Source organism: Frigidibacter sp. ROC022 (genome assembly GCF_024723735.1).
GTDB lineage: Bacteria > Pseudomonadota > Alphaproteobacteria > Rhodobacterales > Rhodobacteraceae > SLM-1.
Genome location: NZ_JANQDU010000007.1, coordinates 1 through 56,906, shown reverse-complemented (window position 1 = coordinate 56,906; position 56,906 = coordinate 1). Strand labels below are relative to the sequence as shown.

The 56,906-nt window shown below is 65.8% G+C and carries 52 protein-coding genes and 1 tRNA gene (1 of these 53 running past the window's edge); 30 read left to right on the top strand and 23 right to left on the bottom strand.

Going from position 1 to position 56,906, the window contains the following annotated elements; genetic code table 11:
* A protein-coding gene (locus NUW50_RS20410) for a TM0106 family RecB-like putative nuclease (protein ID WP_258291034.1) crosses the window boundary here: on the bottom strand, positions 1–287 show its 5' end (the start). The gene continues 3,121 nt to the left of window position 1, outside the view; the window shows 287 of its 3,408 coding nt (coding positions 1–287); its start codon is at positions 285–287; its stop codon lies beyond the left edge, outside the window.
* Positions 288–393: 106 nt separating this feature from the next.
* Between NUW50_RS20410 and NUW50_RS20405 the strand changes: the two genes are divergently transcribed.
* Positions 394–630, top strand: a complete 237-nt coding sequence (locus NUW50_RS20405; RefSeq protein ID WP_258291033.1) for a DUF2188 domain-containing protein — start codon at positions 394–396, stop codon at positions 628–630.
* A 20-nt stretch (positions 631–650) separates the two neighbouring features.
* Entirely contained in the window at positions 651–1,598 is a 948-nt protein-coding gene (locus NUW50_RS20400; RefSeq protein WP_258291032.1) for a toll/interleukin-1 receptor domain-containing protein, read from the top strand.
* Between the two features lie 255 nt (positions 1,599–1,853).
* On the opposite strand, the gene NUW50_RS20395 is transcribed toward NUW50_RS20400, so the two are convergent.
* On the bottom strand, positions 1,854–2,630 hold the full coding sequence (locus tag NUW50_RS20395) for an FAD-dependent oxidoreductase (RefSeq protein WP_258291031.1): 777 nt from the start codon (positions 2,628–2,630) through the stop codon (positions 1,854–1,856).
* 265 nt (positions 2,631–2,895) lie between these two features.
* The gene (locus NUW50_RS20390) at positions 2,896–3,636 is read right to left on the bottom strand and encodes a YebC/PmpR family DNA-binding transcriptional regulator (protein WP_258291030.1); all 741 of its coding nucleotides are present in this window, start codon (positions 3,634–3,636) and stop codon (positions 2,896–2,898) included.
* 117 nt (positions 3,637–3,753) lie between these two features.
* On the opposite strand from NUW50_RS20390, the gene NUW50_RS20385 reads away from it, so the two are divergent.
* Entirely contained in the window at positions 3,754–5,526 is a 1,773-nt protein-coding gene (locus NUW50_RS20385) for an SLC13 family permease (protein WP_258291029.1), read from the top strand.
* A gap of 134 nt (positions 5,527–5,660) precedes the next feature.
* On the opposite strand, the gene NUW50_RS20380 is transcribed toward NUW50_RS20385, so the two are convergent.
* The 4 genes from NUW50_RS20380 to NUW50_RS20365 form a co-directional block, all read right to left on the bottom strand.
* Positions 5,661–6,488: a sugar phosphate isomerase/epimerase family protein gene (locus NUW50_RS20380; RefSeq protein ID WP_258291028.1), complete on the bottom strand. Its 828-nt coding sequence runs from the start codon at positions 6,486–6,488 to the stop codon at positions 5,661–5,663.
* 118 nt (positions 6,489–6,606) lie between these two features.
* Entirely contained in the window at positions 6,607–7,758 is a 1,152-nt protein-coding gene (locus NUW50_RS20375; protein WP_258291027.1) for a dihydrodipicolinate synthase family protein, read from the bottom strand.
* 2 nt (positions 7,759–7,760) lie between these two features.
* Positions 7,761–8,912, bottom strand: a complete 1,152-nt coding sequence (locus NUW50_RS20370; RefSeq protein WP_258291026.1) for a Gfo/Idh/MocA family protein — start codon at positions 8,910–8,912, stop codon at positions 7,761–7,763.
* Positions 8,913–9,017: 105 nt separating this feature from the next.
* Positions 9,018–9,734 carry a TetR/AcrR family transcriptional regulator gene (locus tag NUW50_RS20365; protein ID WP_258291025.1) on the bottom strand — a complete coding sequence of 239 codons (717 nt, stop codon included), beginning with the start codon at positions 9,732–9,734 and terminating at the stop codon, positions 9,018–9,020.
* Positions 9,735–9,978: 244 nt separating this feature from the next.
* Between NUW50_RS20365 and NUW50_RS20360 the strand changes: the two genes are divergently transcribed.
* From NUW50_RS20360 to NUW50_RS20350, 3 genes are all read left to right on the top strand, one after another.
* Complete coding sequence (locus tag NUW50_RS20360; protein ID WP_258291024.1) at positions 9,979–10,614, top strand: 50S ribosomal protein L25/general stress protein Ctc; 636 nt, start codon at positions 9,979–9,981, stop codon at positions 10,612–10,614.
* Between the two features lie 449 nt (positions 10,615–11,063).
* The gene (locus NUW50_RS20355) at positions 11,064–11,396 is read left to right on the top strand and encodes a DUF6280 family protein (RefSeq protein WP_258291023.1); all 333 of its coding nucleotides are present in this window, start codon (positions 11,064–11,066) and stop codon (positions 11,394–11,396) included.
* Between the two features lie 132 nt (positions 11,397–11,528).
* The gene (locus tag NUW50_RS20350) at positions 11,529–12,992 is read left to right on the top strand and encodes a cobyric acid synthase (protein ID WP_258291022.1); all 1,464 of its coding nucleotides are present in this window, start codon (positions 11,529–11,531) and stop codon (positions 12,990–12,992) included.
* An 8-nt stretch (positions 12,993–13,000) separates the two neighbouring features.
* On the opposite strand, the gene NUW50_RS20345 is transcribed toward NUW50_RS20350, so the two are convergent.
* From NUW50_RS20345 to NUW50_RS20315, 7 genes are all read right to left on the bottom strand, one after another.
* Positions 13,001–14,239, bottom strand: coding sequence for a hypothetical protein (locus NUW50_RS20345; RefSeq protein ID WP_258291021.1), 1,239 nt, complete (start codon positions 14,237–14,239; stop codon positions 13,001–13,003).
* A gap of 90 nt (positions 14,240–14,329) precedes the next feature.
* Positions 14,330–15,715, bottom strand: a complete 1,386-nt coding sequence (locus NUW50_RS20340) for a TolC family outer membrane protein (protein ID WP_258291020.1) — start codon at positions 15,713–15,715, stop codon at positions 14,330–14,332.
* Entirely contained in the window at positions 15,712–16,365 is a 654-nt protein-coding gene (locus NUW50_RS20335; protein WP_258291019.1) for a protein-L-isoaspartate O-methyltransferase family protein, read from the bottom strand. The genes NUW50_RS20340 and NUW50_RS20335 overlap by 4 nt, the downstream gene beginning before the upstream one ends.
* Positions 16,366–16,502: 137 nt before the next feature.
* Positions 16,503–17,096: a helix-turn-helix transcriptional regulator gene (locus tag NUW50_RS20330; protein WP_258291018.1), complete on the bottom strand. Its 594-nt coding sequence runs from the start codon at positions 17,094–17,096 to the stop codon at positions 16,503–16,505.
* Positions 17,096–17,545 carry a hypothetical protein gene (locus NUW50_RS20325; protein ID WP_258291017.1) on the bottom strand — a complete coding sequence of 150 codons (450 nt, stop codon included), beginning with the start codon at positions 17,543–17,545 and terminating at the stop codon, positions 17,096–17,098. Before NUW50_RS20325 ends, NUW50_RS20330 begins: the two co-directional genes overlap by 1 nt.
* A complete protein-coding gene (locus NUW50_RS20320) occupies positions 17,542–18,153 on the bottom strand; it encodes a hypothetical protein (protein WP_258291016.1) in 612 nt (203 codons plus the stop codon). Before NUW50_RS20320 ends, NUW50_RS20325 begins: the two co-directional genes overlap by 4 nt.
* Before the next feature lie 87 nt (positions 18,154–18,240).
* Positions 18,241–18,498, bottom strand: coding sequence for a hypothetical protein (locus NUW50_RS20315; protein WP_258291015.1), 258 nt, complete (start codon positions 18,496–18,498; stop codon positions 18,241–18,243).
* 1,641 nt (positions 18,499–20,139) lie between these two features.
* Between NUW50_RS20315 and NUW50_RS20310 the strand changes: the two genes are divergently transcribed.
* The 3 genes from NUW50_RS20310 to NUW50_RS20300 all read left to right on the top strand — a co-directional run bounded on the left by NUW50_RS20310 (position 20,140) and on the right by NUW50_RS20300 (position 23,134).
* Positions 20,140–21,087 (top strand): hypothetical protein, encoded by a 948-nt coding sequence (locus tag NUW50_RS20310; RefSeq protein ID WP_258291014.1) that lies wholly within the window; start codon positions 20,140–20,142, stop codon positions 21,085–21,087.
* An 89-nt stretch (positions 21,088–21,176) separates the two neighbouring features.
* Positions 21,177–21,788 carry a hypothetical protein gene (locus NUW50_RS20305; protein ID WP_258291013.1) on the top strand — a complete coding sequence of 204 codons (612 nt, stop codon included), beginning with the start codon at positions 21,177–21,179 and terminating at the stop codon, positions 21,786–21,788.
* 59 nt (positions 21,789–21,847) lie between these two features.
* Positions 21,848–23,134: a hypothetical protein gene (locus NUW50_RS20300; protein ID WP_258291012.1), complete on the top strand. Its 1,287-nt coding sequence runs from the start codon at positions 21,848–21,850 to the stop codon at positions 23,132–23,134.
* A gap of 104 nt (positions 23,135–23,238) precedes the next feature.
* Here the strand turns inward: NUW50_RS20300 and NUW50_RS20295 are convergent, their stop codons facing one another.
* Positions 23,239–23,853: a hypothetical protein gene (locus tag NUW50_RS20295; RefSeq protein ID WP_258291011.1), complete on the bottom strand. Its 615-nt coding sequence runs from the start codon at positions 23,851–23,853 to the stop codon at positions 23,239–23,241.
* Positions 23,854–24,263: 410 nt separating this feature from the next.
* Here NUW50_RS20295 and NUW50_RS20290 point away from each other — a divergent pair.
* Positions 24,264–24,337: transfer RNA gene (locus NUW50_RS20290), tRNA-Cys, on the top strand.
* Positions 24,338–24,453: 116 nt separating this feature from the next.
* Here NUW50_RS20290 and NUW50_RS20285 read toward each other — a convergent pair.
* On the bottom strand, positions 24,454–26,526 hold the full coding sequence (locus NUW50_RS20285; protein ID WP_258291010.1) for a HelD family protein: 2,073 nt from the start codon (positions 26,524–26,526) through the stop codon (positions 24,454–24,456).
* A 230-nt stretch (positions 26,527–26,756) separates the two neighbouring features.
* Entirely contained in the window at positions 26,757–27,710 is a 954-nt protein-coding gene (locus NUW50_RS20280) for a GlxA family transcriptional regulator (RefSeq protein WP_258291009.1), read from the bottom strand.
* 365 nt (positions 27,711–28,075) lie between these two features.
* Here NUW50_RS20280 and NUW50_RS20275 point away from each other — a divergent pair, with 365 nt between their 5' ends.
* The 4 genes from NUW50_RS20275 (at position 28,076) to NUW50_RS20260 (ending at position 33,529) form a co-directional block, all read left to right on the top strand.
* Complete coding sequence (locus tag NUW50_RS20275) at positions 28,076–29,680, top strand: ABC transporter substrate-binding protein (protein ID WP_258291008.1); 1,605 nt, start codon at positions 28,076–28,078, stop codon at positions 29,678–29,680.
* A 149-nt stretch (positions 29,681–29,829) separates the two neighbouring features.
* Positions 29,830–30,786: an ABC transporter permease gene (locus NUW50_RS20270; protein ID WP_258291007.1), complete on the top strand. Its 957-nt coding sequence runs from the start codon at positions 29,830–29,832 to the stop codon at positions 30,784–30,786.
* Positions 30,787–30,796: 10 nt separating this feature from the next.
* On the top strand, positions 30,797–31,858 hold the full coding sequence (locus tag NUW50_RS20265; protein ID WP_258291006.1) for an ABC transporter permease: 1,062 nt from the start codon (positions 30,797–30,799) through the stop codon (positions 31,856–31,858).
* A 3-nt stretch (positions 31,859–31,861) separates the two neighbouring features.
* Positions 31,862–33,529 (top strand): ABC transporter ATP-binding protein, encoded by a 1,668-nt coding sequence (locus tag NUW50_RS20260; RefSeq protein WP_258291005.1) that lies wholly within the window; start codon positions 31,862–31,864, stop codon positions 33,527–33,529.
* Between the two features lie 75 nt (positions 33,530–33,604).
* Here NUW50_RS20260 and NUW50_RS20255 read toward each other — a convergent pair whose 3' ends face one another.
* Positions 33,605–35,260 (bottom strand): Na/Pi cotransporter family protein, encoded by a 1,656-nt coding sequence (locus NUW50_RS20255; protein ID WP_258291004.1) that lies wholly within the window; start codon positions 35,258–35,260, stop codon positions 33,605–33,607.
* Between the two features lie 241 nt (positions 35,261–35,501).
* Here NUW50_RS20255 and NUW50_RS20250 point away from each other — a divergent pair, with 241 nt between their 5' ends.
* The 6 genes from NUW50_RS20250 (at position 35,502) to NUW50_RS20225 (ending at position 40,758) form a co-directional block, all read left to right on the top strand.
* The gene (locus NUW50_RS20250) at positions 35,502–36,299 is read left to right on the top strand and encodes a DeoR/GlpR family DNA-binding transcription regulator (RefSeq protein ID WP_258291003.1); all 798 of its coding nucleotides are present in this window, start codon (positions 35,502–35,504) and stop codon (positions 36,297–36,299) included.
* 66 nt (positions 36,300–36,365) lie between these two features.
* Positions 36,366–37,343 (top strand): phosphate/phosphite/phosphonate ABC transporter substrate-binding protein, encoded by a 978-nt coding sequence (gene phnD / locus NUW50_RS20245; RefSeq protein WP_258291002.1) that lies wholly within the window; start codon positions 36,366–36,368, stop codon positions 37,341–37,343.
* A 79-nt stretch (positions 37,344–37,422) separates the two neighbouring features.
* A complete protein-coding gene (phnC, locus tag NUW50_RS20240) occupies positions 37,423–38,226 on the top strand; it encodes a phosphonate ABC transporter ATP-binding protein (protein ID WP_258291001.1) in 804 nt (267 codons plus the stop codon).
* Positions 38,223–39,044, top strand: a complete 822-nt coding sequence (gene phnE, locus NUW50_RS20235) for a phosphonate ABC transporter, permease protein PhnE (RefSeq protein WP_258291000.1) — start codon at positions 38,223–38,225, stop codon at positions 39,042–39,044. The genes phnC and phnE (NUW50_RS20235) overlap by 4 nt, the downstream gene beginning before the upstream one ends.
* Positions 39,044–39,859, top strand: a complete 816-nt coding sequence (gene phnE / locus NUW50_RS20230) for a phosphonate ABC transporter, permease protein PhnE (RefSeq protein WP_258290999.1) — start codon at positions 39,044–39,046, stop codon at positions 39,857–39,859. The genes phnE (NUW50_RS20235) and phnE (NUW50_RS20230) overlap by 1 nt, the downstream gene beginning before the upstream one ends.
* A 5-nt stretch (positions 39,860–39,864) precedes the next feature.
* Positions 39,865–40,758, top strand: coding sequence for an HAD-IIA family hydrolase (locus NUW50_RS20225; protein WP_258290998.1), 894 nt, complete (start codon positions 39,865–39,867; stop codon positions 40,756–40,758).
* On the opposite strand, the gene gph is transcribed toward NUW50_RS20225, so the two are convergent.
* Positions 40,755–41,423: a phosphoglycolate phosphatase gene (gene gph / locus NUW50_RS20220; protein ID WP_258290997.1), complete on the bottom strand. Its 669-nt coding sequence runs from the start codon at positions 41,421–41,423 to the stop codon at positions 40,755–40,757. The genes NUW50_RS20225 and gph overlap by 4 nt on opposite strands.
* Before the next feature lie 195 nt (positions 41,424–41,618).
* Here gph and NUW50_RS20215 point away from each other — a divergent pair, with 195 nt between their 5' ends.
* The 6 genes from NUW50_RS20215 to NUW50_RS20190 all read left to right on the top strand — a co-directional run bounded on the left by NUW50_RS20215 (position 41,619) and on the right by NUW50_RS20190 (position 46,796).
* Complete coding sequence (locus tag NUW50_RS20215; protein WP_258290996.1) at positions 41,619–42,920, top strand: 3-deoxy-D-manno-octulosonic acid transferase; 1,302 nt, start codon at positions 41,619–41,621, stop codon at positions 42,918–42,920.
* 135 nt (positions 42,921–43,055) lie between these two features.
* Positions 43,056–43,559: an NUDIX hydrolase gene (locus tag NUW50_RS20210; RefSeq protein ID WP_258290995.1), complete on the top strand. Its 504-nt coding sequence runs from the start codon at positions 43,056–43,058 to the stop codon at positions 43,557–43,559.
* A 79-nt stretch (positions 43,560–43,638) separates the two neighbouring features.
* A complete protein-coding gene (locus NUW50_RS20205; RefSeq protein WP_258290994.1) occupies positions 43,639–44,097 on the top strand; it encodes a DUF1178 family protein in 459 nt (152 codons plus the stop codon).
* 76 nt (positions 44,098–44,173) lie between these two features.
* Positions 44,174–44,821, top strand: a complete 648-nt coding sequence (locus NUW50_RS20200; RefSeq protein ID WP_258290993.1) for an SDR family NAD(P)-dependent oxidoreductase — start codon at positions 44,174–44,176, stop codon at positions 44,819–44,821.
* A gap of 90 nt (positions 44,822–44,911) precedes the next feature.
* Complete coding sequence (locus NUW50_RS20195) at positions 44,912–46,150, top strand: aspartate kinase (protein ID WP_258290992.1); 1,239 nt, start codon at positions 44,912–44,914, stop codon at positions 46,148–46,150.
* A gap of 214 nt (positions 46,151–46,364) precedes the next feature.
* Positions 46,365–46,796, top strand: coding sequence for a transposase (locus NUW50_RS20190; protein ID WP_443135126.1), 432 nt, complete (start codon positions 46,365–46,367; stop codon positions 46,794–46,796).
* Positions 46,797–48,350: 1,554 nt separating this feature from the next.
* On the opposite strand, the gene NUW50_RS20185 is transcribed toward NUW50_RS20190, so the two are convergent.
* Positions 48,351–49,760 (bottom strand): PepSY-associated TM helix domain-containing protein, encoded by a 1,410-nt coding sequence (locus tag NUW50_RS20185; protein ID WP_258290991.1) that lies wholly within the window; start codon positions 49,758–49,760, stop codon positions 48,351–48,353.
* 72 nt (positions 49,761–49,832) lie between these two features.
* On the bottom strand, positions 49,833–50,198 hold the full coding sequence (locus NUW50_RS20180; protein ID WP_258290990.1) for a hypothetical protein: 366 nt from the start codon (positions 50,196–50,198) through the stop codon (positions 49,833–49,835).
* 254 nt (positions 50,199–50,452) lie between these two features.
* Between NUW50_RS20180 and ptsP the strand changes: the two genes are divergently transcribed.
* Both ptsP and NUW50_RS20170 read left to right on the top strand, forming a co-directional pair.
* Complete coding sequence (gene ptsP, locus NUW50_RS20175; RefSeq protein ID WP_258290989.1) at positions 50,453–52,693, top strand: phosphoenolpyruvate--protein phosphotransferase; 2,241 nt, start codon at positions 50,453–50,455, stop codon at positions 52,691–52,693.
* A 155-nt stretch (positions 52,694–52,848) separates the two neighbouring features.
* On the top strand, positions 52,849–53,811 hold the full coding sequence (locus NUW50_RS20170; protein WP_258290988.1) for a class I SAM-dependent DNA methyltransferase: 963 nt from the start codon (positions 52,849–52,851) through the stop codon (positions 53,809–53,811).
* 17 nt (positions 53,812–53,828) lie between these two features.
* Here the strand turns inward: NUW50_RS20170 and NUW50_RS20165 are convergent, their stop codons facing one another.
* A complete protein-coding gene (locus NUW50_RS20165) occupies positions 53,829–54,614 on the bottom strand; it encodes an EcsC family protein (protein WP_258290987.1) in 786 nt (261 codons plus the stop codon).
* Between the two features lie 52 nt (positions 54,615–54,666).
* Positions 54,667–55,158: a GNAT family N-acetyltransferase gene (locus tag NUW50_RS20160; RefSeq protein WP_258290986.1), complete on the bottom strand. Its 492-nt coding sequence runs from the start codon at positions 55,156–55,158 to the stop codon at positions 54,667–54,669.
* Between the two features lie 98 nt (positions 55,159–55,256).
* Here NUW50_RS20160 and NUW50_RS20155 point away from each other — a divergent pair, with 98 nt between their 5' ends.
* The gene (locus NUW50_RS20155; protein ID WP_258290985.1) at positions 55,257–55,841 is read left to right on the top strand and encodes a flavin reductase family protein; all 585 of its coding nucleotides are present in this window, start codon (positions 55,257–55,259) and stop codon (positions 55,839–55,841) included.
* Between the two features lie 72 nt (positions 55,842–55,913).
* Positions 55,914–56,789: an S-methyl-5'-thioadenosine phosphorylase gene (locus tag NUW50_RS20150; protein WP_258290984.1), complete on the top strand. Its 876-nt coding sequence runs from the start codon at positions 55,914–55,916 to the stop codon at positions 56,787–56,789.
* Positions 56,790–56,906 lie beyond the last annotated feature (117 nt).

Here is a 56,906-nt window from a genome sequence, read left to right as displayed (position 1 = left end):
TCTACACCATCGGCCATCGCTGCTTTCGTTTCGGCGAACGCGTCCGCGGTGATGTCTACGCCGTCAATGACGCGCGTTGCTAAACCCTCGGCCTCAAGGTGGTCGATGAAGCTCTTTTCATGGCGACGCCCGCGTTCGCGCAGAATTTCTAGAAGGGGGTCCCAGACCGATGGCTTCTTTAGTGCGCCACTCGCCACTCCGAGATCAAGCTCGGTCATATGGGCGCAATTCAAATGGCCGACGAGGTCGGACGCGCTCAGGATGAGTTCTTTGCCGCGCACTTTCATAGCTGCCCCTTTCCGTGAGACTGACTAGTTACACTATTGACATTAAAACTATATGGGTATAGTTTATATACCGATCTAAAATCGATGTCAAGAGAAGGAGACTGCAATGACAGACAGGTACGTAACGAAGCATCCGAAAGGATGGGCGGTTAAGGCGCCCGGCGCCGACAGGGCAAGTAGCGTTCATGGAACGCAGCGCGAAGCGGAGGCTGCCGCGAAGCGCACGGTGTCAAACCAAGGCGGCGGAGAAGTTCGCATTCAAGGACGTGACGGAAAGTGGCGCGACTCGGACACGGTTGCGCCTGGCCGCGATCCGTTCCCGCCGCGTGACAAGAAGCATTGAGTGGTGCGGGAATGGTTGGAATGAGGGCCTTTATTTCCTACTCGCACAAGGACGGCGCGGCCTTAGAGAGACTTCACACGCATTTGGCAACGTTGCGCCGTGATGGCCTGCTCGAAGCTTGGTTCGACCGCGAGATTCTTGGCGGCAGCGAGATTGACGCCGAGATTGCCGCCGAGTTGGAGACCTGCGAGCTGTTCCTGCTTCTCGTAAGTCCGGACTTTCTCGCTTCCGACTACTGCGTCGAACGTGAAATGCAACGGGCTTTGGAGCGGCACGAGGCCAACGAAGCCAGAGTGGTACCGATTATCATCGAGCCCTGCGACTGGACTTCTTCGCCTTTGAGGAGGCTCAAGGCACTGCCGCATGATGGCAAGCCTGTTAGCGAGTGGACAAATGCCAACAACGCCTACCTAGACATCGTGAAAGCGCTGCGGCGGATCGTGCAAACTCGGGATGCCGAGCCGGCAGAAGAAATCAATGCTACCGTCGCGTCGCAGCCGACTGCCGCAACCAGCGAACGGCGCTATCGTGTAAAGCGCGATTTTGATCAAATAGACCGTAGCGAGTATCGTGAGTCCGCTTTCGCGACCATCCGAGATTATTTTCAGCGCGCGACCGCCGAGATTGACTCCATCGAGGACTTACGCGGGCGCTTCGCGTCCCGTTCCCCGACGACTTTTGGATGCACGATTGTAAACCGTGTCAGGGATCGGGGGACCGCACACATCACTGTTCACTGTGCCAACGGTTACGGTGGCTTCGGCGACATCTATTACTCGTTCTCCGAAAATGCAGGTGAAAACACTGCCCAAGGTGGATTCTCAGTCGAGGCCGATGAGTACGAGCAGTTCCTCAGCGGTGGAACGCTGATGGGCTTCGGTCAGGAGCGCCAGCGCTTGAGCCCGGAGTCCGCTGCCGAGTCCCTCTGGGCGGAATTTCTAGACCAGGCGGGGGTGACTTATGACTGAGACCGTTCGTTTTCGTTGTAAGAATTGCGGCCACCGCTTCGAGAACGAGGTACTGGACGCAGAGGAGCAGCGCGAAGCCCGGCGATTGGACAGGCCGACCTCCCCAGTGCACTGCCCCGAATGTCACCGCACCGATATTCGACGGGGTTGGGAATGAGTGGTGTCGTGAACACTGGGCTACACCACATAGGCCGCGAACGGGGCATTAAAGTCTAAGGCGCCCTACCGCAACTCACCTTCATTTTCGGTGGGACTTCAAACTAAGAAAATACAATTAACTATAGGACAAAAATCTGTCCCACTGCCAGGTAAGTTATTGAAATACCATTGATCTGTGATGCCGCCCTTGGGCACCACCTGGGCGCATTGCCAGTAGTCGCCCCGGTTGAGCAGCACCGCGATCCGCCCGGCCCGCATCCGTCCGAAAGAGCCGTCCGGATCGTCCGGCTTCATCGACAGCCGGAACCACAACACGTCGATCGGGGTGCCGAAACACCGGCTCTCCAGCCCCGCCGCCTCACGCAGCACGGAATGCCGCCCATCGGCGGCCACGCTCAGCTCGGCACGGATCTCCAGCGGCCCCTTCGGCCCCTCGGCGCGGATACCGACCACCCGTTCGCCGTCCATCAGCAGGCCCCGCGCCTCGGTCCGCATCCGCAGGTGGAAGTTCGGCAGCGCCTGCGCCCGGTCTGCAATGAAATCGAGAAAATCCCATTGCGGCATCATCGCCACATAGGGTGCGGCCACGTCGAGGGTCGAGAAATCCGCCACCGGCACCACCTGACCGTCGAAGTCGAAGGTCATCCGGTCGAACTTGCTATGCGGCAGCTTCAGGAATTCCGTCAGCAGGCCGAGCTGCGCCATCAGCTCCATCGTCGAGGGGTGGATCGTGTCGCCGCGAAAGTCGCGCAGGAAATCGGCGTGCTTTTCCAGCACCGTGACCTCGACACCGGCCCGGGCCAGCAGATAGCCCAGCATCAGCCCGGCGGGGCCGCCGCCCGAGATGCAACACCCCATGCTTCGCGTCTTCATCCTGCGGCCTCCCCGGGGCAGTCTGGCGGCTTGCGCCGCAAATGCAAGAACCGCGCCCTGTCCCCGGGCGGAACCCTGCTCCCGCCTGCCCGGCCGGGGAGTGTCTCGGAGGTAGGGTGCGTGCTCGCACGCACCACCCGATGCCGCCGCGTCCCGTCACGACCCCGGTCACATTCCATTAACCAGGATGGCCGTCCGCAGGGCTTTTATAACGATTCCAGCAACTTGACCCCCCGTCCCCATGGGGACAGGCAGATTTCAGGGCTCAGAGCTGCTCGGCCACATCCTCGGGGATGTCGAAATTCCCGGTCACGTTCTGCACGTCGTCGTCGTCTTCCAGGGCCTCGATCAGCTTCGAGATCTTCTGCGCGCCCTCAAGGTCCAGCATGGTGATCGTCTGCGGCTTCCAGACCAGCTTGGTCGACTCGCTCTCGCCCAGCACCGCCTCCAGCGCCGTGGAGACCTCGTTCAGGTCGGTATCGGCACAATAGATCCAGTGCCCCTCTTCGTCGCTCTCGACATCCTCGGCACCGGCTTCGATCGCCGCCATCATCACCGTCTCGGCGTCACCGACCGAAGCCGGATAGCTGACCTCGCCCTTGCGGTCGAACATGAAGCTGACCGATCCGGTCTCGCCCAGGTTCCCGCCGTGCTTGCTGAAGATCGAGCGCACGTTCGACGCGGTCCGGTTGCGGTTGTCGGTCATCGCCTCGACGATGATCGCGATGCCGTTCGGGCCGTAACCCTCGTAGCGGATTTCCTCGTAATCCTCGGCATCGCCCCCGGTCGCCTTCTTGATCGCCCGCTCGATATTGTCCTTGGGCATCGAGTTGGCGCGGGCTTCCTTGACCGCAAGACGCAGGCGCGGGTTCTTGTCGGGGTCGGGATCGCCCATCTTGGCGGCGACGGTGATCTCTTTCGAGAATTTCGAGAACTGTTTCGAGCGCACTGCATCCTGCCGGCCCTTGCGGTGCTGGATGTTGGCCCATTTGGAATGGCCTGCCATTGTGGTCTCCGGCTTGATGAGGTTCGCGCCGGTGCATAGCGCGAAGGCCAAGGGGGCTGCAAGCCCGCGCTCTCAAAGCGCGCGTGACCTTGGCCGCAGCCGTGCTAGAACCCTGCAATGGACCGCGATCAAATCATTCTCTTCTCGCTGTTTGCCCTGGTCTTTGCCGGCCTGCTCTGGGGCCGCTGGCGCTATGACCTCGTCGCCTTCACCGCGCTGGTCGCGGGAGTGCTGCTGGGTGTGGTGCCCGAGCATGACGCCTTTGCCGGTTTCGGCCATCCCGCGGTGATGATCGTGGCGCTGGTGCTGCTGGTCTCGGCCGGGCTGGTGCGCTCGGGCGCGGTGCTGCTGATCACCCGGACCCTGATCGACACCGGCCGCTCGGTCGGGGCCCATATCGCGGTGATGGGCACCGTCGGCGGCGTGCTCTCGGCCTTCATGAACAATGTCGCGGCGCTGGCGCTGCTGATGCCGGTCGATGTCGCCACCGCCAAGAAGGCCGGGCGCCATCCCGGGCTGACGCTGATGCCGCTGTCCTTCGCCACCATCCTGGGCGGCATGGCAACGCTGATCGGCACCCCGCCGAACATCATCATCGCCCAGATGCGCGGCACGCTGGTGGGCGAACCCTACCAGATGTTCGACTTCGCCCCGGTCGGGATCACCGTGGCGCTGATCGGGCTGGTCTTCGTGGCGCTGATCGGCTGGCGGCTGATCCCGTCGCCGGGCAGCGGCGCCGGCCAGGGCGGAGATCTCTCGATCTATCTGGCCGAACTGATCGTGCCGGAAGGCGCCGATGTGGTCGGCCAGCGGCTGGCCGAACTCGAGGACGAGGCCGAGAAGGCCGATGTCGCGCTGCTGGGCATCGCGCGCGGCGGCAAGCGGCTGCGCGGCATCCAGCGGAACACGGTGCTTCAGGCCGGGGATGCGCTGGTCGTCGAGGCCGGGCCGGAAGCGCTGGAGGAGTTCCGCGCCATGCTGAAGCTGAAGCTGGCCGAGGAGGATCGCGAGGCAAAGCTCAAGGCCGAGGCGCCGGGGCTCAACATGGTCGAGCTGGTGGTGCCGGAGGGCGCCCGGATCGTCGGCAAGTCGGCGCAGGCCATGGGGCTGTTCTGGCGCCAACGCTCGGTCCTGCTGGGGATATCGCGTCAGGGAAAGCGGCTGACGACGCGCGTCCGGCAGACCCCGATCGCAGCGGGGGATATCCTGCTGATGCTGGTGCCCGAGGAATCCGCCAGCGACGTGGCCGACTGGATCGGCGCCCTGACCCTGGCCGACCGCGGCCTGGCGGTGACCCAGGACAGCAAGACCTGGAGCGCCATCGGCCTGTTCGCGGCGGCGGTCCTGCTGGCCTCGCTGGGGCTGGTCTATCTGCCGGTGGCCCTGGGCGCGGTGGTGGTCGGCTTCGTGCTGCTGGGCATCCTGCCGCTGGGCGAACTCTACGACAACATCAGCTGGCCGGTGATCGTGCTGCTGGGCTCGATGATCCCGCTGGGCAGCGCGCTGGAGACCTCGGGCGGCACCCAGCTGATCGCCGACGGTCTGCTGTGGCTGTCGGGCAGCCTGCCGTCCTGGGCGGTGCTGACACTGTTGATGATGGTCACGATGTCGCTGTCGGACGTGCTGAACAACACCGCCACGGCGATCGTCGCAGCGCCGGTGGCAGTGGCCATGGCGCACGGGCTGGAGGCCTCTCCCGACCCGTTCCTGATGGCGGTGGCGGTGGCGTCCTCCTGCGCCTTCCTGACCCCGATCGGGCACAAGAACAACATGCTGATCCTCGGGCCCGGCGGCTACAAGTTCGGCGACTACTGGCGGATGGGCCTGCCGCTGGAGATCATCGTGGTCGCCAGCGGAGTGCCGGCGATCCTGTTCTTCTGGCCGCTGTAGGTCCGGGCCTGCGGCGGAGCGGTGCGTGCAAGCACGCACCCTACGAGGCGGCTCGCGGCGGGGGCGGCAGCTTTATCCCGAACGGGTAGGGTGCGTGCTCGCACGCACCATGGGCCTGCGGTCCTCCCCGCCGTTCAACAATGCTCCAGACAGCGCGCCGCGACGGTGGCCAGGACCTCGTCGGCATCGCGGGCCCACCAGTCCCGGGCCGAGAAGATCTCGACCTCGACCAGCCCCTCGAACCCCTGCGCCTCGACCATCCCGCGGAAGCCCTTCAGATCGACCACCCCGTCGCCCATCATGCCGCGATCGGTCAGCAGGTCGCGGGTCGGCACCAGCCAGTCGCAGACATGGAAGGCCAGCAATCTTTCCCGGCCCGCCCGGGCGATCTGGGCCGCCAGTTCCGGGTCCCACCAGACGTGATAGGCGTCCAGCGCCAGGCCGATGCCCTCGCCCAGAGCATCGCAGAGGTCGAGCGCCTGGGCCGTGGTGTTCACGCAGGCGCGGTCGGCGGCATACATCGGATGCAGCGGCTCGATGGCGATCGGCACTCCGGCGCCGCGGGCATGTTCGAGCGTCCGCGCCAGCCCCTCGGCGACGATGGCGCGGGCGGCGGGCAGGTCTTTGGAGCCTTCGGACAGCCCGCCGACCACCATGACCAGGCAGGCGGCGCCAAGCTCGGCGGCCTCGTCCACGGCACGGCGGTTGTCATCCATCACCGCCTGGGTCAGCGCCCCCTCGGCCGTGTACCAGCCGCCGCGGCAGAGGCCCGAGACCGCCAGCCCGGCATCGCGGATCGCCCGGGCGGCGGCGGTGGTGCCCATCTCGGCCAGCACGTCGCGCCAGGGAGAGATGCCGCCGAAACCGTGCCGCGCGGCGCCCTCGATACATTCGGCAAGACCCCATTGCGCCTTCACCGTCGCGGTGTTGAGCGAGATTCGGTCGGCTGTGACGGGTTTCATCGGCGGGCTCTCCTGGCAGCGGCGGAACGGGGCGGGACCGGGCGAAGGGGGCGCTGCCCCCTCGGCCTGCGGCCTCACCCCCGGGATATTTCGAAGATGAAGCCGGCCGGGGCCGGCATCAGGCGACCCCCCGGGCGGCCATGACGGCGCGAATCCGGGGCGCGGTCAACTCGGGGTCGGGGAACAGACCGGCGGCATCGGCGAGGCGGATGATCTCGGCCAGATGCAGGGTCGAGCGGGCGCTTTCCTGGCCCCCGATCATGGTGAAATGCGACTGGTGGCCGGTGAGATAGGCGAGGAAGACCACGCCGGTCTTGTAGAACCGCGTCGGCGCCTTGAAGACATGCCGCGACAGCGGCACGGTCGGATCGAATGCCTCGGCATAGCCCTGCATGTCCCCGGCGCCGAGGGCCGAGAGTGCGCGCGCGGCGGCGCCGGCGATCGGATCGAAGATCCCCAGCAGCGCGTCGGAATGGCCCTGCTCGTCCCCGGCGATCAGCGCCGGATAGTTGAAATCGTCGCCGGTATACATCCGGACGCCCTTCGGCAGGCGGCGGCGCATCGCGATTTCCTTTTCCGCCGAAAGCAGCGAGATCTTGATCCCGTCTACCTTGTCGGCATTGGCGCCGATCACCTGCAGGCAGGTCTCCATCGCCGCCATGTGGTCGGCATTGCCCCAATAGCCTTCCAGCGCCGGGTCGAACATCTCGCCCAGCCAGTGCAGGATCGCCGGTTGCCGGAGCTGCGAGAGAACCCGGCCGTAGACCGTGGCATAGTCCTCGGGGCCGCGGGCCGCCCGGACCAGCGCCCGCGAGGCCATCAGGATCACCCGACCGCCGGTCGCCTCGACCGCCGCGCATTGCTCTTCATAGGCCTCGATCACCTGCGCCAGCGTGACATCGGCGCCCGGCGCCAGATGGTCGGTGCCGGCGCCGCAGGCAATGAGATGCCCGTCGGCCCTGGCCTCGGCGACCGAACGTCGGATCAGTTCCAGCGAGGTCGGCCAGTCCAGCCCCATGCCGCGCTGCGCGGTGTCCATCGCCTCGGCGACGCCGAATCCGAGCGACCAGAGATGGCGGCGGAAGGCCATGGTCGCCTCCCAGTCCACCGCGCCGCCCAGCCAGGGATCGACATCGGCGAAGGGGTCGGCCACGACATGCGCCGCGGCATAGGCGGTCCGGGTCCAGCCGCCGGTCTGTTCCGGCCGGGGACCGGCGTGCAGGGTGAAGGGCGCGATCCGGCCCGAGGCGTCGGGAAGCAGCACCTGCATGGTCACAGCCCCAGGTCCGGGAGGTCGATCCAGCGGCGCTCGCGCGCGCTCTGGTATCCGGCCTCGGCCAGCTGCACGCCCTTGGCGCCTTCGGCCAGGGTATAGGTAAAGGGGGCATCCTCGGCGACATGGCGCAGGAAGGCCTCCCACTGGACCTTGAAGCCATTGTCGAAATGCTGGTTGTCGGGCACCTCTTCCCAGCCCTCGAAGAAGTCCAGCGTCTGCGGCATATCGGGATTCCAGACCGGTTTCGGGGTGTTCACCCGGTGCTGCGAGAAGCATTTGTGCAGCCCCGCCACGGCCGAGCCATGGGTGCCGTCGATCTGGAAGGTCACGAGATCGTCGCGACGCACCCGGGTGCACCAGCTCGAGTTGATCTGGGCGACGATATCGCCTTCGAGCAGGAAGGTCGCATAGGCGGCGTCGTCGGCGTCGGCCCTGTATTCCGTTCCGGTCTCGTCCCATCGGGTCGGAATATGGGTGGCGGTGGTGCAGGAGACCGACCTGACCGGCGCGATGACGTTGTCCAGCACATAGCGCCAGTGGCACAGCATGTCGGCGACGATGCCGCCGCCGTCCTTGGCCCGGTAGTTCCAGGACGGGCGTTGCGCCGGCATCCAGTCGCCTTCGAAGACCCAGTAGCCGAAGTCGCCCTTGACCGAGAGGATGCGCCCGAAGAAGCCCGAATCGCGCAGCCGCCGCAGCTTCCGCAGCCCCGGCAGGTCGAGCTTGTCATGCACGATGCCGTGCTTGATTCCCTTGGCCTGGGCATGGCGGGCGATGGCGATCGCGTCCTCCAGGCTCTCCGAGACCGGCTTTTCCGAATAGACATGCTTGCCGGCGTCGATCGCCTTGCGCAGCAGTTCCGGGCGCAGTTTCGTCGAGGCGGCATCGAAGAACACCGTGTCCTCGGGGTTGCCGAGCGCCGCGTCGAGATCGGCCGACCAACGCCGGATGCCATGTTTCTCGGCCAGGGCCTGAACCTTGTGGGCATTGCGCCCGACGATGATCGGGTCGGGCATCAGACGGCTGCCGTCCGACAGCGTCACGCCCCCCTCGGCCATGATCGCCAGCACCGAACGGATCAGGTGCTGGTTCATTCCCATCCGGCCGGTCACACCATGCATGATGATCCCGATGCGCCGCGTGTCCATGCTGTCTCTCCTTTGCCGGGGCATTTTCCCCTGCATACACATTCTCTAATGTTCTAACCAGTTGGTTTTTTCCACCGCAACCCTGCGTCCCGCGCATTTGCGCCCTCAGCCCTCTTGGCTGTCGGGGGGCCTCAGGAAGGCAATCACCAGATCCTGCGACCGCTTCAGCAATGCCTTGCTCCAGGCCTCGGACTGGGTATCGACCTCGAAGACCACCTCGATCGTGTATTTGTTCGACAAGGGGAAGTAGAACAGCGAGGCAATCAGCAGGTAGAGTTCGGTCGGCCCGACATCGTCGCGGAACAGCCCCTGGGCCCTCCCTTCCTCCAGGATGCCTTCGACCACCTGTTTCAGCGGCGACTGCAGGTCGCGGATATCCTCGATGCCGCGCACCGTCTCGCCGCGGCGCAGGTTCTCGCCGGCCAGCAGGCGCAGGAACCAGGGCGACTTGATGTAGTGCTCATAGGTGAAGCGGACCAGTTCGCGGATCGCCTCGACCGGCTCCAGCGAGGACAGGTCCAGTTCGCGTTCACCGGCGCGGATCTGGGCATAGGCCGAGCGCAGAACGATGGCGTAGAGCGCTTCCTTGTCGCCGAAATAGCTGTAGATCAGCGATTTGTTGGCCTGGGCGCGCGCCGCGATCCGGTCGATCCGGGCGCCCGAGACCCCGTATTCCGAGAATTCGTAGGTCGCTGCCGTCAGGATCGCGGCACGGGTCGCCTCGGCATCCTTCTTGACGCGGGTGTCCAGCAACAGCGAGTCGTCATCCCCCCGGGCGGTGACAAAATCATAGTTGATCAACTCGTTGGTCCGTTTGGTCACGCAGCGCCTCCCTGTTGCCGCCCCCGCCCGGCCGCCGGAATGCGACCGGCACCGTACGGCAAGTATACAAAAGCACGATTGCGCGCAGAATGGTAGATTGCGGCATCCTGGTCCACCGGCCGCGCTCCCTGCCCGCCTGCGCCGATATTCTGCTTCCCTGCGGCGCGGTTCTGCACTATAGGGCAGCGCTCATGCGGCGCCTGCACCCTTGGAGGAGGGCCGCGATTTTAGATGGAGAAGACCCATGGCTGGAAAGATCCCTGATCTGATCGCCACGGTACGGACGGGGACAGGCAAGGGGGCCGCCCGTCAAGCTCGCCGCAACGGCGCCGTACCTGGTATCGTTTATGGCGGCGGCATCGACCCGCTGCCGATCAACATAGACTACAACCTGCTTCTGAAGCGGCTTCGGGCCGGGCGTTTCCTTTCGACGCTCTGGAACCTCAAGGTCGAAGGTCACGACGATGTCCGCGTAATCTGCCGCAGCGTGCAGAAGGACGTGGTCAAGGACCTGCCGACGCATATCGACCTGATGCGGCTGCATCAGAACTCGCGAATCAAGCTGTACATCCACGTGAACTTCGAAGGTCACGAAGAGGCGCCGGGCCTGAAGAAGGGCGGCACGCTGGTCGTCGTGCGCCCGGAAGTCGAGCTGGAAGTGCTGGCCTCGGAGATCCCGGATCACATCACCGTGGACCTGACCGGCCGCGAAGTCGGCGACGTGATCCATATCGGCGACGTCACCCTGCCGAAGGGCGTGGTTCCGACGATCAAGCGCAACTTCGTCATCGCCAACATCGCGGCGCCGTCTGGCCTGCGTTCGTCGGAAGGCGAGGACGAGGCGGAAGAAGTCGAAGAGACGGAAGCCGAAGAAGAATAGGCCCCCGGGGCCGGCCGCCCTTTGGCGGCTTCAGGATTGCGGCGGGGCCCTTCGGGGCCCCGTTTGCATTCGGGCCGGAATCCGGCCCCGCCGATGCGTCATTAGGGACTCGTTAACCCGCACCTGCTTGGGTGACTTGACCTGTGGCGAAGCCGCACCATGTTGTGTCGAGGGTTGCCGGAAGGCGGGACTCGACTTCCCCAAGGGAAGGCCGTTAGCGGTAAACGCTGCTCTGCGGCATTCGTTCGGCAAAAGCTTGACGGATTCATGGCAGGGTCTATATATGCGCGAATACTCGCCCATTGCGCACCAATATTGGTAGCTTTGACGGGCCAGCCATGCACTGATGACATGCCTGCCATTCCGAAAGGGTAATGCCGAATCGGCCGAAATGGTCCATAAGGGGCGGCACGTCTGAAAAATGCAAGAGCAAGAACAAGGAAGACGAGATGAGAGATTTCGTTGACGGAACGGCTTTCAACAACGAGCAGGGCCAGCGGGCGCGCAAACTCTTTGCCGCGGTGGTTCTGGCGGCGTTGGATGATGCCATTGCCGACGACAAGAAGTACGGCAACGGCCCCGACCAGATCGCCCGTTGGGCGCGTTCGCGCGATGGCCGTGAAGTCCTGTCCTGCGCCGGGATCGACCCGAACGAGCGGGTTGTCGCCGGCCTGATGGAATTCGTGTCGAAGGGTGTCCGCACCTCTGTCGCGCTGTCGCGCGAGGAGAGCGAGCGTCGGCACGCCGCCGAAGCCGCGGCCGAGGCTGCCGAAGCGGCCTGACACGCGACATCCGACGATCTGAAAAAGGCGCGCCCTGACCGGGCGCGCTTTTCGTTTGGGCATATTTCCTTTGCGCCCTCCCGCAACAGCGGGCAAGACCGGGCGGGAACGACAGGCTGGGGACCGCGGGCAATGGCCAAGGCGATCATGATTCAGGGGGCCGGCTCGAATGTCGGCAAATCGCTGATCGTGGCCGGGCTGGCACGGGCCTTCACCCGTCAAGGGCTGCGGGTGGCGCCGTTCAAGCCGCAGAACATGTCCAACAACGCGGCGGTGACCGAGGACGGCGGCGAGATCGGCCGGGCCCAGGCGCTTCAGGCGCGGGCAGCGGGCCGGGCGCCGGTGATCGACATGAATCCGGTGCTGCTGAAGCCCGAATCGGAAACCGGGGCCCAGGTCATCGTGCAGGGCCGACGCTGGGCCACGCTGCGCGCCGCCGACTATGGCGCCCGCAAGCCCGAGCTGATGACCCCGGTGCTGGACAGTTTCCACCGCCTGGCCGCCGGCGCCGACCTCGTGCTGGTCGAGGGCGCCGGCTCTCCGGCCGAGATCAACCTGCGTGCCGGCGACATCGCCAACATGGGCTTCGCCCGCGCCGCGGCCGTGCCGGTGATCCTGCTGGGCGACATCGACCGCGGCGGGGTGATCGCGCAGCTGGTCGGCACCCGCGCGGTGCTGGACCCGGAGGACGCCGCGATGATCCGCGGCTTCGCGGTGAACAAGTTTCGCGGCGACCCGCGCTTGTTCGACGGCGGGCTGGCCGAAATCGTGCAGCGCACCGGCTGGCCCTCGCTCGGGGTGATCCCCTGGTTCGACGCGGCGCGACGGCTACCCGCCGAAGACGTGCTCGACCTGCGCGGACAGGCGGGCGGTGCCCTGAAGATCGCGGTGCCGCAGTTCCCCCGGATCGCCAATTTCGACGATATAGACCCGCTGATGGCCGAACCCGGCGTCACGGTCGAGATCGTGCCGCCGGGCCGTCCCCTGCCCGGCGATGCCGCGCTTGTGCTGCTGCCCGGCTCCAAGTCCACCACGGCCGATCTGGCGGCCTTCCGGGCCGAGGGCTGGGATGTGGACCTGACCGCGCATTGCCGGCGCGGCGGCCATGTTCTGGGGCTCTGCGGCGGCTATCAGATGCTGGGCCGCTGGATCGACGACCCCGAGGGCGTCGAAGGCCCGCCGGGCCGGGTGCCGGGGCTGGGGCTGCTGGACATCGAGACCGTGATGGTCCCCGACAAGCGGCTGACACCGGCCCAGGGCCTGTATCTGCCGACCGGTGCGCCGATCCGGGGCTACGAGATACATATCGGCCGCAGCGAGGGGCCGGATCGCGCGCGGGGCTGGATCGGCACCGCCGGAGAGACAGAGGGGGCCGCCTCTGCCGACGGGCGCGTCATGGGCTGCTACTGGCACGGTCTGTTCGCCAGCGACGACTTCCGGGCCGCGTTCCTGGCCCGGCTGGGCGGCACCGCTTCGGGACTGGACTACGAGGCCGGGGTCGAGACGACGCTGGACGCACTGGCCGCGCATCTCTCGACACATCTGGACCTGGACCGGATCGCCGCGCTGGCCGCCGAGGTCACGGACCGGCGCTGAGCCGCGCGTCAGTCGTCTTCTTCAAGGGTCTGCAGCGCCAGGGCACGGTGAATCTCGCGCCGGATCAGGCGGCGGACATTGCGGGTGATGCGTTCGCCCAATTCGCCGCGCAGTTCCTGCCGCACCAGTTCGGCGACGATGTCGCGCAGCGAGTCCTCGTCGATCAGCGCCTCTTCGACCAGTCTTTCGCCGTCGTCCCGCGGCGCGTCCGCATCGGCCGGGGCCTCGGCCTCGTTCTCCGCAGCCGCTTCCTGCTCGGCGACCGCCTCGGGCAGGTCACTGACCGGCGGTTCGGCGCGCACGTCCCAGGCCTCGGCCGCAGCCGTTCCGACCGCCGGGCGCAGGACCGATTGCGGAATATGCGGATCCTGATCCTCGGAGCCGTCCGGTTCGAATTCCTCGTCCGACTGGCCGATCGCCGCTTCCAGATCGGCGATCCGGTCTTCCAGCGAGATTTCCTCACGCTGGGAAAAGAAGGCTTCGGCCTCGGCTTCCACCTCGTCGAACGCCACCTCTATCTCTTCATCGGCATCGGCCTGGACGCTGTCGGCCGGTTCGGCCGCCTGGTCCGGAACCGCCGCCGCTTCGGCGCCCTCGGCCTCGGTCACTTCTGCCTCGGCCAGCGCGGCCTCGGTCGGCCCGGCCTCGGGCACATCGGTTTCGGCCAGTTCGGCGTCAGTCGGCTCGGCCCCGGCCACATCGGTCTGGCTCAGCCCGGCTTCGACCGCTTCGGCCTCCTGGGGCTCTTCCATTCCGGTCGGGGCGTCAGCCGTCTCGACGAAGGCGATCTCATCGACGATTTCCTCGGTGATGATCTCTTCGCGCACCTGGGCCAACACGCTCTCGTCGGACCAGTTATCGAGATCCTGCCCGGCCTGCCCCTCCAGAAACTCTTCCGGCGCCTCGAATTCATCCTCGAACGCTTCGGCGTCGGCCGACAGGCTGTCCAGCGGTTCGTCGTCCGGTGCCTGTGCTCCGGCCTCCGACACGGCATGGTCTTCCGCGACAGGCTCCGGTGCGGCGGCAACCTCCGATTCGGCCCCGGGCTCGGCGGCTTCCGGTTCGGCGGGCTTCACGGGTCTGACGGGTTTGACGGGCTCTACCGGGTCGGCGATGCGCAACGCCGGTGTCAGCATCAGCGGCGTCGGTTTGGCCTTGGCACGGGCTTCCGAACTGTCTTCCGAAACAAGCCTGCGGATCGAGGACAGCACATCCTCGATCTCGATATTCGTCATCGGTTCAGACATTCACGTCCGGCTCCCTGCACGTCACCTCGGAAATATGGTAGTCGATCCGCCCTGTTCACACAACTGAATGTGGCCCTGTCAGGCGACAGCCTAGTTCTTGCCGATGCTTTTCAGCACCCTGTCCAGCTTCTGACCCTGCGGGCTGACCTTGCGCACCGGGGCGGTCTTGACGGCGTTGTAGTAGCCTTCAGGATCGTAGGTCACGATGCCGAGCTTGAGGTGATCGACCGTCAACAGGCCCATTTCCCGCAGCAGGGCATAGGTGGCGGTGTAATAGGTCGAGTAGGCCGAAATCCGGCTGGCCTTGGCGTCGAGCAGTTCCTGTTCGGCATTCAGCACGTCCAGCGTGGTGCGTGCGCCCAGGGTGGCTTCCTCGCGGACCCCGCGATAGGCAACGGTCGAGGCGCGGATTTGCCGGTCGCTCGCCTCGAGCTGGGCCGCCGCGACGGCGACCTGCGACCAGGCGATGCCGACGTTCTGTTCGACCAGCACGCTTTGCTGCAACAGCCCCGACCGCGCCGCATCGCGTTGGGCGATGGCCTTGCGATAGGCGGCCGAGAGCTTGCCGCCCTGATAGATCGGACCCGAGAGCGTCAGATTCAGCGACGATGACGTGGTGCCCCCGTCGATCAGGCTGGTGCTGGCACCGGCGGTGAGCGCCGGCTTCATCGCCGCCTTGGCGATCTCGATCGACAGTTCGTTGATCGTGACCTCGCGCTGTGCCTGCAGGATCGACGGATGCATGCGCATGGCGATGCTGCGGGCGGCTTCCACCGTCTTGGCGGTCCGCGGCGCGGCGGGCGGCGGGCTGAGCTGGCCCGGATAATGGCCGATGGCGGCCTTGTAGCGTTCGCGGGCGGCGTTGTAGTCGCCCTGGGCGGCAGCCAGGTTGGCGCGCGCCAGTGCCAGCCTGGCCTCGGCCAGAGACACGTCGGTGCGCGTCACTTCACCCAGCTCGAACCGGTCCTGAGCCGCCCGCAGTTCCTGCGTGATCAGCCGGACGTTGCTCTCCCGCAGGGCGACGAATTCGGCAGCGCTGATGACGCTCATATAGGCATCGACCGCCGAGTAGAGGACGTTCTGCTCGACGCTCACCAGCGCCTCGCGAGTCGCCAGCACCGATTCCCTGGCCAGGTCCACGGCCATCTGGGACCGGCCGAAGTTGAACAGCATGATATCGGCCGAAAGCGTCAACGTGGCGGAAAAGCTGGAACTTTGGGAGCCATAGCTCCGGTTGGCCGAAGCGGCATAGCTCAACACCGGCCGCAACGAGGCGACGGCAGTGGCGACATCCTCGTCGGCGGCACGCAGCAGGGCGCGGTTCTGCTCCAGCAGATTGGAATTCTTGTAGGCCGAGATCAGCGCGTCGGTCAGGGTTTCGGCCCGCAGCGGGGCTGCGGCGGCGATCGCGACCACCGCCACGGCGGCAAAGCGGGTCAGGAAACGCGGCAGGGAACGGGATGAATGAAAGCTCATAATGCAAAACTCGGGATCAGGGCGAAACCGGGCAGAACCGGCGCGGCTGCGTTGAAGGCGTAGCGCCAGTCCAGGGTGTCGCCGGACTTGTGACCGATGCGGACCGTGCCCAGCCCGCCCCGCATGAAGATGCAGCCGATCCGGCCGCCTTCCTTCAGCTGTGCGACGAGCGCGTCGGGCAGCGCTTCGACACCGCCTTGGATCGTGATGACATCGTAGGGACCATGCTTGGCCGCGCCGGCCGCCAGCGGGCCGGTCACCACCGCGACATTGTCGGCCCCGACCGAGGTCAGCGCCGCCTCGGCCTCGGCGGCCATGCCTTCGTCTTCCTCGAGCGCCACGACAGCCTCGGCCATGCGCCCGATGACGGCGGAGGAGTAGCCAAGCCCGCACCCCACATCCAGCACCAGTTCGTCCGGCCGAATGTCCAGCGCGTCCAGCATCTTGGCCAGGGTACGCGGGTCCAGCACCACGCGATCCGCCGACAGGGGCAGGTTGGTGCCTACATAGGCGACATCGCGCTTGTTGCTGGGCACGAAGGCCTCGCGCGGTACGTCGAGCATGGCGTCGATGATGGGGAACTTGGTCACGTCCGCCGTGCGAACCTGGGTGTCCACCATGATCGTGCGGAGTTCGGAAAAGCTGGGCATGTTCTGGTCCAGTGTAAGGCGGTCCGAGTCTTTCATTGCCACAGCGGGGAACCGGGGGCAACGCATGATGACTTCGGAAGCCCCCCTGAAAGGTTGGCAAAATGCCGCGCCAAACGGGTTCGGCCAGTTCCCCGGGATCAGGTCTCGGGGACGGCGGCCACCAGGTCCTCGATCACGCAGGCCACCAGCTGCTGACGGCTGCTCAGGTTGGCCTTTCGGAAGATCGAGGTCAGTTGCGACTTCACCGTCGACTCGGTGGTTCCCCTGAGCCCTGCGATCTCGGAATTGCTGAATCCCTTGATGACCAGGATCGCCACATGACGCTCGGTCGGGGTCAGTTGCCACTCGGCGAACTGGCGGTCGATGTAGAACTGGAACTGCCCCGCCGCCGCATGGAGCTGATCGTTGATTCGCGACATCCGGCGGGTCGAGATGAGCAGCAGGGCCACGCTGCTGACCAGGCCGCAGAGCAGGCCGAGGCTGGACAGAAGCTCGAGCCGCTCCTGCAACTCCCATGGGATCATCGCCAGGTCCCAGAGGAACACCTCGCCCAGCAGCTTGATGGTGAAGAATGCGGCGCTCGCCACCTGAATGAGCAGGACGAGAATGATCGCGATCAGGGCGGGCCAGCGCAGACCCGACCAGATCATCGCACGATTGGGAACCTGGCCCTGCCCGGGCTCATGTTTGTGGTTCTGTGCATGCGGCTCAGAGATCCGCGGTTGGTGCATCACTCGTCCCGAAGGCGAATGCCACCCGGCGTCGTCTTCAGAATATGATCGAGCGACGACGACGCTGGTTTCTGTGGCTGTTCGAACGTCTCTATGATCCTGTCCCTCAAAATCTGGCCCGACGCGCGACTGACAACGATCTCGCGCAGGTGATATGAATTTCGCGCCCTGATCAGGACACGGTTCAAAAGGGTCTGCTCAACCTTGACGACTTCGTAGCCTTCTCGGTCCAGGGCATCGACGATCTCGGCAAAATTCGTGCGGATACCCTTTTCCCGAACAATCTGCAGAAAGTCCTCGTCACTCGTCTTGATGAATGTCCCGCTATCGGCAGTGGCCGCCGTCACACAGAATACGGAGCTAAGAACAAGCACCACAAAACCCAGGCGGAAACCGCCCTTATACTTCTGGTTGTGTACCGTCATAGCGTGCGGGGCAAGGCCTTTCAACGCGTTCCTTCACGAAGGCACTGGGCCGTATCGGCCGGTGCACCCTCGTTATTCTCGATCCCGCAGGCAATTGCCAGAGAAATGCCGACACGTCCGCAGGGCAGCCGCACCGATGCATCCGCGATCGCGCGCCGTTCGCCCGAGAAATCATGGCGGGCAAAAAAGGCCGACGCAATGACCACGACGGTGCCGGGGTGGGCCTGCCGGAACAACCGCAGGGCTTCCACGGCGGCCGAGGTGGACGAGAAGGTGTCGATGTCCACGACGATCACATATTCGCTTTGGGTCCGCTCCCAGACCAGATGCGCGGCCGCCTCGAAGCTGTCGAAGTGCCGGACGTCGATCGCGTATTCGGTCATGCCCAGCACCAGCGGCATCAGCTCGCCACCGGCCCTGCCGACAACCAGGATCTTCCGGTCGCTCAGCGCCCCGCGGCGCAGCAGTTCGAACCCGGCATCCTCGTCGGCCCGAACACGCGGCACGTCGCGCACATCGCGCTCCTCCCGACCCAGAAAGCCGAGCGCCCAGGCACCCAGGGCCGACAGCAGGGACAGCGGGCGCGGGTAGGAGATGCGTGGTCCGGCAAGGGGACGGTCCTGATAAGCCATTTTGTTTCTCCGGCGATTACTGGTTTATTCCTGTTGGCATCGAATTCCATTCAATGCCGGCTCGGGTGCCCCACACCCAGATTGTCCTCAGCTGACCAGCCGATCGTTCGAGACCGGTTCTTCCCGGTGCCCGCTTTTCAGAAGGATGCGCAGACGGCCAAGCAATTCCATGACACGCGGGCGCACCCAGAATAGAAGCGCCGCAATGCAGGCCGCGATATAGTAGCCCTTGATCATCATTGAGATCGGCGCGCCCATCACGGCCATGACGACCGCCGAGACGAACCCGGCGACGGTCGCGACCAATATCATGCCAGGAACCATTGTTGTGATGCGATCATCCATTGTACCGATACCGTCCTTCCTGGTGCCGCTCTTCAGCACTTGCAGGCAAGGTCGCACGCGCAACCGCTGCGGGTAATCGTCCGAACAGGAGAATTGGCGCCTCTAGTCCAAAGGTCGCATGCATTCCCGGGCGCAGCGCGGAAACGATGACCGGCAGCCGGGCAGGATTGCACCGAAAACTGCGGGGAATACCCGCCTTCGCCACAAACCGGCCACAATTCCGACCAAGTCTGACAGATGCGGACACAGGCGTTGCCTCCTGCCCCGTCAGGGCGGGAATCCCTTTATTCATGGGGATTGCGCTGCCCCTGGCATTCCGCCCCCGCACTCTCTCCATATGTATAGTGCAGACTCATGTCGGCCGCTGCCTGCCGTTCGGATGACTCGCGCAGACCGCCGCCGCCAAACCGGGCCCCGGCCCGGTGCTTTCCCGCAAGGCTCCCGACGAACCCGACCCAATCGGGGCTCAACCGCAACCGGGAGTTTAACCTCGCCAGAACTCCGGCATCGTCCAACGAACTGCGTCGCGTCGATCCCGGGACCCGGGCCGACGGATGGCACCGAAGCCCGGCACCAGGAGTCGTGCCGGCGATTGCCGCCGTGACTTCCTGATATATGTGGCGATTTCGACCGCTCCCGCTGCGTTGATTCCAGAAAAGAACCGGCCGGCCGATTTCCGCCCCCGTCCCGAAGAATTTCCGAAACGGTATCGGATTGCGCCCGACCGATGCCGGGCGCCAGGGGTATGCTGAATACAGCCGTCTTCGCCCCCGAATAGCCGTTATATTCCGCAATTCGAATTCAATGACTTCCACCGTTGCTTTCCACGGCCCCATTTCCCTTGACCGCAGCATTGCGCGGCATGGTCGAGCGACCCGTTGCGCCACCCCTGCCCGAATCTCACCGTTCCCGGGGTTTCCGAATAGCCTACTTTGGTCGATCTTTAGGCCTACACACCCCGCGGACTATTTCCATCCAGCTAACGATGGATGGAAATACGGCCCATCGTGTCCGAATGTCCGTTTGTAGCGCGTGCGTGAAAACGTCCGGGCATCGAGACGAATTTTGTGGAATGGCTTTCTGATCGCCAGGGCCTGCAGGGCGGCCAAGAAACCAGGTTTCAAAGGAAAGGAAACAGGGGAATGATTCGTGCCTGGCCCGGCGCGCCGAGGGCCGCGGACGACAGCTGGACGGTCTCGTACCGGAACCGGCATCGGCCCGTGCCCGCAGGAATTCGAACGGCCCTCCGAGCATGGTATGACCGGCATGGTCCTTTGGTGCTATGACGCGCTCTGGTTGAATGGATCGGCGGTTTCAAGGCTTCCTGCAACGGCACCGGTCACGGTAGTTTATGTGTGTATCCAGTGAGATACGCCATGTAGCACCCAAGTGGTTTCGGTTGAATCGATATCTGCACGGATTGCTGGACCCGGCCGCCCGTCATGGGCTGTGCGGACCCCGGAAGACAGCCCGACATTTGCACGGGCCAGAAGCCGGGCCGGCATTTTCGGACCCTTCGCCACCCCCCGGGCGACGGGGACGTGCAGGAGCGGCCGGCGACATTCTCGTCGGCCGCACATCGACCGACCGGATCAATGGGAGGTCTGGGAACGCTTCGTTGAATGGAAGGAAGTATTGAAAATGGCAAATAGGAAACTGGAGACCCAAAGCAATTTGGGGACTTCGCTGAAGGGGATGCTGCGCAATTCGGCGTTCGCACTGGGCGCAATTCTGGCCGTTCCGGCTGCGGGTCTCGCGCTTGACCTCGATCTCGGCGGCGTCAGCGTTTCGGTCGGCGGCGGTTCCGACGGCGGGCTCGACGTCGGTGTGGGCGTCGGCGGTGTCGATGCAAATGTCGGCGTCGGCGGTTCCTCGGTGGTCGACGCGGATGTCAGCGTCGGCGGCTCTTCGGTTGTCGACGCGGGCGTCGACGCGGGCAATGGCGGCGTTGACGTCGGCGTTGGTGTCGGCGGCGGCTCTTCGGGCGGCATCGACGTGGGCGTCAGCATCGGCGGCGGCGGGATCGACGTCGGTGTCGGCGTCGGTGGCGGTTCTTCGGGCAGTTCGGGTTCCTCCGGCAGCTCGGGCTCTTCGGGTAGCTCCGGGTCGTCGGGCAGCTCCGGGTCGTCCGGTTCCTCGGGCAGTTCGGGCTCTTCGGGTAGTTCCGGTTCGTCGGGCAGCTCTGGGTCGTCCGGTTCCTCGGGCAGTTCGGGCTCCTCGGGTAGCTCCGGGTCGTCCGGTTCGTCGGGCAGCTCGGGCTCGTCCGGTGCTTCCGGCACCTCGGGCGTTCCGGGAACCCCCACGCCCGCGCCGCGCAAATATGCCGGATCGGGTCATTGCCCGGCCGCCGGCAACTACACCGTCCTGAACGGCGTTCCGGTTCTCGACCTGAACGGCGTGCGGCTCGGGACCATCGTCGGCGCCTATGTCGAGGGCAGCGACCTGGTCAAGGTTCGCCTGGCAGTGGACCCGGTGATCGCGCCTCGCGGTGGTTGTGTCGAGTACACGACCAAGTCGGGCAAGGCGACCAAGGACGGAATCGTGGTCAGCGCCACCCGCGATTCGCTGGTCGCCGCGCTTTCGCGCTAACCACCGCACTACCCCGGCCGCGATCTGCCCTGCGGCCGGGGCTTTTTCCGATCGACCACGGTGGCGGAACCAAACTGACGGAGGCGCAAATGCAATTACCCCGGATCAAGCGCGGCGCGCCCCTTGGGACGCTGATCGGTGCCGCGATGCTCCTTGCCGGGACCGGTCCGGTACAAAGCCTGGACCTCGCCACAGTTAACAGCGTGCTGGGCATCGGTAATGGCGGCGATGCCCTTTCGACGCAGTGGGACAAGCATCAAATTCGAACACGGCAGCAGCCCCGCGACAGCGCCGAGGAACCCGGCCCGACGGGACCGGTCACGATCCCGGCGTCTGCGCAGGACGAGGCCCCGTCCGGCATCCAGCTGCCCGAACTCGTGGTCATTGAGCCCTCTGCCAGGGCCATGCCGGTAGCCTCTCCCACCACGCCCCCGCGCTGCGCCCCGGGACGGGGAAATTCGAGCGCGTTCAACGGCTACCTTGCGCTGGACCGCGAGGGACGACCGATCGGCCCTGTCGAGGGCGCAATGATCGACAACAGGCTGGAACTGGTCACCGTCTGGATTCAGACCGGATCGGTCTGGGACCGGGCACGCCACTGCGTGGTTGTCGGAGCCCGCGGCCGGATCGGGACCGGCCTGGTCCAGACTTCCGCCACCATCGCCCAGATCCAGGAGACACTGGCCCGGAACCAGTTCTGAGCCATCCATTTCACGGGGTCGCGACCATCGCTCGACCCCGGCAACCGGAGCATCAGAACATGGCCCGCCCCCACAGCCGCGCCCGTCACTTCCGCAACTCACCGCCGCTGCTGACCGGGCTTCTCGGGCTGGCGACGCTGTTCGCCGGCTTTGTGTACTGGCCGGCAGGCATCGGCGGCTCGGCCGAGCTGCACTACAACCTGTTCCTGCTGTCCGTCTTCGCCGTCATGGCAATCAGCGACCTCGTCCTGTTTCAGACCTGGCGGCAACCCGAGGCCGGGGTGACTCTGGCACCGACCCGCCCCGACGGGGCGGTCTGGACGCGGATTGCAGTCAAGCTGGTCGGCCTGGGTGCGCTGCTGCTGGGCGCTGCAACGCTCTATGCAACCGTGCCGCTCTACCTCAGCCCCTGGTATCAGCGCTTCACCCTGCAGGTCTTCGACAACGCGGTGCCGATCGCCCTGGGCCTGGCGGCATATGTCGTCCTGGCCGACCGGCTGCTGACCGAACCGCACGATCAGCTGCACGCCTTCGGCACATGGGTCTGCAGTCTCGGCACGACCGGCGATCCGCAGAAGATCGGCGATTTCCTCCGCGCCTCTGCGGTCAAGTTCTTCTTCCTGCCGCTGATGTATTGCTACGGTCTGGACGACTGGATCTTCTTTCGCGAGGCATCAGGTGACTTCCAGTCCTTCACCGCCTTCTACGAATACGCCTATCGCTACCTGTTCTTCGTCGATGTCTGCTTTGCGATCATCGGCTATGCGGTGGCGACCCGGCTTCTGGGCGCGCATGTGCGTTGGGCCGAGCGGGGCGTGAAGGGCTGGCTCGTCTGCCTGATCTGCTATGCACCGTTCTGGCAGGTCATCGGGCGCGAATACCTGGCCTATGACGACGACATCGTCTGGGGCAGCCTGCTGAAGGCCCATCCGCTGGCCTATCAGCTCTGGGGGTCCATGATCCTGCTGCTGCTCTGCCTCTATGTCCTCAGCACCGTGAGCTTCGGGATTCGCTTTTCCAATGTCACCTATCGCGGCACCGTCCATCGCGGACCCTACGCGCTGCTCCGGCACCCGGCCTATGTGTCGAAGAACCTCACCATGTGGCTGATCCAGCTGCCCTTCCTGGCGGTGTCGCCTCTGGATGCACTGGGCAACACGCTGGCGCTGATCGGGATCAACACGATCTACTTCCTGCGCGCCCGCACCGAGGAAGCGAATTGCAGCGGCGCCCGCGAATACCGGCTCTACAAGCGCTACATGCGCCGCCACGGGCCCGTGGCCCGGATGCTGGTGCCGTTGCGCCGGGGTGGCGGAGCGCGGCCCGGACGTTTCGTCGAATCCTGACCCTCCGGCGGCCGTGCCGTCAGGATCACCTCCCCAGAAAAAGAAGTGCCGCGCCGATTTCTCGGCGCGGCGGTTCACCGGCGTTTAGGTGGCAGGGTTGCTCTTCAGTTAAGAAGGCCGCCGGTGAGACTTCCAACCGCGTCTGTCACGCCGCCAACCAGGCCGCCATCGCCGCCCAGTGTGCCGCCGGTCAGACCGGAAACCGTTTCGCCCACGCCGCCCAGCGGGCCGCCATCGCCGCCCAGGACGCCGCTTGTCAGGTCCGAGACCGTTTCGGTCACGCCGCCAAGCAGATCACCGTCACCGCCCAGCAGGCCGCCGTCGCCGTCCAGGACGCCACCGGTCAGGCCCGAGACCGTTTCGGTCACGCCGCCCAGCAGATCACCGTCGCCGCCCAGCAGGCCGCCGTCCAGCAGGCCGCTGCCGAGCAGGTCGCTGGTGCCGACCTTCACGTTCGCCACGGTCCGATGCCCGTCTTCCTCGGGCGCGCCCAGCAGCGTCGCGTCGACCAGAGGTGCGGTGTCCGGCGAGGAGACGACGGCCTTGCCCGCGAAGCTGAGGCTGGCCAGCCCGTCCAGGGGAATCCCCTCACCCGCCAGCGCACCGACGGAGCCATCGCCAAGCGACAGAACCGAGAGCGCATTGCCCAGGTCCAGCGCCTGCGCGGGCGGTGCAAGGCCGAGTGTCATGAACAGGGGAATTGCTATCCCAATCTTCATCGTAAGCTCCTATCGCTTTCTTGAACCGGAGCCCCCCCAAGAAACACCGGGTTCGGTTCGGATCATCTTTGATCCGTTCGAATATTCAACGAGTTGCGCTGCGGTGCCTAGACGGCTCAACCGCCGATTCAGGGCCATTCAGACCAAAGTCCGAGCCCTCTCGACCGAAGGTCCGAGCGCTTACCGCCCAAGGTCCCGGCCAAAATGTCCGAACGTCGAATTGTGGCGATGGCGTGGCACCGGCCGCCGGCGCTGCCGTTCGAACCGGAAGAGGATTGCGCCGCCCTACCGGTCCGGCCACGGGCAACCCGCGCCCCGGGGCCACACGGCCGCGGCCCGGACCCCCGCCCACCCCGCACCGATAACCGCTTGACCGCCCCTGCGCGAAACCATAATGAAACCAGCACTCCGGCGGGTTGGCGGAGAGGTTACGCAGCGGATTGCAAATCCGTGTAGACCGGTTCGATTCCGGTACCCGCCTCCACATCACCTCGACGACTTGCGCCATGCCTGCTCTCCACAGAGCCGGCTCGGGAAGCAGGCGATCCCGCATCGGGCCGGGCGCCGCGGGCCGGACCCGAATGCCGGCAAGCAGCGGGCTCAAGCACCGACGAACTGCGCTGTCCTGAGGCAATCGGTTGTTTCGCCGACCGAAATCACGCTGAGACGGTGCATCGCCCGGGTGCAGGCGACATAGAGCAGATTGCGATCCATCTCGGTCGAATAGACCCGAGCGCTGGCATCGGCGATGACGACCTGATCGAACTCCAGCCCCTTGGCAAGGTGCGGCGTGCAGACCATGACGCCGGTGGAGAAGCCGGTGCTTCCCTCTTCGAGCAACCGGGTGTCAACGCCCATCCCGGACAGCGCCTTCTGCAGTCGCCTGGCCTGCGCCTGCGTCTTGGCCAGAACGGCCAGGCTGCCATGGTCCGAACTGCGGAACTCCCGGATGATGTCCGCGATGCGTGCCACGGCGTCCTTCTGCGTCTTCACCACCTGCACGTCCGGCGCCGGCCCGTGACGCTCCATCGCGATCAGATCCGGGTTGGGCGAGATGCCGAGAGCGAACTGCATGATTTCCCAGGTGGAACGGTAGCTCTTGTTCAGCGTCACGCGAAACGCGCCTTCCAGAACGCTTTCGATCCGCTCGGGCGTCGAGGCGCTGTAGGGATTCACCGACTGGGTCGCATCGCCCAGGATCGTCTTGCGGCACTGGAACAGCCGCGCCAGCACGGCATATTGCACCGGCGTGTAATCCTGCATTTCATCGACCAGCAGATGCTTGACTCCCGCATAGGGGTTCTCGACCCCTTCGGTCAGCATCTTGAGATAGATCATGGGAAAGACATCGGCATATTCCAGCATTCCGCCATTCGGATGGAACAGCTCCGGCCGGTCGATCCAGTCGAAGAACTGCCTGTAGGCCTTGCGCAGCGTCGTCCGGTTGACCATGTCGCGCACCGCCTTGCGGACAACGGCGCGTTCTTCCTTGCCAAGCTCGATCCTGTATTGGGCTTCGAACTGATCGATCACCGCATTCCCGCAGGCCACGATGCGCTCGGCCAGGTCCAGCCGCTTCAGCCGCTGCCAGGTGGTCTCGAACACGAAGCCCGGCAAGGGACGCCTGCGGACCGTGATGTCCCGGGGCTGAAAGGACGTCTTTTCCAGGTGCTGGGCATAGGATTCGATCAGGCGCAGGAATTCGGGGGCCGCCTTGGCACGGATCCTCTCCTTCATGGCTTCGTCATCGGTCTCCAGCAAGAGCGCCGTCTGCTCGAAGAAGGTCTGGAAACGGATCCTGTCGCCCAGGAGTTGCGCCGCAAGGGTTTCCATCCCGATCTCGGGCACGGATTCCTCGCCCAGTTCGGGCAGCACGTTGCCGATGTAGTCGGCGAACACGCGGTTCGGCGAAATGATCAGGATGTCGGACGAGGTCAGCGTATCCTTGAAGCGATAGAGCAGGAACGCGATGCGGTGCAGCGCGATCGAGGTCTTTCCCGATCCCGCCACACCTTGAATGATCAACGTATGCGCCTCGGCATCGCGGATGATCGCATTCTGGTCGCGCTGGATGGTGGCAACGATGTTCCTCATGCCGTCGTCGCTGGTCTGCGCCAGCGTGTCCTGCAGCACGTCGTCAACGATGTTCAGGCTGACATCCAGCATGAATTCCATCTCGCTGTCGCGGATGCGGAACTGCCGTTTCAGGGTCAGGTCGCCGGCGATCGTGCCGGACGGCGCAACATACTGCGCCGGTCCCGTTTCGAAGTCGTAGAACAGCGCCGACACCGGCGCGCGCCAGTCATAGACCCACGGGTCCTGCGTTTCCTCATCGCGGAAATCGTGGATGCCGATGTAATGGACCGCCGTCTCGTTGCAGTTGGCGCGGCGGAAATCGAAACGACCGAAATAGGGTGACTTGCGCAGCTTCTCCAGCTTGACCGCCTGGGCACGCAAGACCTCCGAAGAGCGCATCATCTGGTCGATCGACTGGCGCATCGCCGCCTTGTCGAGGTGATCCATGTCGCGGCGATGTTCCCACATGTGATCGTGGGCGGCCTGAATGTCACGCTGATACTCGGCCAGGCGCGAGCCGATCACGCCAAGATTGGCGTCGATCCGGGCGAGACAATCGTTCAGCCTCTGCTCTTCCTGCCTCTGTTGTTCCGTCATGCAGTCATCCCCATTCGCTGGAGGCAGCCGGGACACTTTGAAGTTCCGCCCGTTCGGTCTTGCCGAGCGGCCCCGGTCGAGTGGTCCAGGTCGAAAGTCGGTGCATGGTTGGCACTTGGCCCATCGGGATGTGAATAGCCCCGTGGCGCCAGGGCATGTTCTTCGCGGGTGTTGATGCAGGGAGGCCACGGCTTACCCGGGCGCTCCGGGCCGCCCGCCGTCGCCGCCGCTCAGTCCGCCGGTTTGCGATGCGAGGCCGGGGACACGCCGAACTCGCGGCGATAGACGCGGGAGAAATTGGCGGATGAACCAAAGCCGCAGGCATCGGCGATCTGGCTGATCGGCATGTTGTGCTGCAAGAGCATTTCCCGCGCCTTGGACAGCCGCAGATGCGTCAGATAGCCTTTCGGGGTCCGGTTCAGATTCTCGCGGAACAGTCTCTGCAACTGCCGTGGCGAGATCCCCAGGCTGCCGGCGATCTCGGCCGCCGAGGGCGCCGAGGCGCCATAGGCCGCCGCCATCAGCCGGATCGCCTCGGCCAGATGGGCGTTCTTCTGGGCGCCCGAGACCTTCAGGAAGGAACTCACCTCGGTCGCCACGCTGCGCACCCCGAATTCGACGATCTGGTCGGCAATCCGCCCCGCCAGCCCCTTGCCGTGCCGCGACTCGACATGCGCCAGCATCAGGTCGAGCGCCGCCTTGGCATGCGAGGCGCTGTAATAGCGTTCATCCGCGACAAAGCCGGCGCTCGTGACCGGGACATCGGGAAAGAAGGCGTCGAATGTATCGTGAAGGTCGGAGCTTACGGCGGTGCGCACCCCTTCCAGCATGCCGGCCCGGGCCAGCACATAGGCGCCGGAACAGAGCGCACCGATCCGGGTGCCGCGCCGTTTCTCGCGACGCAGGTAGTTCACATGCTGCGAGGTGGCGACCCGCTCGACCCTGGCCCCCGACAGGACCAGCAGCAGCCCGTTCGCATCGGTCGGCTGAAAGCTGCGATCGACCAGGAAGGAATAGCCGTTCGCGCTGGTCACCTCGCGCCCGGTCACCGAGGTGAGATGCCAGGCGAACAGGGTCCGCCCGCTCAGCTGATTGGCAAGAGCCAGGGGGGCAAGGGCACAGGACAGGGCCAACGGCGGGAACTCGTCAATCAGAACAACCGTGACGTCCTGCGCCTGTTCCATCACGCCGGATCAGGCCGGTCCGACCCCGCGCCCCGCGCGCCCGCCGGGGCCGCCCCCGGCCCTTGCGCAGCCGGGACCCGGAAGGGGAAACCTTCGTTTCTTGCCCGGGTCAGATGTCGTTTTTTGGACATTGGCTTTTCCGAAATCAGCTCTGCCTGAACCGTCAAACTCCAAGAAACCTATAGAAAATAAGAATGAAATGCAATTCCTCGGCTCATGGTCTAGAAGTTTGCGGCTTTTCGTGGTTTCCTATGACGATGTCGCTTTCAGACCTCGCCAATGACGAGAGGGCCGGAGAGCTGGGCGAGGGGGCCATAGGGGAGTGCCCTCCGGCGACAAGAAAATCAGAGACACAGGGAGACGTTATGACCAATTTCAAGAAGCCGAACCTCATGGACGGACTCGCGGCCGAAGCCCGCGAAGGCCGGATATCGAGACGTTCATTCATGCAACGCTCGATGGCCGCGGGCCTGACCGCGTCCACCGCGACCGGCCTGTGGACCGGCGCCGCCCGGGCCGAACCGAAGCGCGGCGGGACCTTCCGCTGGGGCATCCATGACGGCAACACCTCGGATACCCACGATCCCGGCACCTATGTGACCCGTCAGATGATCTTCCTGGCGCACCAGTACCGAAGCTATCTGACGATGATCAATCCCGACAACTCGCTCGGGCCGGATCTGGCGACGGAATGGTCGGCGACCCCGGACGCGGCCGAATGGACCTTCAAGATCACCGACAAGGCCAGCTTCCACAGCGGCCGCAAGGTCACCGCGAATGACGTGGTCGCCTCGCTGAACCACCACCGCGGCGAAACCAGTTCGGCGGCCAAGGCGCTGCTGACCTCGGTCACCGACATCACCGCCAAGGATGACACCACGATCGTCATCACCCTGGATGGCGGCAACGCCGACCTGCCCTGGCTGATGACGGATTACCACCTGGCGATCTGCCCGGCCAATGACGACGGCACGATCGACTGGGAATCCGCCGACGGTTGCGGCCCCTACAAGATCGACGAAGGTGAATTCGGCGTCAGCTGGTCGCTCAGCCGTCACGATGGCTGGCATGGCGAAGGCGCCTGGTTCGACAAGGTCCAGATGCTGATCCTCAACGACCCGAATGCGCGCCAGACCGCGCTGGTGACGGGTGATGTGGATTGCGTCTCGCTGGTCGAGCTCAAGACCCTGGCGCTTCTGCAACGCCGCCCGGACATCGAGGTGGACAACGTGCCTTCCGGCGCCGCGATCACCATGCCGATGTTCTGCGACACCGCACCCTTCGACAACGTCGATGTCAGGACCGCGCTGAAACTGTCGATGAATCGGCAGGAGATCATCGACAAGATCGCCTTCGGTGCCGCGACCATGGGCAACGACTTCCACATCGCCCCGGTGCAGCCCTTCTATCCGACGGACATTCCGCAGCACGAATACGACCCCGACAAGGCGAAATCCCTGCTGAAGAAGGCCGGCGCCGAAGGGATGTCGATCAGCCTGCACACCGCGGACAGCGTGTTCTCGGGTGCGGTCGACATGTGCGTGCTCTACTCGGAACAGGCCAAGGCCTCGGGCATCAACATCGACGTCGTGCGCGAGCCGAACGACGGCTACTATTCGGATGTCTGGCTGAAGAAGCCGTTCACCGCGGTCTCCTGGGGGGCACGTCCGACGCCTGACGTGATGTTCACCCTGGCCTACAAGTCGGACGCTGCCTGGAACGAGAGCCATTGGCAGAACGAGCGGTTCAACGAACTGCTGCTGCAAGCCAAGGCGGAACTCGACCAGAACCTGCGCGCCGAGATGTACCGCGAAATGTCGCTTCTGATGCATGACGACGGCGGGACCATCATCCCGTTCTTCAACAACTTCGTCTTCGCGCACTCCACGAAGGTGCAGCACAACCCGGACCTGGCCGCGAGCTGGGCCTGCGACGGTGCCCGCGCCCCGAGCCGCTGGTGGTTCGCCTGAGCTAGCAGGGACCGCCGCCGACAGGCGGTCCCGACACGACTCGGCGACGGCCCTGCGGGGCCGTCGCACCCTACCTCGGGGAGGGATCTCGAAACCCCGAAGCAACAAGAAGAACAAGCCGCCACGGTGCGGAAGGAATGGAGGGAACAATGGGTGACGTCGCTAGTCTCATCCTGAAACGGCTCGCCCTCGGAGTTGTGACGCTTTTCGTGATTTCGATCCTCATCTTCGGGGCCGTCGAAATGCTTCCCGGTGACATCGCTCAGGCGGTGCTGGGTCAAAGCGCCACCCCCGAGAACCTGGCCGCGCTGCGCGAACAGATGGGTCTCGATCAACCGGCCATCGTGCGATATTTCCACTGGCTCACCGGCGCGATTTCCGGCGACTTCGGAAACTCGCTGGTCACCGGCGAGAGGGTCAGCTCGACCATCGGCCCGAGGCTGCTGAACACGCTGTTCCTTGCCTCATACGCCGCCGCCATCGCGGTGCCGCTGGCCATCATCCTCGGCATCCTCGTCGCCCTGGCCCGCAACTCGGTCTTCGACCGGGTCGCCAACATCCTGGCGCTGACCGCGATCTCGTCGCCTGAGTTCTTTCTGGGCTACGTCCTGATCCTCTATCTCTCGGTCAAGACCGGCCTGTTCCCGGCGATCTCGAGCCTGCAGGGCGACATGTCCTTCGGCGATCTCCTGTATCGAACCTTCCTGCCGGCGCTGACCATGGTGCTGGTCGTGATGGCGCATATGATGCGCATGACCCGGGCCGCGATCATCAACCTGCTGGCCTCGCCCTATATCGAGATGGCGCGGCTCAAGGGCGTCCCGTCCTGGAAGGTCATCGTCTTCCACGCGCTGCCGAACGCGCTTGCCCCGATCATCAATGTCGTTGCCCTGAACCTCGCCTACCTGATCACCGGCGTGGTCCTGGTCGAAGTCGTCTTCGTCTATCCCGGCGTCGGCCAGTTGCTGGTGGATGCGGTGTCGAAACGCGACTTCCCGATCGTTCAGGCCTGCTGCCTGATCTTCGCCGCAACGTTCATTCTGTTGAATCTCGCAGCCGATGTCGGGTCGATCCTGACCAATCCGCGCCTGCGGCATCCGAAATGAGGGCAGCCCAATGAATTACTTTGTCATCGGATTCTATGCGCTGCTGATCGGCAGCTCCTGCCTGGCAGCCTACTATCAGAAGCGGTCGCTCTTCCTGCTGCTGTTCACGCTGACGCTGGTGTGCTTCCTGATGGGCATCATCGGCGGCCAGCCGGCACTCTGGTTCGTGACCGTTCTGGCCGGGATCATCGCCCTGGCGGCCGGCACCTCCTACGCCTGGCGCGAATTCCTGGTCCTGACCCTGCCAAGAGACATGTCCCGGGCCCTGAAGACCGCGCCGTTGACCGCCAGTTTCGGTCTCTTCGTGATCTTCATCTACGCGGTCATGGGCATCTTCGCGCCGGTCATCGCGCCGCATGGCGAGGCCGAGGTGATCTCGTCGGCCTTCGCCCCTGCGGATGCCAACATGCTTCTGGGGGCCGACCAGCTGGGCCGCGACGTGTTCAGCCGCATCGTCTATGGCGCCCGCAACACCGTCGGCCTGGCGCTGGCGGCCACGATCCTGGCCTTCTTCATCGGCGCGATTGCAGGGCTCTTCGCGGCGGTCCGCAAGGGCTGGCTCGACCAGATCATGGGCCGCGGCGCCGATGTCATCATGTCGGTCCCCTCGCTGATCTTCGCGCTGCTGATGCTGTCGATCTTCGGCACCAGCATGCTGGTCATCGTGGTGATCGTCGCCATCATCTACTCGCCCCGCGTCTACCGCCTGACCCGGGCCGTCGCGGGCAATGTGGTGGTGATGGACTACATCGAGGCCGCCAGCCTGCGCGGTGAAGGCACCGGCTACCTGATCCGCAAGGAGATCCTGCCGAACTCGACCGCGCCGCTGATCGCGGAATTCGGGCTCGAGTTCTGCTTCGTCTTCCTGCTGATCGCCGGCCTGTCCTTCCTCGGGCTGGGTATCCAGCCCCCGACCGCCGACTGGGGCTCGATGGTCCGCGAAAACGCGACCCTGATTTCGTTTGGCGATGTCACCCCGCTCATTCCGGCCGGCGCGATTGCCCTGCTGACCGTGGCGGTGAACTTCGTTGTCGACTGGATGCTGTTCCGCGCCTCCGGACTGAAGGAGTAAGACATGACCGATACGAAAGAAAAGAAGAAGGACGTCCTGCTGAAGGTTCGCGACCTGCGGATCGAAGGCTACTCGGACGAGAAATGGATCGAGATCGTCCACGGCGTCAATCTTACCCTTCACCGGGGCGAGGTGCTGGGCCTGATCGGGGAATCCGGCGCCGGCAAATCGACCATCGGACTGGCGGCCATGGGCTTTGCCCGCGACGGCTGCCGGATTTCCGGCGGCACGGTCGAATTCGACGGGATGGAACTGACCACCACGCCGAAATCCGACCTGCGGGCGCTGCGCGGCTTGCGCATCGCCTATGTCGCACAGTCGGCGGCGGCCAGCTTCAACCCGGCCCACAAGATCATCAACCAGCACACCGAGGCCCCGGTCCAGTACCGGATCCAGAAACGGCTTCAGGCGCAGGAAGATGCGATGGAGCTCTATGAGAAGCTGCGGCTGCCGAACCCGACCGAGATCGGCTTTCGCTATCCGCACCAGGTCTCGGGCGGGCAGTTGCAGCGGGCGATGACGGCGATGGCGATGGCCTGCCGCCCCGACCTGATCATCTTCGACGAACCGACCACGGCGCTGGACGTCACCACCCAGATCGAGGTGCTGGCGGCGATCCGCGACATCGTTGACGAGTACAACACCGCCGCGATCTACATCACCCACGACCTCGCGGTCGTGGCCCAGATGGCGGACCGGATCAAGGTGCTGCTGAAAGGCGAAGAGGTCGAGACCGCCGACACCGACACCATGCTGTCATCACCCCAGGAGGATTACACCAAGTCGCTCTGGGCGGTCCGCAGCTTCCAGCGTCCGCAGCGGTCGCGGCCCAAAGGCGATGTGGTGCCGGTCATCTCGGTCCAGCATGTCGACGCCTCCTACACGAGCGGCGAGAAGGTTCTGGATGACGTGTCCTTCGACATCTACGAAGGCATGACCGTCGCGGTCGTGGGCGAATCCGGCTCGGGCAAATCGACCACGGCGCGCTGCATCACCGGGCTTCTGCCGCCCTCGGCCGGCAAGATCCTGTTCCGCGGCGAGGAACTGCCCGCCGATTATCACAACCGCACCAAGGACCAGCTGCGCCAGGCGCAGATGATCTATCAGATGGCGGACACGGCGCTGAACCCGAAGGTGAAGATCAGCGAGATCATCGGCCGTCCGGCACAGTTCTACGGCAAGCTGCGCGGCGCGGCGCTGAAGAGCCGGGTGGACGAACTTCTCGATCTGATCGAGCTGGAACCCGCCAAGTTCTACAACCGCTATCCGCCGGAACTCTCCGGCGGCCAGAAACAGCGGATCGGCATCGCCCGGGCGCTGGCGGCAGAGCCTTCGTTCATCATCTGCGACGAGGTGACCAGCGCCCTGGACCAGCTGGTGGCCGAGGGCATCCTCAAGCTGCTCGACCGGCTCCAGAAAGAGCTGAACCTGGCCTACATGTTCATCACCCACGACCTGGCGACGGTCCGCTCGATCGCCGACGAGGTCGTTGTGATGCGCAGGGGCAAGATCGTCGAACAGGGGCCGAAGGACGAGATGTTCACCCCGCCGCACCATCCCTACACCGACCTTCTTCTGTCCTCGGTGCCCGAGATGGATTCGAACTGGCTGACGACGCTTCTGGAAGAGCGCGGCGTCGACAATGTCGGTGAGGCCGCGAACGCGAAGTAGACCGGCAGGGCAACCCTTGCACAACGGCATTCCCGCATAGCTGCGGGGCTGCCGCCCCCGCGCGGGACGCCCAGCCTAGCGGGCCCGTGCGGCGTTCCCGGCCAGGCGGCTCGACAGCAGGTCGCCGGTCTCGCGCGCGATCGGATAGGCGACCAGCGAGAAGGCCGTGTTGATCTGCTTCAGCGCCCGCATCGTCTCCTGATGCAGGTTGCTGGTCTCGATGCTCACCGGATTGCGGCTGCGAAGCCGGGCGAAATGGCGGGCCTGAAGGGTCTGTTCCAGCTGCCGGATCCGGTCCTTCTCCTCGACCAGCTGCCGCGCCGAATCCGCGTCATTCGTCATCAGCACGTTCAGCGCCAGCTGGGCATTCGACAGCACGCAGTCGTGGAAGTCGGTCAGGTCGCGCCAGCCGTCCTCGGAGAAGGAGAGCCCCTCGGTCTGCATGCGCCGCGCATGTTCCACCAGGTTGGAGGATATCTGGTCGCCGGCATCTTCCAGATTGTTGGCCAGCGTCACCAGGTCCAGCGCGTGCTGCGACTGCTCACCGGTCAGGCTCGTGTCCTGCAACCGGCTGACATAGAGCTTGATCTGGAAATGCAGCCGGTCGACCTCTTCCTCGCCCTTCTCGATCGCCTCGACGACCTCGGGGTCCCAGTTGCGGAACAGGCCAAGGGCCGGGACCAGCATCCCGTGCACCCGTTCGCCCATCACCAGCAGTTCCCGCGTCGCGCAGACCAGCGCCCGGTCGGGGGTCTGCAGCGCCGACTCGTCCAGCGAACTGACCCTGGCATCAACCGGCTGCGCGGGCTCGCGCACCAGCAGCGCCATCAACCGCAGCGCCGGGTTGAGGACCAGCAGCCCGGCCACGGCAAGCACGATGTTGTACGCCAGGTGCAGGTTGATCGCCTGGCGCGAGGCGGTGCCGCCGAGCAGCCCCAGATCCGGCGCCAACGCGATCAGGATGATCAGGCCCAGCACCGCGCCTCCGCCGCGCACCGCGAAATTCGCCAGCACGATCCGCCGCGCCGCGACCGGCGCCGTCAGTGTCAGCGTCACCGGGATCAGCCCGCCACCGATATTCGCGCCCAGCACCAGGGCCGCGGCCGGCAACGCCGGCAGCACGCCCTGTGCGGCGAAGGTGACCACGGTCAGCACCGCCGCGATACTGGAATGCATCGCCCAGGCAAAGGCCGCCCCCAGGACGAACGAGGCGATCAGGTCCGACGACAGGTATTCCGCCACCATCCCGACCAGCACGCTGTCCCGCAACTGCCCGGTCGCCTCGCGGATCATGGTCAGCGAGACCAGGACCAGTGCCAGCCCGATCAGAATTCGGCCGAACTGCTTCGGCGCCGGGGTTCGCGCCCGCAGGAACAGCACCACCCCGACGAGCAGCAGAATCGGCACGATGTCCTGAACCGGCGCAAAGAGGATCTGCGCCGCCACGGCCGACCCGACATCGGCGCCCAGCATGATCGCAAGACCCACCGGCGGGACCAGGCTGCCGGCCGCGGCAAAGGTGACCACCAGGATCGCCACCGCGGTCGAGGACTGCAGCGCCACCGCCGAGGCCGCCCCGGCCATCGCCGCCGAAACCGGACGTTTCGCGGCCCGGCGCAGGCTGGCCCGCAGCTGCGCCATGAAGCCACGCTCGACCCCGGTGCGGACCAGTCCCACCGACCAAAGGAGCAGCGCCACCGCCCCTGCCAGATGCAGAGCGAACATCGTCATCGCACTGCCGCCATGCCGCGCATGGCCCGTAGAATCGAGCTGTTCCGTCTCATTTTATCGGTTCCTCCGGCGGTGGCCGCCCGGCCTCCGCGCGTGTTCGCTGTTCGTCGCGTCCTGCCGCCAGATACGAACATCACAGTTTGCGCTATGCAACAAGAACGTTACATAGATGTGCGATTAACCACAAAGCTTGACGAAATCCGACCGATCAAGCCAAGGTTGCGGGCAATCTGGGGGGACTATGCTGGACCAGGCAAATAAAACATCCCGCCCGCGGCTTCGCAAGGCCGAGCGACGCGAACGCATTCTGCTGGAGCTGAAGCTCTATCCGCATGTCCGCATTGCGGAACTGGCCGAACGCTTCGGCGTCTCCACCGAAACCATCCGCCGCGACTTCGACGCGCTGAGCAAGAAGGGATTGCTGAGCCGCGCGCATGGCGGGGCCACTGTCGCCTCGCACCAGCAGTATCCCGATTTCGATGCACGCAACCAGGCCCGGGTCGAGGAGCGCGAACGGATCGGCCGCCGCGCGGCGGCGCTGGTGCAACCCGGTGATTCGGTGATGGTCGATTCCGGATCGACGACGCTGCAGATGGCCCGTTTCCTCGCCTATGAAGGCACCCAGTGCACGGTGCTGACCAACAGCCTGCCGATCGCCATGGCCGTGGGCCAGAGCGCCGGCGCCCAGGTCATTCTCTGCCCCGGCGACTTCCTTCCTTCCGAGGCCGCGGTCGTCGGCCCCGACGCGATCGAATTCATCGACCGTCACCATTTCGACCGCTGCTTCATCGGCGCTTCCGGCCTGACGCCCGAAGGCGTCTCGGAAACCGTGCGCGGCTTTGCCGCGATCAAGCGCGCCATGCTGCGCCGCGCCGACCGGGCGCATCTGGTGATCGACGGCGCCAAGCTCGGCACCACCGGGATGGCGCATGTAGGAGCGCTGGACTCATTTGCCTCGGTCGTGACGGACCGTCGGCCGGACCCTGCGATGCAAGCCGCCCTGAACAAGGCCAGTGTCGAGGTGCTTGTGGCGGCCTGACCCGCAGAACAACCGCCGCCGAAGAGAGCGGCGCAGGAACAAGAAATTCAAAGGGAGGAACTAACCATGACATTTCACAGACTGGCGGTCTCGGCCGCGGCAACGGCGCTGGCCGCCCTGTTCACGGCCGGCGGCGCCATGGCGCAGGACTGCCCGCGCGGCGACCTGGATGCGCGCTACTGCGACGTGGACGGCGACCTGATTGCCGATGTCCCGACCGATCCCTCGCAGTGGCTCGATCCCGACACGCTGATCTTCGCCTATACCCCGGTCGAAGACCCCGCCGTCTACAAGACCGCCTGGGCCGACTTCCTGGACTTCCTGAAGGAGAAGACCGGCAAGGACGTCGTCTTCTTCCCGGTGCAGTCGAATGCCGCCCAGATCGAGGCGATGCGGTCCGGCCGCCTGCACATCTCGGGCTTCAACACCGGGTCCAATCCGCTGGCGGTGAACTGCGCCGGGTTCCGGCCCTTCACCATCATGGCCTCCAAGGACGGCGGCTTCGGCTACGAGATGGAGATCATCACCTATCCGGGCTCGGGCATCGAGAAGGTCGAGGACATCAAGGGCAAGCAGATGGCCTTCACCGCGCCGACCTCGAACTCGGGCTTCAAGGCGCCCTCGGCCATCCTCAAGGCCGATTACGGCATGATCCCCGAACGCGACTTCGAGCCGGTCTTCTCGGGCAAGCATGACAACTCGATCCTCGGCGTCGCCAACCACGACTATCCGGCCGCCGCCATCGCCAACTCGGTGCTGGAACGGATGATCGACCGCGATGTGGTCAAGCCCGATCAGGTTGTTTCGATCTACAAGTCGCAGACCTTCCCGACCACCGGCTTCGGCGTCGTCTACAACCTCAAGCCCGAGCTTCAGAAGAAGATCGAGGAAGCCTTCTTCGAGTTCGACTGGGAGGGCACGTCGCTCAAGGAAGAGTTCATCAAGTCCGGGGAAGAGCAGTTCCTGCCGATGAACTACAAGGACTTCTGGGAAGTGATCCGCAAGATCGACGCCGCCAACGGGGTCTCCTACACCTGCCAGTAAGCGACGAACCAGACCGGAGATACGGCGGCCTGCCCCGGCGGGCCGCCGTGTTGCAATCATGAACGGACGAGGGGTGGGGATGCTGAGGCTCAAAAAGCTGGTCAAGACCTACAAGACCGGCGATCAGGCCCTGAAAGCGGTCGATCTGGAAGTGCCCAAGGGCCAGGTTCTGGCACTGATCGGGCCATCCGGCGCCGGCAAGTCGACACTGATCCGCTGCATCAACAGGCTGGTCGAACCGACGAGCGGCGAGGTCTGGCTGGACGACATCGAACTGACCCATCTGGGCGCCGGCGCCCTGCGCCGGGCACGCCGGAAGATGGGGATGATCTTCCAGGAATACGCGCTGGTCGAGCGGCTGACGGTGATGGAAAACGTCCTGTCCGGGCGGCTCGGCTATGTCGGGTTCTGGCGCAGCCTGACCCGGCGCTTCCCGCAATCCGATGTGGACGAGGCGTTCCGCCTGCTCGATCGCGTCGGCCTGCTGGCCATGGCCGACAAGCGCGCCGACGAACTGTCGGGCGGCCAGCGCCAGCGCGTCGGCATCGCCCGTGCGCTGATCCAGAACCCGGCGCTGCTGCTGGTGGACGAGCCCACGGCCTCGCTCGATCCCAAGACATCGCGCCAGATCATGCGTCTGATCTGCGAACTCTGCGCCGAGCGTGGCCTGGCAGCGATCATCAACATCCATGACGTGGCCCTGGCACAGCTCTTCGTGCAGCGGGTGATCGGCCTGCGGTTCGGCGCGATCGAATTCGACGGCCCGCCCGATGCCCTGTCGCCCGAGGTCCTGACCACGATCTATGGCGAAGAGGACTGGCAGGCCACGATCAAGAAGGACGAGGACGCCGAGGACGACTCCGTCGAGGAGGAGCTTGCATGAGCGCCGCGGCAACCGATCTCGACAGCATGCTCGGCCGGCGCTGGAAGCGGCCGCCGCTGATCCGCCGCGCCTGGCTGCGCTGGACGCTGACCCTGGGCGGGCTGGTCTACCTGGTCCTCGCCATCGCCTCGGTCGAGGTGAACTGGTCGCGGGTCTACGAAGGGCTGGACCGTGGCGCCGCCTTCATCATGTCCTTCGCCCGACCCGATTTCGTCAGCCGCGCCGGCGACATCTGGGAGGGCCTTCTGGAAAGCCTGGTGATGACCGTCGCCGCATCGGTGGTGGGCATCCTGATCTCGATCCCGATCGGCCTTGGCGCTGCCCGCAACATCGCGCCCTTGCCGGTCTATCTGATCTGCCGTTCCATCGTCGCCCTCAGCCGCGCCCTGCAGGAGATCATCGTTGCCATCCTGCTGGTCGCGATCTTCGGCTTCGGCCCGCTGGCCGGCTTCCTGACCCTGTCCTTCGCCACCATCGGCTTCCTGTCGAAACTGCTGGCCGAGGACATCGAGGCGATGGACAAGACCCAGGGCGAGGCGATCCGCGCCACCGGCGCACGCTGGACGCAATGGATCAACTACGGCGTGCAGCCGCAGGTCATGCCGCGACTGATCGGCCTGTCGATGTATCGGCTCGACATCAACTTCCGCGAAAGCGCCATCCTCGGCCTGGTCGGCGCCGGCGGAATCGGGGCGACGCTGAACACCGCCTTCGACCGCTACGAGTTCGACACCGCCGCGGCGATCCTGCTGGTCATCATCGGCATCGTCATGCTGCTGGAGTATCTCTCCGGCCTTATCCGGGCGAGGGTGCGCTGATGCCGGTTCGCGAGATTTCGGGCGCCAAGGTCTGGCGCCGCCGCAGCACCGGCGAGGCGCTGCTGCGCTGGTTTGGCTGGCTGGTCGGCGTCGCGGTGTTCCTGTGGTGCTGGCAACGGATTTCCGCCGCCACGACCTGGTTCTTCGTCTGGGACGCGCCGCGGATCGCCGGGGATATCCTCGACCGGGCGACGCCGCCGCGCTGGTCCTATATCGACGCGCTCTGGTGGCCGATCTGGGACACGCTGAACATCGCCACGCTCGGCACGATGATCGCGCTTGTCTTCGCCGTGCCCGTGGCCTTCCTGGCTGCCCGCAACACGTCGCCCTCGGTCTGGATCATCCGCCCGGTGGCGCTGCTGATCATCGTCGCCAGCCGCTCGATCAACTCGCTGATCTGGGCGCTGCTCCTGATCGCCATCATCGGCCCCGGCGTCTTTGCCGGGATCATCGCCATCGCGATCCGCTCGATCGGATTCTGCGCCAAGCTGCTCTACGAGGCCATCGAGGAAATCGACGAGACCCAGGTCGAGGCGATTTCGGCCACCGGGGCCAGCCGCTGGCAGGTGATGGTCTATGCCATCGCGCCACAGATCATGCCCGCCTTCGCCGGCATCTCGGTGTTCCGCTGGGACATCAACATCCGCGAAAGCACGGTGCTGGGCCTGGTCGGCGCCGGCGGGATCGGGTTGCAACTGTCGAGTTCCCTGAACACATTGGCCTGGCCGCAGGTCTCGCTGATCCTGCTGGTGATCCTGGCCGCCGTGGTGCTCGGCGAATGGGTTTCTGCCAAGGTGCGGGGAGCGATCATTTGAACGACATGAGCTCAGGAACCGCCTTCGACGGCTACGAAGCCGTGCGCCACCGTCTGCCGGCGGCCACCGCCGGAGGCGCCTGTCGCAGGGCGGCGAATCTCGAGCAAATCGCCGACACGTTCGACGTGTTTCTGCTCGACGCCTTCGGGGTGCTGAACATCGGCGAAACCGCGATCCCCGGCGTCGCCGAGCGGATCGGGCGGCTCCGCCAGGCCGGCAAGCGCTTCATGGTCCTGACCAATGCGGCCAGCTACACGACTGCCGGCCTGGTCGGGAAATACCGCACCCTGGGCTACGACTTCGCGCCCGAGGACGTGATCAGCAGCCGCCGGACCCTGCTTCAGACCCTGCGCGACGAGCCGCCGCGCCAATGGGGCATCGCGCTGCCCCGCGCCGCGGATCGGGGAGATCTGGGGATCGACCATCTCGACCTGGAGGACGACGCCGCCGCCTATGACGCCGTCGAGGGCTTCCTTCTGCTCGGCAGCGCCGAATGGACCGAGGCCCGGCAACGCCTGCTGGTCGCGGCGCTGCGCGACCGGCCGCGTCCGGTCTGGGTCGGCAACCCCGATATCGTCGCCCCGCGCGAACACGGCTTCTCGATCGAGCCCGGCCACTACGCCCACCGTCTTGCCGACGAGACCGGCGTAACGCCGCGATTCTTCGGCAAGCCCTTCGGCAACATCTTCCGCGCCGCCCGCGCCCGGATCGGCGCCGGGGTGGCACCGGAACGGATCGTCATGGTGGGCGACAGCCTGCATACCGACATTCTCGGGGCGCAGGCAGCGGGGATCGGCTCGGCCCTTGTCACCGGCTACGGCTTCTTCGCCGGCCAGGACGCCGGCGCCGCCATCGCCGCCTCGGGCATCCGCCCGGATTTCCTGCTCGACCAGCCCTAGATCAGTCCCTTCACATCCGCCGTCGCAGCCAGGCGGAAATCGGGCCGGAAATCGTCAATCGCGGCGCGCTGATAGCCGCCTTCGAAATAGGCGAACCGTACCTGCGCGCCCCGCGCCGTGGCATAGTCGGTCTCGCTGTCACCGACATAGAGCACCTCTTCCGGCTCCAGGCCCAGCTTGCGGATCGCCAGCAGCAGCGGCGCCGGATCGGGCTTGCGCTGCGGCAGCGTGTCTCCGCCGACGATGACCGGAAAGAACCGGGTCAGCCCCAGCACGTCGCAGATGCTCCGGGTCGCCGACTCGATCTTGTTGGTGCAGAGCGCCAGCCCGATCCCCCGCGCCTGCAAATCCTCCAGCATCGCAACCACGCCCGGATAGGGCCGGGTGCTGGCGGTGACCCTGGGTTCGTAATGGGCAAGGAAGCGGGCGGTTCTGGCCTCCAGTTCGGCGCCCTCGACCGCAACCTCGCGATGCCCGAGCACGCGCCGCACCAGCGTCGGAACCCCGCGCCCGATAAACCCGATCGTCGTTTCCAGGTCGATCGGCTTCTTTCCCAGTTCCGCCAGCAGCAGGTTCGCCGCATCGCGCAGGTCGCCGGCACTGTCCACCAGGGTTCCGTCCAGATCGAAGACCACCCCCCGCACCGGGGCCGCGTCATTGGCCACTCGTCATCTCCATCCTTGCCGCAGCCCTCCTTACAGGATCGGCGCGCCACCCCGCAACGCGCCGCCCCGGCCGCCGGCCCGGCTCTGCATTGATCGCGGCGCCCTGCTGCACTAAGCAAGCCCTGGCCGGCGACGGGCAACCGACGATGCCCTGCCGCTCCCCGGGCGGACGGCCCGGCAGACAGGGAACCTCGCGTGGCGCTTTACAGATACTTCCTGCTCAGCCTCTGGATCATCGTGCTGGCGCCACGGCTGGTCTGGCGCCGGATCACCGGGCGCGAAACCGCCGCCGATCTGGCCGAGCGGCTGGGCCGCGGTCCCCGATCGGTGGCCCGCGGACCCGTGGTCTGGCTGCATGGCGCCTCGGTCGGGGAACTGGTGGCGGCACGCGGCATCGCCAAGGAACTGCTGCGCCGTGATCCAAGGCTCAGGCTGGTGGTGACGGCGAATACCGCGACAGGGCGGGAACAGGCGCAGGGCTGGGGCGAAGCCCGGGTCGACGCCAGGCTGGCCCCCATCGACACCCGCTGGGCGCTGGCGCGGTTCCTCGCCGGATGGCAGCCGGTGGCGCTGGTGACGATCGAGAACGAGATCTGGCCGAACCGGATGGCGATGGCCAAGGCCCGCCGGGTCCCGGTGCTGGTCGCCGGTGCCCGGATGTCGGCCCGCTCGGCCCGGCTCTGGGGCCGCTTCCCCGGCATCGCCCGGCAAATACTCGGTCTGATCGATTTCATCGCCCCGCAGGATGACGAGACCGCCGAGCGGCTCCGCCGTCTGGGCCTGCCGCCCAGGCGGATCGGCGCCCGGCTGAACCTGAAAGCCGCGGTCCAGGTCGCCGGCCCCGATCCGGCCGAGATCGCCGCCTTCGCCCGTGCCCTGCCCCGCGACGACACCATCCTGGCCGCCTCGACCCATCCCGGCGAAGAGGAGATCCTGCTGACCGCCTTCCGCAAGGCGCGCGAGTTCCGCCCCGAGCTGAAACTGATCCTGGCGCCACGCCACCCCGAGCGGGGGGAACAGCTTGCGCTGCTGGCGTCCTCCGCCGGACAACCGGTGGCGCGGCGCTCCAGGGGCGACAGACCGGGGCCGAAGACCTCGGTCTACCTGGCCGACACGCTGGGCGAGATGGGGCTCTGGTATCGACTGGCGGCGGTGACCTTCGTCGGCGGTTCTCTGGTGCCCAAGGGCGGCCATACGCCGTTCGAGCCCGCCGCCTGCGGCAGCGCCATCATCCATGGCCCGCATGTCGCCAACAACGCCGAAGCCTACCGTGCCCTTGCCGCGGCCAGGGCGAGCGCCGAAGTCTCGGACGCCGGAACGCTGACCGCCGAGATGCTGCGGCTGCTGGGCAATCCCGAGGGCCGGACCAACATGGTCCGGCGGGCGCAGAAGGCGCTGGCCGGGACCGGAACCGGCCCCGAGGCAGTGGCCGATTTCGTCGCCCGGATCGGCGCCATGACCGGCAACCGGGCACTCGAAACTCCGGCCAGGCGCTGACCGTCACCGCATTTCCCGGCAGCGTCGGATCTGGACATCGGCCCGCAAAAGCCTAAGTAAACTTATGTTCCCTATGGGGAATCGGCATGATAGACTGTAAAAAAACGTGGTCGAGACAAGACCAGACAGGCGGACATGGGAACCAGTATCGGTCATATTCAGCAGAGTACGATTCCGGATTCGGCAACGAACAAGCGTGGCGTCCGAACCCAGTTTGCGGCGCTGTGTTTCCGGGGCAAGGGCTCGGACACCCAGGTGCTTCTGGTCACCAGCCGGACGACCCGGCGCTGGATCGTGCCCAAGGGCTGGCCGATGGCCGGGCTGACCCCGGTCGAGGCGGCCGAGCGTGAGGCCTGGGAAGAAGCCGGCGTGAAGGGCAAGATCGCGGCGGCCTGCCTGGGGATCTATTCCTATACCAAGCTGCTCGAAGACGAAGGGGACGACCTGCCCTGTGTGGTCGCCCTGTTCCCGCTGAAGGTCGATACCGTGGCCTCCCGGTTCCCCGAACGACGCCAGCGACAACGCAAGTGGTTCTCGCCCAAGAAGGCCGCCGAGCGGGTCGATGAACCCGAACTGGCGCAGCTGATCCTGAACTTCAAGCCCGAGCTGTATTTCGGCAAGAGCGTCTTAAACCATTGATTTGCAGGGTCGCCGCGACTAGATCCTGTCCATTACCGCGGCCCCTGCCGCATCCAGATCAAAGGACCGAAGACCCGCAATGATCCGCTACGCGCTCTCCTGTGACCAGGACCATGCGTTTGAAAGCTGGTTCCAATCCGCCGAAGCCTTCGACAAGCTTCAAGGTGCCGGAATGGTTGCTTGCCCCGAGTGCGGATCGACGAAGGTCACCAAGTCGCTGATGGCGCCGCGGGTGCGCCCGGCCCGCAAGGCCGCCGCCGAACCCGCGGTTCCGGCCGTCGCGGGCGAAGAGTCCGGCCCGCTGACCACACCGCGCAACGACCGCGAGCGTGCGCTGGCCGAACTGCGCCGGAAGGTCGAGGAGAACTCGGAATATGTCGGCATGTCCTTTGCCGCCGAAGCCCGCGCGATGCATGAGGGCGACGCACCGGGGCGGTCGATCTGGGGCGAGGCGAAACCGGCCGATGCCAAGGCGCTGATCGAAGACGGCATCCCGGTGACTCCGCTGCCCTTCATGCCGCAGCGCAAGACCCAGTAACCCCTGCAGGGCTTGCCTCGGCCACACCCGGGACTAGGTTGGTTTCCTGACTCGGGACAATCAGGAAGGCCCTCACATGATCTTGATCACTGGCGCGAACCGCGGACTCGGGGCTGCCCTGCTGGCCCATTACCGCAGCGAAGAGGCCGAGGTGCTTGGCACCACACGGCAACCGCAGGGCGACCTTCTGCCGCTCGATGTCAGCGATCCCGCCTCGATCACCGATCTGGCGGCACGGCTCTCCGATCAGCCGATCGACCTGCTGATCTGCAACGCCGGGGCCTATTTCGACCGGGGCATGGGGCTGGGCGATACCTATGACGCGGACATCTTCGCCCGAAGCTTCGCCACCAATGCCACCGGCCCGTTCCTGACCGTCCAGGCCCTGCTGCCCAACCTGCGGGCGGCCTCCCCGTCGAAAGTGGCGATCATCTCGTCGCAGATGGGTTCGAACACCCGCGCCCGGGGCGGCTCCTACGCCTATCGGGCGTCGAAGGCCGCGGTGCTGAACATCGGGCGCAATCTGGCAACCGATCTGGCCGACGAAGGCATCGCCGTCGGCATCTACCATCCCGGCTGGGTGATCTCGGGGATGACGGCGGGCAGCGCCGCCAATATCGAGGCCGGCGACTCGGCGCGCGGGCTGGCGGCACGCTTTGCCGCGCTCGGCCCCGAGACCACCGGCTGTTTCGAGACCTGGGAAGGTCAGGCAATGCCGCTCTGACCGGGCCCTGACCAAGGCCGCCACTTGCACCTGCGCACGCCTTCCCATAGGAACCGCGCGGGCCCAGGGGGGCCAGGTGCAGGGGTCGCGATGCCGCTTCTGGTAATGAAATTCGGCGGCACGTCCGTCGCCACACTGGATCGCATCCGCCGCGCGGCCAAGCGCGTCGGGCGCGAAGTTGCGAATGGCTATGACGTGATCGTCATCGTCAGCGCGATGTCGGGCGAAACCAACAAGCTGGTCGGCTGGGTCGGAGAGACCTCTCCCTTCTACGACGCGCGCGAATATGATGCCGTCGTCTCGTCGGGAGAGAATGTCACCGCCGGGCTGATGGCGCTGACGCTTCAGGAAATGGATATTCCCGCACGCAGCTGGCAGGGTTGGCAGGTGCCGATCATGACCACCTCGGCACACAGCTCGGCACGGTTCGTCGACATCCCGAACGACAACATCAACCGCAAGTTCGACGAAGGCATGAAGGTCGCTGTCGTGGCGGGGTTCCAGGGAGTCTCGAAAGAGGGCCGGATCACCACGCTGGGACGCGGCGGCAGCGACACCACGGCGGTCGCCTTCGCGGCGGCATTCGGGGCCGAGCGTTGCGACATCTACACCGATGTCGATGGTGTCTACACGACCGATCCGCGGATCAGCCCCAAGGCGCGCAAGCTGGACCGGATCGCCTTCGAGGAAATGCTGGAACTGGCCTCGCTCGGCGCCAAGGTGCTGCAGACCCGTTCGGTGGAACTGGCGATGCGCTACAAGGTGCGGCTGCGGGTTCTGTCGAGCTTCGAGGACAACAACGAAAACGCGGGCACGCTGGTCTGTGCCGAGGAGGATATTGTGGAAAGCAAGGTTGTCTCCGGCGTCGCCTTTTCCCGTGACGAGGCCAAGGTCACACTGACCCAGGTCGAGGACCGGCCGGGCATCGCCGCGGCCATCTTCGGGCCGCTGGCGGATGCCGGGATCAATGTCGACATGATCGTGCAGAACATCTCGGACGAGGGTCACACCGACATGACCTTCTCTTGCCCGGTCGAACAGGTGAAACGGGCCGAGAAGGCGGTGAACGAGGCGCGGGACCGGGGCGAGATCAGCTTTGCCGGGCTGGTCGCGGATACCGACGTGGCGAAGGTGTCGGTGGTCGGGATCGGGATGCGGAGCCATGCCGGCGTCGCCGCCCAGATGTTCAAGGCGCTCTCGGCCGAGCGGGTCAACATCAAGGTCATCACCACCTCGGAGATCAAGATCTCGGTGCTGATCGACCGGAAATATCTGGAGCTGGCGGTCCAGGCCCTGCACGACTGTTTCGAGCTGGAAAAGGCCGGCTGAAGCCGGGATTCGGGACCGTCCCCATGGGGACGGGGGGTCAACCCATTGAAATGACGTGAAATCCCCTGGGGACAGGGATCTTGGTTAACGGGGTCTTAACCGTATCGGCATGGCATCCCGCCCGAAACCGGCGGCCTGAACCGCGGCGGGATCGATAAGAACAAGAAGAAAGCTCGCGGCTACCAGCACAGATACCAAATCCTGTCGCTGATGGATCGCACCACCCGAAAGGCTCGCTCAATCGTGGTGGACGACCTCAAGCAATCGACGCTTCTGCCGATCCTGCGCGAGAACATTTCCGGCGAAGCTGCTGATCTACACCGGCGAAGCGGGGCAAGACACTCACCTCAAGAAAGAGTTCGCGCACCACGATTTCACATCGCACGGCGTCGACGAATATTTTCTCGGCGATGTGCATACCAACACGATTGAGGTCTATTTCTCCATCTTCAAGCGCGGCATGAGAGGCGTTTATCAGCACTGCGGACGCCAGCACCTGCACCGCTATACCGCCGAATTCGAATTCCGTTGCAATACCCGCACTGCTAACGGCGTGACGGACACCGAGCGCGCCGCGTTGATCCTGAAAGCGGCAAAAGGTAAGCGCCTCACCTACCGGCGCCCTGATGCACGGGCGAGTTCCTAATCAGATCTTGTCCCGTAAGGGGTTTCAGCGAGTTCTGAAAAGACTCCTCACTAAAGTAGAATCAGAATAGCCTTCTCGCCGTGCAAATTTGAGGTGTGGAAATGGCCGCGTTCTTAGTATCGTACCAACTCAACAAGACAAAAGACTACCCCGTTCTATGGGAGGAAATGTCTCGTCTTGAGGCGCTTAAGACCATGGATTCAGTCTATCTCTTGGACTGGCGCAACGATAGCCCAGATGACCTATCTGCCCATCTCACGCACTACATTGACGAAGATGATTCTCTTATCGTTGTAGAATTGGTCACCAAGCCCGCAAAGCATCGATGCTACAAAGGGACGCAGAACTGGATTGAAGCTCGGTTCTAGGGGGCGCCTGCCTCGTGGTTGTGCCGCGGCGTGTTGTATGGGACGCCACGCTCATCACGTGCGTCGGGTCCCGGAATCTTGAGTACCACCGCCGCGATCATCCGCTTCATCGCACCGCTTCTTTTCGTTGTCTATGTCGGCCCCAGGCTTTTCGTCGGGCTTCGACTTCATCCGTAGGAGGTTCTTCACGGTGTCTTCAAAAGCTGGCAAATACACTCTCCGGTTGGATTTTCTCGAACCTCACGATGACGAGGCATACAGCCCGATTTTTCTGGCAGTAGGCAGGGCAATCTCAGATTGGACGGTTGTCGAGCACCACCTGTCCATCATCTTCGGTACCCTGGCATCGCCACTCGGCGGACTTATGGGAATTCTATCCGGCTTCAACGCTATTACCAGCTTTGAATCTCGCCTTCGCGTCGTGTCAACCGTCCTGTCTTTTGGACTAAGCCCACAAGACGCCGATTCCAAGTATGCCATCGATCAGTGGGGGCGCCTGTCTCTCACCGCAAGCAAAGCCAACAAGAACCGCAACAAGGTCGCCCATGGCCTATGCCTAAACCAAAAGGGAAAAGGCGGCGACGTTCAGACATTTTGGGTTCCGTTTTTTGAGGCAAGTCGGCTCGTCCTTCTTGACGTGCCACAACGCAGTCGCCCCAAAGGAGCCACCCCGGCAGAGTTTCTGTCAGTAGAGGACATTAACGGATACTCCGCCAGATTCCGCGACCTCGCTAGGAGCATGCAGGCGTTTCACGCTGAAACGCTACAACCGATAAGGCTTCGGATAGGACGCTCGCTGCTATCTCACGCGATAGCACAGGGCCACAATCCAGCGCAGACGGAAGCTCAACCGCCCCCGCCCCAATCATCTCCTCAGAAACCTTGAAACCGGCCTGTCCGGTCTGGTCTACCTCGTCCATCTTGCTTTCTAAAATATACGTATAATCGCCCTTGGTTAACGGGACCCTAACCCTGCCGGCATGGCATCCCGCACGAAGCCGGCGGCCTGAACCGCAGGTAAGGTCGCGCAGACGGCCGGGGGCGGTGCCCCGGCGGTCCGGCCTTGTGCCGGGTGCAGCCCGGTCCGGACTCCGCCCCGGCCGGAAGGGTCCTATCAAGGCACCGGAAACCCTTGCGGGAGCAGCAGCGCCGACCGCCAGGGGTCGGCGCCGCTCTTTCCCGAAGCTCAGCTCAACATGCGCCGCAGCGCCGGGAGCCGCGACAGAAGCAGCACGTCCAGCAACAGCATCCCGAGGATCGTGATCCCGGCCATCGGGAAGGCCAGCGAGACCGCCAGCCCGACCAGCATCGCGCCTTGCCAGAGCGGCAGGTCGCGCGGCATCGGCGGCGCCGCCAGACGGCCCGCCTTGGTCGGGCGCCGCATCCACCACATCACCGCCCCGCTGAGGCTGACGAAGATCACCGACAGGCAGAACAGCGTGTTCAGGGTGACATTCCACCAGCCCATGTCGCCTTCGTGCAGCGCGATGCCGACCGCCATCGCCTTGCCATAGGGCGAATAGTCGGCATAGCGGATGTCGGCCAGGATCTTCCCGCTGTAGCGGTCGATATGCACCGTGCGATCATCGGTCGGATGGGCGCTGTCGTTGCTCATCGAATCGCGCGAGATGGTCCAGACCCCGGTCTCGCCCTTCGGCAGGTTCAGCTGGAACCGGCCGTCGAACCCGATCTGCCGGGCAAAGGCGACGACGGTATCCAGGGTCGGCGGCGTGTCCCCGGCCAGGCCGTTCGCCCCGGCCTCCGAGCCCGAGGCCGGCATCGGGGTCTGCTCCAGAGCCCAGGGAACCTCCTTGCTGTTGCCGAGGTTCATGCTGGCATGGGTGACATCCGAGGGCGGCGCGGAATATTTCTCGGCCGGGAAGGTGCTCCAGGCCTGCACCAGCTTTTCGCCCCAGACCCCGGCCCAGGACAGGCCCGAGACCAGGAACAGCACCAGCACGATCGAAATCCAGGCGCCCAGCGTGGCGTGCAGCGTCTTCCACAGCGACCGGCCACGGGCGGCCAGGTTGGGCAGCAGGACACGCAGCCCCTGCCCGTTCCGCGGCCACCACAGATAGAGACCGCTGGCGATCAGAACCATGCCGAGCGAGGCGGCGATCTCGATCATCCGGTCGCCGGTGACGCCCAGCAGAAGGGTGCCGTGGATGTCGTTGGCAAGGTCGTACCAGCCCGCCTGCCACGGCCGCGTTTCGAGCACCTCGGCGGTATAGGGGTTCACCGCCACCATCGTGGCGCCGTCTCCGGCATCGATCCGGAAGACCGCCGCCAGCTCCGGCCGGCGCGGGGCGATGTATTTGATCAGCTGCCCGTCCGGAACCGCCGCCAGCGCGGCATCGGCCTGGGCCGAGACGGCCAGGGGCGCGCCGGCCGGGGTGACGGGAATCCATTCCCCGTCGCGCCCGTCGAGCACGCTGACCCAGAGCATGATCAGGCCGGTGGTGGCCAGCATGAGAAGGAAGGGGATGACATAGAGGCCGGCATAGAAGTGCCAGCGCCATGCGGCGAAATAGAACTTGTCGGGGCCGGTCGCCTTGCTGGCGGACGCGGGCACCTCTGTCGGGTCGATGGTGACCATTCGGGTTCTCCAATAGCGGCAGCCTTGCCGGGCAAGGCGCCTGAAGTTGATCCATGGGTTTCTGTTCGAGGATCAGACCTGCGGAGGGGCCCGGACCGGGTGCGACAGATCGCGCCAGACCGAGGGTTCGGCCTGGACGCGCGGCGCCGAGATGCGCCCGATGGGGCTGCGGTAGAAGTCGAGGCAGACCCGCTCGATCTCCGGCAGGGCGACGGCATGGACAAGGCGGCAGGCGTCACAGCTGCGCCCGCTCTTCACCGAACTGTCGCCGAACCCGCCGCAGATGTCGGCCAGCGAGCCGCCGGCCTGCACATAGGCGAGCACCGCCGGATTGAACGCCTGGCTGCCCAGCCGATGCGCGAAACCGATGCCGGCCAGCGCGCCGCTCAGCACGATGACGAGAGCCAGTCTCGGGAACAGGGGCAGGAGCCTGCGCATCACGAAACCTTGATAGCGAGGCGCTGGACCTGCTTCCAGTGGGAAGGATGACGCAGGGTCATCGTGGCCCGGAGCGGCATCGCGACTTTGCACGGCGTATCGTTTTGCGACAAATCGGCGCGAGATTGCCAGGATTCGGCATTCCGGCGACCACCATTCGCGACATTCGCCGAAAGATTGTTTCCCCGACCTGTCCTATGTGCTCTAAGAAGCCGCCGGCACTGCCGGACGACAGGAATGGCAACGGATCGGGAATGCCGGAGCGCACAGAAACCGAAAGCCGAAAACTGCTTGGACGGCTGCGTGATACGCTGGCCGAGAGTTCCGCAGGCCAGGCGCGGCTCGACCGGATCACCCATCTCATAGCCGATTCGATGGAGACCGAGGTCTGCTCGATCTACCTGTTCCGCGATGCCGAGACCCTGGAGCTTTGCGCGACCGAGGGGCTGAAGCCGGAGGCCGTGCACCAGACGCGGATGCGGCTGGGCGAGGGCCTGGTGGGCCGGGTGGCGCGCACCGCGACGGCGCTGAACACCGCGAATGCCCCGGCCGAGAAGGGGTTCCGCTTCATGCCGGAAACCGGGGAAGAGGTGTTCTCGAGCTTCCTCGGGGTGCCGATCCAGCGGCTGGGCGAGCGGCTGGGCGTGCTGGTCGTGCAGTCGCGCGACGCACGGCTCTATTCCGACGACGAGGTCTATGCGCTGGAAGTCGTGGCCATGGTGCTGGCCGAGATGACCGAGCTGGGCGCCTTCCTGGGCGAAGGCGAGGCGCTGAAGGCGCTGCACAAGCAGGCGGTGATGTTTCGCGGCCAGTCGGGCCAGGAGGGCGCGGCCGAGGGCCATGTCTATCTGCACGAACCGCGGGTGGTGGTCACAAGACCGGTGGCCGACGATCCCGAGGCCGAGCTGACCCGGCTGCATGACGCGGTCGAGAAACTGCGGCTGACCGTGGACGACCTGCTGGCCAAGACCCAGGCCGACGGCGCCGGGCGCGAGGTGATGGAAGCCTACCGGATGTTCGCCCATTCGCGCAGCTGGATCCGGCGGATGGAGGAGGACATCGGCCGCGGGCTGACCGCCGAATCCGCGGTGGAGAAGGAACAGTCCTCGGCCCGGGCGCGGATGGACCAGGTGCAGGATGTCTATCTGCGCGAAAGGCTTTCGGATCTCGACGACCTGTCGAACCGGCTGCTGCGCATCCTGACCGGGCAGGGCCATGACACCGGCGCCGAGATGCCCGAGGACCCGATCCTCGTGGCCCGCAACATCGGCCCGGGCGAGTTGCTGGACTATGGCAGGAAGCTGAAGGCGATCGTGCTGGAGCACGGCTCGGTCGGCAGCCATGCCGCGGTGGTGGCGCGGGCGCTGGCGATCCCGCTGGTGATCCAGGCCGAGCGGATCACCACCGAGGCGCTGAACGGTGACCACATCCTTGTCGATGGCGACCAGGGGCTGGTGCATTTGCGGCCCGAGGATCAGATCGCCTCGGCCTTCCGCGACAAGATCGCGATGCAGGCCGAGGCGCAGAGCCGCTATGTCTCGCTGCGCGACAAGCCGGCCGAGGCCACCTGCGGCACCCGGATCAACCTGCACATGAACGCCGGGCTGATGGCCGACCTGCCCAGCCTTGTCGGCTCGGGCGCCGAGGGGGTCGGGCTGTTCCGCACCGAATTGCAGTTCCTGATCCGGAACCGGGTGCCGAAACGCAGCGAGCTGGCGGCGCTCTATGCGCGGGTGATGGATGCGGCGGGCGGCAAACGGGTGGTGTTCCGGACCCTGGACATCGGCTCGGACAAGGTGATGCCCTACATGAAGCGCCCGGACGAGCCGAACCCGGCGATGGGCTGGCGCGCGGTGCGGGTCGGGCTGGACAAGCCCGGGGTGATGCGGATGCAGATGCAGGCGCTGATCCGGGCGGCGGCGGGGCGGCCGCTGACGGTGATGTTCCCGCTGATCGCCCAGGTCGGAGAGCTGACCGCGGCGCGCAAGCTTCTGCTGCAGGAAGTGGAGCGCGAGCGGCGGCTGGGCCATGTCCTGCCGGAGAAGCTGGAAATCGGGGCGATGCTGGAAACACCCTCGATGGCCTTCGCGCCGGATACCTTCTTCGACGGCTGCGATTTCATCTCGGTCGGGGGCAACGATCTGAAGCAGTTCTTCTTTGCCGCCGATCGCGAGAACGAACTGGTCCGGCGGCGCTATGACACGCTGGATGTCTCGTTCCTGAGCCTGCTGAAGATGATCGTCAAACGCTGCGCGGCGGCGGGCACGCCGGTGTCCTTCTGCGGCGAAGATGCCGGGCGGCCGATAGAAGCGGTGGCGCTGGCGGCGATCGGGTTCCGTACCCTGTCGATGCGCCCGGCCTCGATCGGGCCGGTGAAATCGCTGATCCGCCGCGTCGATCTGGCCGAGCTGAAGGCCCGGATGGACGCCGCAGAGGCCGAGGGCGCCGAAAGCCTGCGCCCGGCGGTTCTGGACTATCTGCGCAGCCTGTCCTGAGCCCGGCGCCCTCCCCTTGACAGAGGCCCAAGCAGGGCCCATCTGCCGCGCCGGAGACATCCGAATGCAAGAGCCGCTCGACTGACAAGACCCTGTTGTTCGACCCGCCCCGGCCCGTTCCGGGCCATGCACCTTCCCTGTCCCCTGGTTCCCCGATGCTTGCCCTGCCCGCATCTTCCGGCGATCTTGCCGCCGACCGCCGCCTGACCTGGGCCGAGGCGCTGGCCGCCGAAGGCGACCCCGCGGCCGCCGCTGACCTGATGGAACAGACCCTTGCCACCCTGCCCCATTGGGCGGCGGGCTGGGTCCGGCTGGGCGCCTTTCACGAGGCTGCCGGGAACCGCGAGGCCGCCGCGATGGCCTATGACAAGGCGGTGCTGGCCGACCCGAGCGACAGGCTGGGCGCCAGCCTGCGCCGCGACCTGCTGCGCCCGGTGCCGCTGGGCGACACAATGCCGGCGGCCTTCGTCACCACCCTGTTCGACACCTATGCGCCCGGGTTCGAGGCGGCGCTGCGGGGCGCGCTCGACTATCGCGGGCCGGAGCTGATCGCCGAGGCGCTGCGGGCGGTGGCGCCGGCGGGCCTTGGCCGGGTGCTCGATCTCGGCTGCGGCACCGGGCTTCTGGGGCCATTGCTGCGGCCCCGCTGCAACTGGCTGGAAGGCTGCGACCTGTCCTCGGAAATGCTGCGCCGGGCCGAGGCGAAGGGCGTCTATGACCGGCTGGAGCAGGCCGACATCAAAGCGCTGGCCCCGGTCGAGGCGGAATGGGACACGCTCGCCGCCGCCGATGTGGTGATGTATCTGGGCGCGCTGGAGGGGATGGTCGGCTGGGCCTCGGCGGCGCTGCGACCGGGCGGCAGGCTGTGTTTCACCGCCGAGGCCGATCCCGACGAGGACGGTTCCGGGCCGGGTTACCGCCTGGGTCCGGCGCGGCGCTTCCGGCATGGGCGGGGCTATCTGCACGGGCTGCTGCGTCAGGCCGGCTTTGGCGCGGCGCGGATCACGCCTGCCGTGGTAAGGCGCGACCGCGGCGAGCCGGTACATGCCTTTGTCGTCACCGCCAGCCGCGAAAGCACGCGGCCGGAAACCAGCGACGAGGACAGGGCCCTGGCCTGAGCCGCGGGCCGGGGCGCTCAGCCCGCGGGGTCGGGGGCGGTGACGCTGCGGGCGATCTCGGCGCTGAACGCCTCGCGCACCGGTTCCTCGCCATGTTCCAGCGCCAGCCGCCGCAGGCCGAAGCGGACCCGCGCCATGGCCTGGAAGTAGTCCATGAACATGAAATTGACCCCGGCCCCGGCGGCGGCACCGAGGATCGGCACGGTCTGGCTGGCCAGCTTCTGGCCCAGCATCGTCGCGAAGCGCGGCGCCACCCGCGCGATCACCGCATGAATCGCGCTGCCCGAAAGCCCCAGCCGGGCACCCAGAAAGCCGGTGTTCACCCCGTCATCCGCCGCCCCCGGCCCGCCCGAGCCGAGGATATCCAGACAGATCACCCGCACCTCTTCCGAGGCCGGGTCGAAACCCTCTTCGCCCGCCGCCTTCTGCATCGCGCCGAAGATCAGCGCCACGGTGGCCGGCAATTCGACCAGCGCCGAGCCGAGACCGGCGGCACCGCCCGCCGCGCCCGAGACCATGGCCGCCATCCGGTGCAGCCGCGCATCGGCCTTGGGCACCGCCCGGTGCCCGGCCACCACCGCCGCGGCCCGGTAGACCTGTTCCAGGATCCCCGCCGTCATCGTGGTCAGCCCGTCGCGGACCTGCACCGGCAGCAGGTCGAGCCGGTCCTCGACCTTGCCGCCGAGAGAATTCAGGAACCGCATGAAGGGCCCGTTGGCCCGCTGCATCGCGCGGGCCAGCGCCGCCACCTCGGCGGCGGCCTCGTCGGGCAGGTCGAGAATCGTCGGCTCGGAAACCGGCATGGCGCACTCCCTTTTCACCAGAAATGGGCGCGCCGGCGTCCCAATGCAACTGCTAAGCCTCGTTCCAGCGGGTCACCGGCCCGGTCACGCCGGCCCAGGCCTCGGCCCCCAGAGAGCGGCCCAGCACCCGGTCCGGGTTGGTCGGCGGCGGCATCTCGACGCCTTCCAGCTTGCGGAAGCCGAAGCGCCCGTAATAGGGCTCGTCCCCGACCAGCAGCACCCGGCGCCAGTCCTGGCGCGCCGCCTCGGACAGGCTTTCGTTGATCAGCAGCCCGCCCAGCCCCTCGCCCTGACGGGTCGGGTGCACCGCGATCGGCCCCAGCAGCAGCACCGGCCGGCCGCCGACCCGCACCGGCCAGTAGCGGATCGCCGCGCCGAGGCCGCCGGTCTCGTCGCGGGCCACCAGGCAGAGCGCCGCCACCGGCGCCACCCCGTCGCGCAGCCGATAGGAGGACAGCGCCTCGCGTCCGGGCGCGAAGCAGAGGTCGTAGAGCGCCTCGACTTCCCACCAATCCTCCGCCGTCTCTTCGGCCAGATGGATCATCCGGCGCCCCCTCCTCTGCGGGTCCCTGCACTGGAATCGCCCGTAACATGGCGTTAGGGGAGGGGCAACGAAGCCGGATCGGCAGAGGGGGCCGCAGGATGTTCTATGAACCGAAGGACGGGCACGGCCTGCCGCACAATCCGTTCAACGCCATCGTCACGCCGCGCCCGATCGGCTGGATTTCGAGCCGCGGCGCCGGGGGCGGCGACAATCTGGCGCCCTATTCCTTCTTCAACGCCGTGGCCTATGTGCCGCCGCAGGTGATGTTCTCCTCGACCGGCAGCAAGGACAGCCTGGGCAATATCCGCGAAACCGGGGTGTTCTGCGTCAATGTGGTCGAGGCCGGGATGGCCGAGGCGATGAACCTGACCTCCCGGGCGCTGCCGCCGGGCGGGGACGAGTTCGACCTGGCCGGGCTCCCCCGCGAGGACTGCCGGCTGATCCCCTGTTCGCGGGTCGCCGGGGCGCCGGCGGCGCTGGAATGCCGGCTGATCCGGATCGAGCCGCTGCTGGGCCGCGACAACCACATGGTGCTGGGCGAGGTGATCGGCATCCATCTGCGCGACGACTGCCTGAAGGACGGCCGCTTCGACGTCCTGGCCTTCCGGCCGGTGGCGCGGCTCGGCTATCGCGATTTCACCGTGGTGGACAGCCTGCGCCAGATGGCCCGGCCCGACGATTGACCGCGCCGGGCGGCTTCCAATGCCGCCGGGGCTGACCTAGCATCGCGGCGGATCAACCAGCGGGAGAGGCCCATGCAGTGCAGGATCGGTGTCATCGGCGGCTCGGGCGTCTACGAGATCGCGGGCTTGCAGGGGGCCGAATGGCGCCGGGTGGAGACGCCCTGGGGCGCGCCCTCGGACGCGCTGCTCTGCGGCAGCCTGGACGGCACCGACATGGTCTTCCTGCCCCGGCACGGGCGCGGCCATGTGCACAGCCCCTCCTCGGTGCCCTACCGCGCCAATATCGACGCGCTGAAACGGCTAGGGGTGACCGACGTGATCTCGGTCTCGGCCTGCGGTTCGTTCCGCGAGGCGCTGGCGCCGGGGGATTTCGTGCTGGTCGATCAATATGTCGACCGGACCTTCGCCCGCGAGAAGAGTTTCTTCGGCAGCGGCTGCGTCGCGCATGTCTCGGTGGCGCATCCGACCTGCGCCCGGCTGGGCCGGGCGGCGACGGCGGCGGCGCGGGCCATGGGGATCACCCTGCACGACGGCGGCACCTATCTGGCGATGGAAGGGCCGCAATTCTCGACCCTTGCCGAATCGCGGCTCTACCGCGAGCAATGGGGCTGCGACGTGATCGGGATGACCGGAATGCCCGAGGCGAAACTCGCCCGCGAGGCCGAGCTCTGCTATGCCTCGCTGGCGATGATCACCGATTACGACAGCTGGCACCCCGAGCATGGCTCGGTCGATATCGCCGAGATCATCGCCACCCTGGGCGCCAATGCCGAGAAGGCCCGCGGGCTGGTGGCGCGGCTGCCGGGGCTGATCGGCGGCGCGCGGACGCCCTGCGACTGCGGCTGCGACCGGGCGCTGGAGCACGCGGTGATGACCGCGCCGGACAAGCGCGACCCGGCCCTGATGGCCAAGCTCGACGCGGTCGCCGGGCGGGTGTTGAGAACATAGCAACCTCGGCACAGGTGGCGTGAATGCGCGCCGCCTGCGGCGCCGCCGACCGCGGGAACCGGCAACGGGCTTTACCTTGCAAATATCCTGGGGGTCCGGGGGCAAGGCCCCCGGCCG

Coding starts and splice junctions, on each gene's coding strand:
- NUW50_RS20400 (WP_258291032.1), top strand. CDS start 651: ATGAGGGCCTTTATTTCCTACTCGCACAAGGACGGCGCGGCCTTAGAG.
- NUW50_RS20275 (WP_258291008.1), top strand. CDS start 28,076: ATGACCAATTTCAAGAAGCCGAACCTCATGGACGGACTCGCGGCCGAA.
- NUW50_RS20210 (WP_258290995.1), top strand. CDS start 43,056: ATGGGAACCAGTATCGGTCATATTCAGCAGAGTACGATTCCGGATTCG.
- NUW50_RS20160 (WP_258290986.1), bottom strand. CDS start 55,158: ATGATCCATCTGGCCGAAGAGACGGCGGAGGATTGGTGGGAAGTCGAG.
- NUW50_RS20335 (WP_258291019.1), bottom strand. CDS start 16,365: ATGCCCAGCTTTTCCGAACTCCGCACGATCATGGTGGACACCCAGGTT.
- NUW50_RS20315 (WP_258291015.1), bottom strand. CDS start 18,498: ATGGATGATCGCATCACAACAATGGTTCCTGGCATGATATTGGTCGCG.
- NUW50_RS20350 (WP_258291022.1), top strand. CDS start 11,529: ATGGCCAAGGCGATCATGATTCAGGGGGCCGGCTCGAATGTCGGCAAA.
- NUW50_RS20340 (WP_258291020.1), bottom strand. CDS start 15,715: ATGAGCTTTCATTCATCCCGTTCCCTGCCGCGTTTCCTGACCCGCTTT.
- NUW50_RS20360 (WP_258291024.1), top strand. CDS start 9,979: ATGGCTGGAAAGATCCCTGATCTGATCGCCACGGTACGGACGGGGACA.
- NUW50_RS20385 (WP_258291029.1), top strand. CDS start 3,754: ATGGACCGCGATCAAATCATTCTCTTCTCGCTGTTTGCCCTGGTCTTT.
- NUW50_RS20155 (WP_258290985.1), top strand. CDS start 55,257: ATGTTCTATGAACCGAAGGACGGGCACGGCCTGCCGCACAATCCGTTC.
- NUW50_RS20150 (WP_258290984.1), top strand. CDS start 55,914: ATGCAGTGCAGGATCGGTGTCATCGGCGGCTCGGGCGTCTACGAGATC.
- NUW50_RS20260 (WP_258291005.1), top strand. CDS start 31,862: ATGACCGATACGAAAGAAAAGAAGAAGGACGTCCTGCTGAAGGTTCGC.
- phnC (WP_258291001.1), top strand. CDS start 37,423: ATGCTGAGGCTCAAAAAGCTGGTCAAGACCTACAAGACCGGCGATCAG.
- NUW50_RS20165 (WP_258290987.1), bottom strand. CDS start 54,614: ATGCCGGTTTCCGAGCCGACGATTCTCGACCTGCCCGACGAGGCCGCC.
- NUW50_RS20310 (WP_258291014.1), top strand. CDS start 20,140: ATGGCAAATAGGAAACTGGAGACCCAAAGCAATTTGGGGACTTCGCTG.
- NUW50_RS20270 (WP_258291007.1), top strand. CDS start 29,830: ATGGGTGACGTCGCTAGTCTCATCCTGAAACGGCTCGCCCTCGGAGTT.
- phnE (WP_258291000.1), top strand. CDS start 38,223: ATGAGCGCCGCGGCAACCGATCTCGACAGCATGCTCGGCCGGCGCTGG.
- NUW50_RS20320 (WP_258291016.1), bottom strand. CDS start 18,153: ATGGCTTATCAGGACCGTCCCCTTGCCGGACCACGCATCTCCTACCCG.
- ptsP (WP_258290989.1), top strand. CDS start 50,453: ATGCCGGAGCGCACAGAAACCGAAAGCCGAAAACTGCTTGGACGGCTG.
- NUW50_RS20170 (WP_258290988.1), top strand. CDS start 52,849: ATGCTTGCCCTGCCCGCATCTTCCGGCGATCTTGCCGCCGACCGCCGC.
- NUW50_RS20370 (WP_258291026.1), bottom strand. CDS start 8,912: ATGGACACGCGGCGCATCGGGATCATCATGCATGGTGTGACCGGCCGG.
- phnE (WP_258290999.1), top strand. CDS start 39,044: ATGCCGGTTCGCGAGATTTCGGGCGCCAAGGTCTGGCGCCGCCGCAGC.
- NUW50_RS20265 (WP_258291006.1), top strand. CDS start 30,797: ATGAATTACTTTGTCATCGGATTCTATGCGCTGCTGATCGGCAGCTCC.
- NUW50_RS20345 (WP_258291021.1), bottom strand. CDS start 14,239: ATGTCTGAACCGATGACGAATATCGAGATCGAGGATGTGCTGTCCTCG.
- NUW50_RS20330 (WP_258291018.1), bottom strand. CDS start 17,096: ATGCACCAACCGCGGATCTCTGAGCCGCATGCACAGAACCACAAACAT.
- NUW50_RS20295 (WP_258291011.1), bottom strand. CDS start 23,853: ATGAAGATTGGGATAGCAATTCCCCTGTTCATGACACTCGGCCTTGCA.
- NUW50_RS20355 (WP_258291023.1), top strand. CDS start 11,064: ATGAGAGATTTCGTTGACGGAACGGCTTTCAACAACGAGCAGGGCCAG.
- NUW50_RS20195 (WP_258290992.1), top strand. CDS start 44,912: ATGCCGCTTCTGGTAATGAAATTCGGCGGCACGTCCGTCGCCACACTG.
- NUW50_RS20255 (WP_258291004.1), bottom strand. CDS start 35,260: ATGACGATGTTCGCTCTGCATCTGGCAGGGGCGGTGGCGCTGCTCCTT.
- NUW50_RS20305 (WP_258291013.1), top strand. CDS start 21,177: ATGCAATTACCCCGGATCAAGCGCGGCGCGCCCCTTGGGACGCTGATC.
- NUW50_RS20395 (WP_258291031.1), bottom strand. CDS start 2,630: ATGAAGACGCGAAGCATGGGGTGTTGCATCTCGGGCGGCGGCCCCGCC.
- NUW50_RS20285 (WP_258291010.1), bottom strand. CDS start 26,526: ATGACGGAACAACAGAGGCAGGAAGAGCAGAGGCTGAACGATTGTCTC.
- NUW50_RS20390 (WP_258291030.1), bottom strand. CDS start 3,636: ATGGCAGGCCATTCCAAATGGGCCAACATCCAGCACCGCAAGGGCCGG.
- NUW50_RS20280 (WP_258291009.1), bottom strand. CDS start 27,710: ATGGAACAGGCGCAGGACGTCACGGTTGTTCTGATTGACGAGTTCCCG.
- NUW50_RS20380 (WP_258291028.1), bottom strand. CDS start 6,488: ATGAAACCCGTCACAGCCGACCGAATCTCGCTCAACACCGCGACGGTG.
- NUW50_RS20300 (WP_258291012.1), top strand. CDS start 21,848: ATGGCCCGCCCCCACAGCCGCGCCCGTCACTTCCGCAACTCACCGCCG.
- NUW50_RS20200 (WP_258290993.1), top strand. CDS start 44,174: ATGATCTTGATCACTGGCGCGAACCGCGGACTCGGGGCTGCCCTGCTG.
- phnD (WP_258291002.1), top strand. CDS start 36,366: ATGACATTTCACAGACTGGCGGTCTCGGCCGCGGCAACGGCGCTGGCC.
- NUW50_RS20180 (WP_258290990.1), bottom strand. CDS start 50,198: ATGCGCAGGCTCCTGCCCCTGTTCCCGAGACTGGCTCTCGTCATCGTG.
- NUW50_RS20405 (WP_258291033.1), top strand. CDS start 394: ATGACAGACAGGTACGTAACGAAGCATCCGAAAGGATGGGCGGTTAAG.
- NUW50_RS20205 (WP_258290994.1), top strand. CDS start 43,639: ATGATCCGCTACGCGCTCTCCTGTGACCAGGACCATGCGTTTGAAAGC.
- NUW50_RS20225 (WP_258290998.1), top strand. CDS start 39,865: ATGAGCTCAGGAACCGCCTTCGACGGCTACGAAGCCGTGCGCCACCGT.
- NUW50_RS20375 (WP_258291027.1), bottom strand. CDS start 7,758: ATGCAGGTGCTGCTTCCCGACGCCTCGGGCCGGATCGCGCCCTTCACC.
- NUW50_RS20250 (WP_258291003.1), top strand. CDS start 35,502: ATGCTGGACCAGGCAAATAAAACATCCCGCCCGCGGCTTCGCAAGGCC.
- NUW50_RS20185 (WP_258290991.1), bottom strand. CDS start 49,760: ATGGTCACCATCGACCCGACAGAGGTGCCCGCGTCCGCCAGCAAGGCG.